Below are 57671 nucleotides of genomic sequence, written 5' to 3'. Positions count from 1 at the left end.
CACGGTGTGGTCCACCTGCGCGGTCACGGCTCGTGAGACCGGATTTTGCGTGCCTGAAGGCTGCGGCACGGTGTCGCGGCGATCTCCAACTCGCCTACACCTCCCGTCGTTCCCGTAGGCCAGCCGGCCCGGAAAGCGCAGCCGACGCTCAGCCTTCCCAGCGGCGGACCAGATCAGCGACCAGGGCGAGGAGTGGTCGCAGATGAACGGGTTACGCGCCGCGCACACCGGAATCGGGCCCGTCCCGCAGCCGGGCCCAAGCGGTACAACGGCCGTGCCGGGTACCGAAATCCGGCCTCGGGTACAACCGTCACTCCACTCAAGTGGTCTTCCCCGTACCGCGGATGCCGAGGAAAGCACCGCGACAGGCCTACGCGGGCCGCCCGGCGGGCCGCACATGATCGGAGACCCCACACATCCATGCGCCAGAATCTTCGCCTCGCCCTCGCCACGACCACCGTCGCTTCGCTCACCTGCGGGCTGCTCTGCCTCCCGGTGGGCGCGGCGACGGCTGCCCCCCCCGCCGCCTCCGCGGACGACTTCAACGGTGACGGATACCGCGATTACGCGTCCGCTTCCCGGTCCACCGACGGCGGCGCCGTGCACGTCGTCTTCGGCACCGCGCACGGCCCCGGCACTGCCTCCCAGACCATCGACCAGGACAGCCCCGGTGTCCCGGGCGCCGACGAACCGGACGACATTTTCGGCGAGATGCGCGCCGCCGGGGACTTCAACCGCGACGGCTACGGGGACCTCGCGGTCTCCGCGCGCGGCGAGGACGTGAACGGACGCGAGGACCAGGGCGCCGTCACCATCCTGTGGGGGTCCAAGAAGGGCCTGTCCGGCGGCACGTCCCTGCCTGGCAAGGCGACCCCGCAGCCGTACGGCTACTTCGGTGACGACCTGGCCGCCGGGGACTTCAACGGCGACGGCAGGCCCGAACTCGCCGTGATCAACGCCGGGGAGACGTACGTCTACCAGGGCACGTTCTCCCGTACGGGAATATCCGGCCCGGTCGCACACCCCGACCGGAGCAACCACCGCGCCGCGCATCTGATCGCGGGCCAGGTCACCAAGGACAGGGCAACCGACCTGGTAATCCTCGGCGTTGCGGCTTTCCCTGAGTCGCGCACCGAGGCCAATGCGTGGTTCCTCAAGGGCGGCGCGAACTTCACGTCCGGCACGGCGCTGAGCGTCAACTCGCACGACTCCCACGTCGGAGACGGCCTGATCGCCGATTTCGACAAGGACGGCTATGGCGACATCGCCATCGGAAACCCCGACGACGCGAAGCGCAGAGGCGCCGTGACCGTCTGGCGTGGCGGCGCCCAGGGCCCCACGACTGCCACCCGCATCACCCAGGCCACCGCCGGGATCGCCGGTACCCCCGAGCCGGAGGACTCGTTCGGCGCCTCGATCTCCGCGGGCGACATCAATCACGACGGCTACGCGGACCTCGCGATCGGCGCGTACGGGGAGAAGCTCGGCGACAAGGAGTACGCGGGCGCCGTCCACGTTCTCCGCGGCCGCGCCGGCGGGCTCTCCGGAAGCGGATCCCAGTTCTTCACCCGTTCCAGCCCGGGCGTCCCCGGATCTCCTGACACCGACGACTCGTTCGGCGCGACGGTTCGCCTGCGCGACACCGACGGCGACGGCTTCGCCGACCTGTTTGTCGCCGGTACGGGCGGATCGCTCCGCCTGCCCGGCAGCGCGTCGGGCCTCACGACCACCGGGGTCACCTCCGTCGACGCCGATCTGGTAGACGGTTTCCTCCAGTAGGTTCCCGGCGGGGCGGTGCCTGAGCAGCACAGCGGTGGAGGGGCTGGGCTCCTCTGCCGCGAAGACCCGCCGGGCACGCCCACGGGGCGCTGCCGGTCCCGCGCCGGGAGTACTGGCGGCACAGGGCGGGGCGGCCAGCGGCCGGTCAGGTCGGTGGGGTGAGCACTGTTGACGGTGGTCCCGGCCATGTGAGGTCGATGTCGAACCTTGATCACTGGGCTTACTTGGTGCTGGTTCTTCTCGGCTTCCGGCGACTCCGCCGCAAGGTCAATGTCCGGTCGTAGTCACCGAAGACTGACTGACATGCGGAAGCTTGCCGAAAGGCGCATGCGAGTCCTGGACGACCGTCCATAAACGGATCGCCGAGGCACGGCCGTGCTCCAGTCGAGTGCTTGCACCGTTCGAATTCCGTTAGGGAAGCGGTCTCGTTGTCCGTATGGCATCGCTTCGCCCGACACGGTGGAGTCGGTCGGGGGTGCGCGGAGAATCAAGGAGGTCCGGGATGTGCGGAGCGATGATGTCGGTGGTGGTGTCGTGAGCGTGGAGCGCGTCGTGGGGTTGCTGGTGGCGGCGGCGCTGGTCGGGCTTCTTGTGGTCGTGGTCAAGTTCCCGGACAGGTTCTGAGGTCGTTCTTGGGCCCGGCCAGCCCCGTAGTCCGATCGTCGCGTCTGTCGGCGCTTGACCGGCCGCCCTGCTCGGGGACGGGGCGGCGCTCAGAAGGTCACTCGACTTGCGCGAGGCAACAGGGCGTTACGCGTCTCACTCCTCGCCGAGTCCGGCGTCTTCGAGGTCCAGTCTGCGTTGCAGTCGGCGTCGGGTGATGTCGCTGATGTGGTTGTCCGCGTAGAGGCGTTGGAGTTTTGCGGTTTCGGCGGCTATCACGGTGCGGCGTAATTCCCGGTAGTCGGTGGCGGAGGCCGAGGAGGACGGGGCGGTGTCGTCGTCCTGGTCGGCGTCGGCCTGGTCGAGGCGGGCCAGCAGGCCGCGGCGTAGCTGGTTGATGAGGGTGGCGGGCGCGGCTTCGGCGGCTTCGAGTTCGTCAAGGCAGTCCAGCCCGGCCTTGGCGAGGCCGGCGCGGGCGCGGGCTTCTTCGCGGGCGGTGTGCTCCGGTTCCAGTGCGATCTTGGACCAGCGGACGACCGGGGCCAGGGTGAAGCCCTGCAGAACGAGGGTGAAGACGACGACGCCGGTGGTGAGGACGAGGATCAGTGGGCGGTGCGGCAGTGGGCTGCCGTTGTCGGCGGTCAGGGGGATGGACAGGGCGGCGGCCAGCGGCATCACGCCCCGGGTGCCGGCCCAGGAGACCACCGCGGGGATGCGCCAGGTGACCGTGCCGTTGCCGCGGCGGCGCTGCATGACGGCGGAGAGGGGGAGGACCCCGAGGAGCCGTACGGCGATCACGGTGGCGGCCACCGCGAGCACACCGAGCGGCCAGCTGTGTTCGTCCGCGGTCAACTGGCGTACGAGCGCGGGCAGTTCGAGGCCGATGAGGGCGAAGACGACGCTCTCCAGGAGGAAGACCACGGTGCCGTAGACGGCGTGCACCTGGAGCCGGATGGTGGCGTTGGTGAGCTTGTGGCCGGTGCTGCCGAGCACCACCCCCGCGACCACGACCGCGGTGACGCCGGAGGTGTGCAGGTCCTCGGCGAGTATGTAGGCGGCGTACGGTGTGACCAGGGCGATCACCGTTTCCAGGACCGGGTCCTCGGTCCGCCGCCGGATCAGGGCCACCGCACCCGCGACGGCACCACCGACCAGCGCCCCGCCACCGCCGAGCACCAGGAACTGGCCGCCGGCCGCGGGCAGGGTGACCGCATGTGCGGCTATGGCGGTGCCCACCGCGACTTTGAAGAGCACCAGGCTGGTGGCGTCGTTGAAGAGGCTTTCGGACTGGACGAGCACCTGAATGCGGGGCGGCAGCGCGATCTTGCGTCCGAGGGCTGTCACCGCGACCGGGTCGGTGCTGGCCAGCACCGCGCCCAGGACGAACGCCATGGTGGTGTTGAGCGGGGTGACCGCGGACGCCACGGCGCCCACGGCTGCTGCGGTGGCCAGCACCAGGCCGAACGCGAGGACGGTCACCGGCCGCCACACCACGCGCAGTTCGCGCCACGGGATCTCCTCGGCGGACGCGTACAGCAGCGGTGGCAGCACGACCACACTGATCACTTCGGGAGCCACCTGGACGTCCGGAATCCAGGGCAGCAGCCCGATGAGTACGCCGCCGACGACGAGCAGCGAGGGGGCGGGAATGCGCCAGTGGCGGGCGCCCGTGGCCACCAAAGTGGCGAACACGACGAGAAGGAGGAGGGCAGTAAGGTCGGTCACGTACTCGTCTCTCGATGGCTTCGGCTATAGCTGAACCGCCGCCGACCAGACTTCCCGGCACTCCGCAAGGAAACCTACCGGGTGTTGTCGGGTTACTGCCAGAGTCCTTACGTGCCCGACGTGCGCAGCCTCAGGTGGCACGGGTGCTCCTCGCTCTCGCGGAGGAAGGTGAGCCGTATGCGGATCTCATGTGCCCCAGCCGCCAGGGCGGGCTGTGCGGAGATGCTGCCGTTGGTGTGCGTGCCGTCGTCGGCGGCTCCGTAGGCGCCGCCCCGGTCGAAGTACTCGTTGCCGATATCGTCCATGGCCTCAAGGGTCAGGAGTACGGGGGTGTCGTGTGCTGCGTCCGGCAAGGGTGGGGCGATGGTGTAGTGGAGGGTGAAGGAGTCGTCGCGGTGTTTCAGTTTGTGGACGGACAGCTCGTGGGAGCCGTTGAGGATCTTCACCGAGGCGAGGGGGGTGCGGTGCGGCTTCATGATGGCTCCTCGTTTTCGGGTGGTGTTCAGGCGATGAGCCCGGCAACGCGGCGCGCAGGTTGTCCGGTGACGTAGTGGACGTACTCGTGCTCCAGGCGGAAGCCGGCGGTCCAGGCGAGGAGCCGGCTGGGGCGGTTGTCGCGGGAGCAGGTCCAGGTCGGGGTGTGGCCGCGGGCGGCGATGTCCTGGCACAGGGCGGTGACGCAGGCCAGGCCAGGGCGAGGCGCTGGCGGCGGTGATCGGGAACGGTCACGCAGGCGACGTCCTCGTATCTGCTGCCACGGAAGTACGTACAGGCTACGGCGAGAACGCGCGCCTTCTCGAAGGCTGCCCAGCCGTGTCCGGACGCGGCAAGACCTGACGGGCCGCCCCAACTGGCGTGAATCCAGGCCGCTTCAGTGTCCAGCGCGGCGAGCGCCGGAGCGTCCTCGGGTGTCAGCCGACGCACCGTCACACCGCGGGGCGGGCGTGGAGGCGACACGGCGGGGACGCGGCGGACGTACGCCATGCGCTCCCAGGGCACGAGCAGATCGAAGGCGCTGCCGAGCAGGGGCAGGAAGCGGGCAGGGGCCTGCACGTAGTGCGCGGCGAAAGCGGCGAGCGCGGTCGGAGCCAGCGCAGTTGGTTCGCCGCGGAGCAGTAGGTGATCGGCGCAGGCCACGGCTATGGCACGAGGGTCGATGGCGCGGTCGGCCCACCAGCGACCGGCTCCCGAGACCAGGGCATGTTCGGCCAGCGCTGTTGCCGCTGGGGGAGCGGCCGCGAACCAGCGGGAGAGGGCGGGGAGTTGGTCGGGGGACAGTTCGATCACGGAGGCTCCTTGTGGCGGTCACGGGGTAGCCCGGGTAGGGCCACCCCGGCGCGTGCTGATTCAGCTCTGTCCGGCCTTGCTGCCGTGGTTGGCCTTTCTCTTGCAGCGGGCCTTCTTCTTGCGGGCGCGCTTGGACACGGGCGTACGGGCCTTTCGGTCTCGGGAGGTTGCTTGTCCTGCTTCAGGCGATGGGGTTCTTCAGGCGTGGTGGCCGACCAGCTGGTCGGCGAGTTTGGTGAGGCGCTTGACGGTGCGGTCCTCGGTGGCGGCCTGTGCGTCCTCGGCGGTGCGGCCGTGCACGAGGACCGTGGCGCCGCGCTCGGCGAGCTGGCGGGCGGTCTCGAAGCCGATGCCGGAGGTGGCGCCGGTGACCAGGACGGTACGGGAGGAAAGGTCGAAGACGGACATGATCCATTCCGGGAAGAGCGACAAAGGGATGGGGGATGGGCACACCAAGCGGGCCCGTCGAGGGCTGAGGCGTGCGGGTACAAGAAAGAGGGCGCCGCGATCAGGTCGCGGCGCCCCGTAGGGATGCAGGAAACGTCTCAGTGGGAGGCGGACGTCTCCGGGCAGCGCGGCGCACGACACGGAGCCGCCGACCGTGACATGGCACGGCTTCGCCATGACGGCGGACGGTCGAGAAGGAGCCAGGCGTTGTTCACATCACCCATCAAATGCCGCGCCGCACGCGGCTTCAAGAGAACCGCGCCGCTCTTGACGTACCCCTGATGAGCTGCCGTTGCGACGAGGGCAGGCGTGGATCGGTTGACGCGATGGTCCGGGCGTGGAGGGTCCTTGCTCATCGGCTCGCCACCGCAACAGCCGGCAGGGTCAGTGAGAGCAGCATGACCAAGACGCCCCCGGCGATGAACGCGCGCACCAGACCCAGGCGTTCCCGGTCATGACCACGCCCGCCCGGTCTACGTGAGCCCAGCGGGCTCCTCCGCGGCAGCGGCCCGCAAGGAGAGGACCATGGTCAGCCCGCCTCCGGGCGTGTCCTCGGGGGTGAGGGTGCCGCCCATTGCCTCGGCCAGGCCCCGGGAGAGCGCGAGCCCGAGTCCCAGGCCGGTGGTGTTGTCGTTGTCGCCCAGGCGCTGGAAGGGGACGAAGATCCGGTCCCGGTCCTCCGGACGCAGGCCCGGTCCCCGGTCGATGACCCTCAGCTCGACTCGCGAGCCGAGGGCGCTGGCGCTGATCAGCACCCGCTGGTGTTCGGGAGAGTGCCGTACGGCGTTGATCACCAGGTTGGCGATGACGCGCTCCAGCAGCGGCGGATCCGCGAGCACGTCGCAGCTCTCCGCCAGCCCCTGGGTCTCGATCGGCACCGACGTCGCGGAGAGGGTGTCGAGTGCCAGGGGGAGGACGTCCGCGAACGCCGTGGGCTGAAGGTGCAAGGTCAGGGCGCCGGCCCGGAGACGGCTCATGTCGAGGAGGTTGTCCACCAGGCGGTTGAGCTTGGCGAGCGACTCGTCGGCCGTCGCCAGCAGCTCGTCTCGTTCCTCTGCGGAGAAGTCCACGTCCGTGCTGCGCAGCGAGCTGATGGCGGCGCGCCCGCCGGCCAGTGGCGTGCGCAGGTCGTGGCTGACCGCGGCGAGCAGCGCCGTACGCATCCGGTCCGCCGCCTTCACGGGTTCCACCTCGGCCGCGGCCTCCGTGAGGCGGGCGTGGTCCAGTGCAGCGGCGAGGTGCGCCGCGAAGGCGGTCAGCACCCGGTGTTCGGACGCAGGAAGGCGGCGGCCTCGTAGGACGAGCACGCGGTCCGGCCCGGCCGGCACCTTCACGAGTCCGTCGGAGCCGTCAACCGCTTCGGTCTCCTGGTCCGAACGCGGGACGAGTTCGGCCGACTCCATGCCGAAGGTCTCACGGGTGTGCTCCAGAAGCATCGATACCGCTTGGTCACCGCGCAGGATGTTCCCGGCCATGGAGGAGAGGGTCTCCGCCTCCGCGGTGGCGCTCGCCGCGCGACGTGCCAGTCGCAGCGAGCGGTCGACGATGGCGGCGACCGTGACGGCGACCACCACGAAGACGGCAAGGGCGAGCGCGTTGTTGGGCTCGGTGATGGTGAATTGGCCGCTCGGCGGGATGAAGTAGTAGTTCAGCAGGAGGGAGGCGGTGAGCGAGGCGAGCAGTGCGGAGACCACGCCGCCGAGGCAGGCCACGCCGATGACGGTGACCAGGAAGAGCAGCGCCTCGCTGGTCAGGTTGAGCGTGCCGCGGGTGTTGGCGAGGACGACGGTCAGCAGGAGGGGGAGGACGAGGCCGGCCACGGGTCCCGCGACGCGGCGCGCGTGCGGCAGCTGTCGGCCGGGTACGGGCAATCGGCGTCCTCGGCCGGCTCGTTCGTGGGTGACCATGTGGACGTCGATGTCGCCGGAGAGCTCGACCGTGTCCTCGCCGATACCGCGCGGCGCCAGCAGACGGGACAGCCAGCTGCGGCGGCTGGTGCCCAGGACGAGCTGGGTGGCGTTCTCGGCGCGTGCGAAGTCCAGCAGCGCGGTGGGCACATGGTCGCCGACGACGGAGTGGTAGCTGCCGCCAAGACTCTCGACCAGTTCGCGTTGTTTCGCCAGCGCGGCGGGGGAGGCGTCGGCAAGGCCGTCACTGCGGGCGACATGCACGGCCAGCAGATCGCCGCCGGAGAGGGGGGTCCCCCCTGCTTGAACAGAGTTGAGAGCTCGGGGGCGGTCGGCGATCCGTTCGGCCCGGCGGATCAGCGTTTCGCCCTCCGGGCCGCCGGTGAGCGCCACCACGACGCGTTCGCGGGTCTCCCAGACCGTGCCGATGCCGTGCTCGGACCGGTACTTCTGCAGGGTTTCGTCCACCCGTCCGGCGACCCACAGGAGCGCGAGTTCCCGCAGGGCCGTCAGGTTGCCGACGCGGAAGTAGTGCGCGAGCGCGGCATCGACCTTCTCGGGTTTATAGACGTTGCCGTGGGCCATGCGTCGGCGCAGCGCCTCGGCGGGCATGTCGACCAGTTCGATCTGGTGGGCGCGGCGGACGATTTCGTCGGGAACGGTCTCCCGCTGCGGCACGCCGGTGATCTTCTCCACGACGTCGTTGAGCGACTCAAGATGCTGGACGTTGACGGTGGTCACGACGTCGATCCCCGCGGCTAGCAGCTCTTCGATGTCCTGCCACCGCTTGGCGTTGCGGCCGCCGGGAACGTTGGTGTGGGGCAGCTCGTCGACGAGTGCGACCTCGGGGTGGCGGTCGAGGACGCGGTCGAGATCCATCTCGCTGAAGGTGCTTCCCCGGTACTCGCGGTACGTCCGGGGCAGTATCTCCAGCCCTTCGAGCTTCTCCTCGGTGTGCGGCCGGGCATGGCACTCGGCGTACGCCACCACCACATCCGTGCCGCGACGGGCACGGCGCCGCCCCTCGTCCAGCATCCGGTAGGTCTTGCCGACCCCCGGTGCTGCCCCGAGGAACACCTTGAGCTTTCCTGGCCGTACGCCTGGCGTATCGGCTGCGACAACCCTCGGCGCCACCGAAAGCCCCTCCCTCGCCGGTCCTGCACAGCCCCACGACGCCTGGTGCTGCGAGGGGGACCTCGGGTGCCGAGCGGCATAGGTGGGGTTCCATGGTCACATCGGCCCGGCAAGATCGTGGTTGAGCCCGACGATGTTGACGCTTTCCTGACCCAGGAACTCCAGGAAGCGACGTACGCAGGGACGGACGCAGAAACGCACGCAGGCGCAGTACGGCAAGGCCCCCCGTCAGGAACCCGTCCCCGTCAAGAACTCGTGAAGAACACCCCTTCCCCCGCCAAAGGCCCGCCAAGGCCCGCGGCCGGCGGCCGTCGCGTCGCGCACGCTGGGCTGGTCCAGCACAGTGCCGCACGGAGGTACGACGAACGATGTCGATGGTGTCCCAGCCCGATGGCCGGCCCGAGGAACCGCCGGATACCGCCACCGGCGCCCTCACCACCCGGCCGGGCAGCGGCTCCGGCGAAGCCGCCTCCGGCGCCCCGGCCAACGGCCCCGCGAGCGCCGGTGCCCCCGAGCCGGACGCCCGCCACCGGCTCACCGCCCTCCAGGGTCTGGCCGCCCTCTCCCTCGACGCCATGGCGTCCGTCGCCTACGGCCCCGAGTCGATCGTGCTGGTCCTGGCCGCGGCGGGCGGCTACGGCCTCGGCTTCACGCTCCCGGTCACGCTGGCCATCGCCGCGCTGCTCGCCGTACTGGTCGCCTCGTACCGCCATGTGATCGCCGCGTTCCCCCATGGCGGCGGCTCGTACGCGGTTGCCAAGACCCATCTCGGCCGCCGCACCGCCCTGGTCGCCGCCGCCTCCCTCATCCTCGACTACGTGCTCAATGTCGCCGTCTCGGTGACGGCCGGCGTAGCGGCTCTGACCTCGGCGTTCCCCGCCCTCTACGACGACCGGGTGGCCATCTGCCTGGCGGTCCTGCTCCTCATCACGGCCGTCAATCTGCGTGGCATCGTCGACTCCGCGAAGGCGTTCCTCGTGCCCACCGCGGTCTTCATCGGCGCCATCCTGACGATGGTCGTCGTCGGCCTCTTCCGGGACGCCCCGGCCTCCACCGTCACCGCCGACGGCCATGCCTCCGCGCTCGCCCACAACGCCACGTCTGTCGGCGCCCTGCTCCTGCTCAAGGCGTTCGCGTCCGGCTGCTCGGCGCTGACCGGTGTCGAAGCGGTCGCCAACGCGGTGCCGTCCTTCCGGGCCCCGGCCGCCAAGCGCGCCCAGCGCACCGAAGTCGCGCTCGGCGCCTTGCTCGGCGTGATGCTGATCGGTCTGTCCGTCCTCATCGGCCGTTTCCACCTCCAGCCGGTCGAGGGCGTCACCGTCCTCGCCCAGCTCGCGGACGCCTCACTCGGCCACAACTGGGCCTTCTACGTGGTGCAGTTCGCCACCATGGTGCTGCTGGCCCTCGCCGCCAACACCTCCTTCGGCGGTCTGCCCGTCCTGATGGGCCTGCTCGCCCGGGACAACTACCTTCCGCACGTCTTCGGGTTGAAGGCGGACCGCCAGGTCCACCGGCACGGCGTGCTCGCCCTCGCCGCTGTTGCCGCCCTGCTCCTCGTCTTCTCCGGCGGTGACGTCAACACCCTCGTCCCGCTCTTCGCCATCGGCGTCTTCGTCGGCTTCACCATCTGCCAGATCGGCATGGTCCGCCACTGGCACCTCGATCGCTCCCCGGGCCGGCGTGGCAGGATGCTGCTGAACGGGTTCGGCGCCCTGCTCACCGGTGTCGCGGCCGTCGTCGTGACGGCGACGAAGTTCACCGAGGGTGCCTGGCTCATCGTCATCGCCCTGCCGCTCCTCGTCCTCGCCTTCGAGGCCGTGCACCGCGCGTACGCCCGGATCGGCGAGCGCCTGGGGCTGGGCCGCATCCCCGAACCCCCGCGCCGCGCCCGCTCCCTCGTCATCGTGCCCGTGTCCCATCTCTCCCAGCTGACCTGCGAGGCCCTGAACGCGGCGGTGTCCCTGGGCAACGAGGTGGTGGCGGTCACCGTGACGTACGGCGCTCCCGAGGACCGCGCGGCCGCCGAGGCCCTGCGCCGTGACTGGGAACTGTGGAACCCCGGCGTGGAACTCCTCGAACTGCCTTCGGCCACCCGCTCCATAGGGCGCCCGATCGCCGCGTACGTCACCGCTCTGACCGCTCGCCACCCCGCCACCCGCATCACCGTCCTCATCCCGGAGGCCGAACCCGCCCACCTCTGGCAGCGGCTGCTCCAGAACCAGCGCGGCGCGGTCGTCGCCCACGCGGTCCGACGGGACACGGACGCGGTCATCTGCCGGCTGCGCTTCCGCCTGGAGACGGCCCACCGCACGTGGTGACGGCTCATCGTCGGTGGCGGCCTCTACCGTGACGGCATGAACTCCACCCTGAGCTACGACGATTACTGCACTGACCGCTCTTGGAGGCGCTGATTGCCGCATCCGGCCTGCACCGGTGCGCTGGTCTCACGGACGAGGGCGGACGGGAAAATGTCCCGGATATCCCTTGATTCCCGTGCTGGTTCCCCGAAGACTGGCGCACAGGGGGAAGGGGTGCAGGGTGGCCGTCGAGATCTGCTTGCTCCACACGATCGGTGCGCAGGTGGACGGTCGGGAGGTGGATCTGGGGCACCTGCGCCAGCGCCAGGTGCTCGCGGCTCTCCTCGTTGACGCGAACCGCCCTGTCTCCGTCGAGCGGTTGATCGACCGGCTGTGGGGCGAATGCCCGCCGCAGCGTGCCGCGACGACGCTCTACAGCTATGTGTCACGGCTGCGTCGCGTCATCGAGGAACTCGGGGTGTCGATCAGCCGCCACCCGAACGGCTATGTGTGCGAGGTGGATCCTCGGACGGTGGACCTGCACCGCTTCCGCGACCTGGTCGCACGGGCCCGTTCCGCCGGGGACGAGACCTGCGCCGCACGGCTGCTCACCGAGGCGCTGCGGCTGTGGCCCAGCGACGCGCCGACCGAACCGGACACCCCGTGGTTCAACGCGCTGCGCGACACCCTCGAAGGGGAGCGCCTGGGCGCCGAACTGGACCTCAACGACCTGCTGCTGCGGCAGGGCCGGGAATCCGAGCTCCTGGCCCCCCTTCGCCTTCGGGCCCAGGCGCACTCCCTTGACGAGCGGATCGCCGCACAACTGATGCTCGCCCTGCACCGGCAGGGCCGCACCCCGCAAGCGCTGGAGATCTACCGGGGCATCAGGCGGCTCCTGGAATCGGAGCTCGGCCTCGCCCCGGGCCCCTCGCTCCAGCAACTGCACCAGGACATCCTCGTGGGCGCGCCGAACCTGGACGCCGACAGACCGGCCGGGCCCCTCGGGCACCCCACCGCCGGCTCCGGTTCCGGTGACAGCGCCGACGGATCGCCGGCGGCCCCCGCGGCCCGCCCGTTCCCGGTGCCGCGTCAATTACCGCCGCCCCCTCCCGTGTTCACCGGTAGGGGGCGCGCCATGGCGGAGCTCGACCGGCTCCTGGAACCGCCGTCCTGCCGCGGCGGTACGGTGGCGATCGCGTGCATCGGCGGATCCGGCGGGATCGGCAAGACCTGCCTCGCCCTGCACTGGGCGCATCAGCGGCTGGACCGGTTCCCCGACGGACAGCTCTACCTGAATCTGCGCGGCTTCGAACCCTCGGGGTCGCCGACGACCGCCGCCTCGGCGCTGCGCGAGCTGCTCGACAGCCTGGGCGCGCCCGAGGGATCCGTTCCCACCGGACTGAACGCCCAGGTGGGGCTCTATCGCAGCCTGATCCAGGGACGCCGCATCCTCGTGATCCTGGACAACGCACGCGACGCCGAACAGGTCATGCCCCTGCTACCCGGCAGCCCCACATGCGTCGTCATTGTCACCAGTCGCCACCAACTGGCCGGCCTGGTCACCGCGCACGGCGCCCGCCTGCTCACGCTCGGCCCGCTGTCCGCCGCCGACGCCGCGTCGCTGCTCACCCGTCGTCTCGGCCGGAAGCGGGTGCGGGAGGAACCCGCCGCGGCCGCCGGCCTTCTCCAGCTGTGCGGCGGGCTGCCGCTGGCCATCAGCATCATCGCCGCCCGGGCCGCCGCCCACCCGACGTTCCCGCTCCAGGTGCTCATACGCGATCTGCACGGGGCGGGCGGCACCCTCGACACCCTCGACGCGGGAGACGACTCCGCCGACCTGCGGGCCGTCTTCGCCTCGTCCTACGGCGCGCTCAGTGAACCCGCACAGCGGCTCTTCCCCCTGCTCGGCCTGCACGCGGGCCCCGACATCGGCCTGGAGGCGGCAGCCGCCCTGGCCGGGTCCGAGCCCCGCCAGGTCAGCCGGGCCCTGACCGAACTTGTCCGCTCGCACCTGGTGACCGCCCACAGACCGGGCCGCTACACGATGCACGACCTGCTGAGCGCCTACGCCGCGGAACTGGCCGCGTCGGACCCGACGAGCCGCCGCGCGTTCGAGCGCCTGGTCGACCACTATCTGCACACCGCCCACGCCGCCGACCGGCTCCTGTCCCCTCACGGGGAGCCGATTCCTCTGACGCCGAGCCTGCCGGGCGCGGCGCCCGTCCAGCCGGCCGACCACCGGGCCGCCCTGGCGTGGTTCTCCAGTGAACGCGCCGTGCTGACCTCCCTCGTGGAACACGCCCTCCACGCCGAACTGCACGCCCAGACCTGGCAACTGGCCTCCGTCCTCACCACGTTCCTGGGGCGACGGGGCCTCTGGGACGACCTCACCACGACGCAGTACGCCGGGCTGGAAGCGGCGAACGCCCTCGCAGACCGCGAGTACCAGGCACGCGTTCACCGCGAACTGGGCAACACCTGCTGCGAAACCAGTCAGTTCGACGCCGCGCACGCCCACCTGAAACAGGCCCTCGCCCTGTACCAGGCACTCGGAGACGTGGTCGGGGAGGCTCACACCCATCTCAACGTCGGCTGGCTGTGGGAGCGTCGGGGCGATCAGCACCGGGCCCTGGAACACGATCTGCTCGCACTCGACCGCTTCGACGCCGCGGACCACGAGACCGGCCGGGCCAGGGCCCTCAACGCCGCCGGCTGGGACCACGCGCAGCTCGGCAAGTACGAGGAAGCGGCCGACTTCTGCCGACAGGCGCTCGCCCTCCAGCAGCATCTCGGCGACCGCCGTGGCGAGGCGAACACCTGGGACAGCCTCGGATACGCACTCCAGCACCTGGGCGACCACCGGCAGGCCGCCGACTGCTTCCTGCGCAGCCTGCACCTGAACGAGGAACTCGGCCACCAGTACAACCAGGCCGAGGCGCTCGAACATCTCGGCGATACCCACGAAGCCGGCGGTGACACCGCGGCGGCCCGCGAAGCCTGGCAGCGGGCAGCGGACCTCCTGCACGCCATAGGACACAACGACACGGACCTCGACCGGCTGCGCGCCAAACTCCAAAGGCCCTCCTGACCAGCTCATTCAAGAGATGGACAAGGTTTGTCCAAGGCCGCCCGAGCATCGTTCGGGGTGCCAATTCGGCGCCCGGCAACGAGTAGGGAGTATGGACGTGTACCGGAAGATTGAGGCAATGGGGAGCAGGCTCCTCGAACGGTTCGTGCCCAAGGCCGAGGCATCCGCGGCCGGCTGCTACGTGTGCGTCACCGGCGGGCCGGGTTCCGGCTGCGCGCGGTGGAACCACACGTGGGTGAAGGACCAGTGCACGAATACGTTCATCCGCTGCGGCTGTTTCTGACGGCGCAGCTCTCACAGATCGCCGTTGTCCGGCCGGGTCGCGCACTGCGGTGCCGCCCGGCCGGCTCCGGCGCACGGAGGGGTACCCGTACCGTGGAAATTTTTGCCGTAGCTTGCGCGTCCTGCCTTGCCGCCGTCTTCGGGGTGGCGGCGCTGAGCAAGATCCGCAGCCGGGCCGCGTTCTCCCGGTTCGCGCAGTCGCTGACAGCCATGGACGTGCTGCCGGCCGGCTGGGTGCGCGTATGCGCCGTGCTCGTGGCGGGGGGCGAGGTGGCGGTGCTCCTGCTGCTGCTGGCAAGCCCGTTGGCAGCGCCCGCGGGCGTCGTGGGGTGCGCCCTCGCCGCCGGCCTCCTGCTGGCGTTCACCGCGGGCGCGACGCTCACGGTCATCAGAAGAGTGCGTGTGGTGTGCCGCTGTTTCGGGGCCTCCGGCGCCCCGATGGGCCGGCTTCACGTGCTGCGCAACGGTGTGCTGACGCTGATCGCGGCGGGGGGAGTGCTGAGCAGCGGCAGTGCGGGCGGGACCGCACCGGCGTACTGGGCGGTGGCGGTGGCGGGCGGTGCCGTCGTCGGGGCGCTGGTGACCAGGCTCGAAGACGTCGCAGCGCTGTTCCGCCCGTCGGTGCCGGCCCGGCCGGAACACGCGCACGACTGACCGGATCAAGGCCCGGCCCGTCACCGCAAGGGCCGTACGGATCAAGAGGAGTTGGGGAATGTCTTTCCTGATGGCGGCAGTGGTGTTCGTCGGAGCGCTGTGCATGCTGGACCTGGTACTCACACTGGGGGTGATCAAGCGCCTGCGGGAACACTCCGAGTTGCTGTCCGGGGTGAGTGGTCCGGGCAGTCGGTTCGATACGCTCGACATGGCCGTGGGTGAGGAAGTGGGGGAGTTCGCCACGTCCACGGTGGACGGCGAACCGCTGACCCACGAAATGCTGGCCGCGGACACACTGGTGGCGTTCTTCTCGCCCGGTTGTCAGCCGTGCAAGGAGAAGATGCCGAAGTTCGTGGACTACGCGCGGACCCTGCCCGGCGGGCGCGAGCAGGTGGTGGTTGCCGTGGTCGGCGACCCCGCCGAGGCCGCCGCGTTCGTGGCCGAGCTGTCCCCGGTTGCCCGCGTGGTCGTCGAGGAGGCGCCCGACGAACCGCTGAGCGCCGCGTTCCGGGCGAGATCGTTCCCGACGCTGCTGCGGGTGGCCCCGGACGGCCACGGCAGGATCCAGGTCACCGCGAACCGCGTCGACCTGGACCGACCGGTCACCGCGGCGCGATGAGCGACACGGACGTCACGCCACGCGGACGCAGGGCGACCCGGGGCCTGGGGGCCCGGGTCGCCACGGCGTGGTCGCTCGCGGCCGGAGCCGCTCCCGGAACCCTCGTGTCCTTTGTGCTGCTGACGCTGGCGACCGGCGCGCTGCCGGTCGCCACGGCCCTGCTGACCAAGCTGGTGCTGGACCACCTGGTCGCCGGTGCCTCGCTCGGGACGCTGACCGGGCTGGGGTTCTGCCTCGCCGCGGTGGGCGTCGTGGCCGGGGCGGCGCCGCAGGTCAGCCAGTATCTGCGGTCGGAGCTGGACCGCCGGGTGGGACTGCTCATGCAGGACCGGCTGTTCACCGCCGTGGACGGGTTCGTCGGACTGGAACGGTTCGAGAACCCCCGCTTCCTGGACCGCCTGCGGCTGGCCCAGCAGACCGCCGGAAGCACCCCCAACGAAACCGTCTCCGGAGCACTGGGCATCGTCCGGGCCGGCGTCACCCTCACCGGATTCATCGGGTCGCTGCTCCTGCTCAGCCCCGTGCTGACCGGGCTGGTGCTGGTGGCCGGAGTGCCGGTGCTGCTCGCGGAGATCGCGCTGTCACGACGGCGGGCGCGGATGGTGTGGGACATCGGCCCCGCCGAGCGGCGGGAGCTGTTCTACAACGATCTGCTGTCCAGCATGGAAGCCGCCAAGGAGGTGCGGCTGTTCGGCATCGGGGGCTTTCTGCGCGGGCGGATGCTGGCCGAGCGGCGCACGTCCGACGCCGCCAAGCGAGCGGTGGACCGGCGGGAGGTCCGCGCCCAGGCAGGGCTCGGGCTGCTGGCCGCGCTGGTCTCCGGCTGCGGGCTCTTGTGGGCGGTGCGCACGGCACAGTCCGGAGCTCTGTCGGCCGGTGACGTCACCATGTTCGTGGCCGCGGTGGCCGGTGTACAGAGCGCGCTCGCCACGCTCGCGGTGGAGGTCGCCCGTACACACCAGGCGCTGCTGATGCTCGACCACTACCTGGAGGTGACCACGGCCGGGCCCGATCTGCCCTTGGCGTCGGCGCCACGGCCCCTCCCCGCCCTGAGCGGCGGAATCGAACTGCGCGACGTGTGGTTCCGATACTCCGACGCGCACCCGTGGATCCTCCGCGGTGTCAGCCTGCGCATCCCCCACGGCACGGCGCTGGCGCTCGTCGGGCTCAACGGAGCCGGGAAGTCCACTCTGGTGAAGCTGTTGTGCCGGTTCTACGACCCCACCAGCGGAGCGATCCTGTGGGACGGGGTGGACCTGCGCGAGGCGGACGTCGCTGCGTACCGTCAACGCCTCGGCGTGGTGTTCCAGGACTACATGCACTACGACATGACGGCGGCGGAGAACATCGCCCTCGGCGATCTGGACGCGCTCCACCACGACGAGCGGCTCCGCACCGCCGCCGAGCGGGCCGGCATCCACGAGAAACTGGCAAGTCTGCCGGACGGCTACCGCACCCTCCTGTCGCGGATCTTCTTCACGCAGGCCGAGGGGGACGAGGCGCAGAGCGGGGTGATGCTCTCGGGCGGACAGTGGCAGCGGCTGGCGCTGGCCCGCGCGTTCCTGCGTGAGCAGCGGGACCTGATGATCCTGGACGAGCCCTCGGCCGGGCTCGACGCCGCGGCCGAGTACGAGATCCATGCCGCCTTGCGCGGTCACCGGGGCAACCGGACCAGTCTGCTGATTTCCCACCGGCTCAGCGCGGTACGTGACGCAGACCGGATCGTCGTGCTCAAGGACGGCCTCGTCGCCGAACAGGGCGGCCATGACGCGCTGATGGCGCTGGACGGCGAGTACGCCCGCCTGTTCACCCTGCAGGCGACCGGCTATCTGACGGACACCGCGCCGGTGGGCGTGCAGCCCGGTGCGGCAGCGCCATGAGGACGGCGTCATGGGCCCTGGCGGGGGGCGTACCGGCGCTGGCGGTCGGCCTTGTCCTGACCGTCTTCGCGCTGGGGCGGCACCTGGTCGCGGTCACCGTACGCGGTGCGAGCATGGAACCGGCCTACCGGGAGGGCGACCGTGTCCTCGTACGGCGCGGACGCCTGCCCGCACCGGGGCAGGTGGTCGTGGTGACGGACCTTCCGGATACCGGCCCGACCACCGCTCCGGTACCCGCGGCCGCAGCCCGCGCGGTCCCGAGTCCGGCGTTACTGATCAAACGCGTGGCCGCGGTGCCCGGGGACCGCGTGCCCCGCGACCGGGTGCCCGCGCTGGCCGGTGTTCCGGAGCGTTACGTCCCCCCGGGAAAGCTCGTCCTGCTCGGGGACAATCCGGAGGCCAGCTTCGACTCGCGCCACAGGGGCTACTTCGCGACCGCGTGTGTCGTGGGAACGGTGTGGCGCTCCCTTCCTGGCTGACCGGGGTGCCGCCCCGCGCGCCGGCACCTCCCGGCCGCCGCGCGGCTGGTGCCCTGCTGTGGCCCGGAGGAGCGGAATTTGCCCCTTGCCTGGTCGTGCACGAACGCGGAACTTCGATTTCTCCCGCTTCTGAAATGCGGACGGAATTACGAACTCCGCTTCACTCGCCTGCCAGCTCGTCAAACAGGCGCAGTTTCCTGGCGCGTTGGCCAAGCGCTTCGGGTTCGAGCCAGGCTCTGAAAATCGCTCGACGGCGATTGGCGGCATGCCTGTAGCGTGAGCGGCGCACCGTAACCTGAGGGAGATCACTGCATGCCAGGAAAGTTACGTTCGGCGGCCGCAGGCGTCATAACTATCGGCACTCTGATGAGCGGTACCGCCGGATCCGGATCCGCTGCGGCAGCCGAACCCATCACCCCCCAGGGCGGCAGCGGAAGCTTCACTGCCAAGGTCGCCAAGATCGACCCCGAGACCGGCGCACAGATCAAGGCCAGAACCGTACTGCGCGAGTGGAGCGTCAACTGGAAACGGGATGCCGGGGCCGTCGCCAAAGTCACCGGCACCACCAGGTTTTACTGCGCAGCCGTATGCGCCGGGGGACCGGAGTTCACCGGAGAGTCCCGCGCGCGGCTCATGGATGACCACAACAAGTCCCTCGCCGACGGCGAGCGCACCGTCATCCAGCCCCTCGACCCGACGCCCACCATCTCAGAGGTGACGGCGAAGGTGAAGCGTCCCAAGAGCCTGCACGTACAGCACGACATGTTCGCCGACTTCCTCACGCCGGGCTGGGTGTGGCAATCACATCCCAAGGGCTGCGGCGGCGCCGGCACACCGGCAGTCAAGTGAACCATCGACTATAAGTCGTTCACGATCTGACAGACATGGCCGGACCGGAAACAAGGGGGCGAGATGTGGTCAGGAAGGCATGAAAATTACTTCGAACAAACCGGACGGATGATCGCCGAGGAGTTACAGCGAAACCGCTCCAGACAGCGCGCCAAGGCCGTCAAGTACAGCAGAGAGCAAGTAGAACAGAGCCGCAAGATCGCCCATGAAACCGAAGCCGCCGAACTGGAACGCCTCGCGGTCCTCGGGCAGATCCCGCAGGCCGAATACAAGGCCCGCATGGCAGCCCTGGAAGAAGACATCGACGAAGGAACCAGCCAATAGAACCCGGACACACCCCGCCCCCACACCCGAAGGCGCGGGCCACGCTCCTCTGTCGGTTCTGGCGCTGACAGCTTCCGCCCCCTGCGCAGTCGCTGGGAACGACAGGCCGACATCGACGAAGCCTCCCTCGAACGTGAACTGACCCTTCACCAGTGTCATGCCCCTTCACCGTCGTCCTGCTTCGGTGAAGGGGCATGCTGTTTTCTGGCGTCTGAGGCTCAGCCCCAGGATGGGCGTCCGTCACCCGCTGATGCCGGTTGTGCCGGACGTGCCGGTTGTGCCGGATGTCGTGCTGGACATCGCGCCGGTCGATGTCGCGGCGATTGCGCTGCATCCGGTCTCGGCTAGCGGACCGCAGGGCGAGGGAGCACCGGGTGTTGTGCCGCTGCCTCCGCCGACCGTGCCGCCAAGAGGGAGCTGGCTGCAGCCCCTAGGGAAAGTGACGATCTTGCCGGTCTTCTTTTCGATGCGGAACTGGCAGACCACTTTCGGCGCCGTACTCGACGTTTCGGCCGTAGTCTTCGCTGTTCGAGGCGCTGACTCGGCGCTCATCACGCCCATCGTTCCGACGAGCATCGCGGCCAGGCATGACGCAGCGATCAGTCGGGGGATGCGTCTCCAGATGCCGCTCGCCATGACGCCTCTTCTTGCGGGGATGGGTTAGGTGGCCCTCCTACCAGGGATGGGTTGTGTGGGTACTCCCGTCAGAATGGGAAGTCGGCCATGACCGTGGCGTTGATCCGGCGCGACCGCCGCGTGACTTCTGCTCCGTACCGGGCATGGGACCGACATCTCGTGCAGCCTCCGCACCGCGGTCGATCGGCCTACGGTCTGCGTCGCCTGCGGTCCCCATGACTCGTGGCGGCGTCAGTCAATTAATTCGGCATGTGGGGGTGATGGAAGAGGTTTAGCGTGCCACTCGGTGGGTTCGGGAAGGTCTGCATTGGTCGCTCATTTTGCGAAAACGTTCGGGGTGGAAGAAAATGAATCTGGAATAATATTCCAGACCATGAATCTGCCCCCGGAGAGCCCATCATCCTGAACGTGGGGCGGCGCCTCGTCGGTGAAGATCGCGGGGCCCCTACGTGTTCCGAGCCCGGCGCCTGACCTGAGGAGTGGGGGCCGGAGTATGTATGGGGCGCGGCCACGGAAAAACAACGAGTCGTTTTCGGCCATTGCTAGAGCTCATTCGCCTGGGCTGACGTAGTGGGCCCGATATCATTTTCTTCGCATTCACGGCGCCGGCGAATTTGACTGCCATCGTTGGCAGCGGTCTTCCAAGTGTCGCGGGTGCCCACCTGCCCTGGGCCGGGCCATCCTGAATGGGCGATGGGTGGACCGCTGCCCTTCAGCGAGGCAGGCTTTACACATGCGGTCGCCGTTCCGCTCACTTCTTCGGCCTGGAGTGGCTGGTCATAGCCGGATCCTCTTCAGGCTCGCGCAGTGTGTACCCTTCACGATCATCCTGATCGGGCTGGGCATCGAACTCTCGCCCGCGCACTTTCTGTATACGGGGCCGCTTCTCACCGCGATGCCGGCGCTGGCCGCGCTAACGATGGGCCCCAAAGGCACGCTCTCGGCCGCGGCTGGTGCTCTGGCCGTCAGTATCACCACCACCACCCTTCACGACGCGTGGGGTGGCATGCAGAGCTACAGCAACCTCCTGGGGCTTCTCGTGGTCTCGGTAGCGAGCGTCATGACGAGTAACACTGTGCGCAGGCGGAGGCAGACTGAGCTCGACCAGGTCCGCAGGATCGCCGTGGCCGCGCAGGAAGTCCTGCTGCCGCCTGTACCCGCCCGGCTGGGGCCCGTACTGGCGGCCGGTATGTACCTCGCCGCCGAGGCCGGGGCGCAGATCGGCGGTGATCTGTACGAGGCCGTGCAGACCCGGTACGGGGTCCGGATGATCGTGGGAGACGTCCGGGGCAAGGGACTGCCTGCCGTGCGTGCGGCTGCCGCCGTACTGGGTGCCTTCCGGGAGTCCGTGCACTACGACGACGACCCTGCGGAAGTCATGAACCACTGCGCCTCCGCCCTGCAGCGCCAGCGCGCCATGCCCGGTGTTGATCAGGAAGTCCAGATGGAAGGCTTCGTCACTGCGGTTGTGGCCCAGCTGTCAGCGGACAGACCTGAAGTCCAGCTGGTCAACCGCGGCCACCCACCCCCGCTGGTGCTGCACCACGGCAAGGCTCATGCCCTCATGCCCACCACACCGCTGCCGCCCCTCGGGCTGGAAGACTTCATCACCGGGCCTCTTCCGGAGGTGGAGAGCTATCCGTTCGTCCCCGGCGACCGCCTGCTGCTGCACACCGACGGCGTCATCGAAGCCCGGAACCGCGACAACGACTTCTTCAACCTTCCCAAGGCCATGGAGGCCGTGAACGCGGATACCCCGCAGGAGTTCCTGAAGCAACTGCACCCGGCATTGCTCCAGCACTCCCAGGGCCGCCTGGCGGATGACGCGGCCATGCTCCTTGTCGAACGGCTTGACGAAGAAGACGGCACGTCTTTACGCCAGTGTGAAGGGAAGCCACCTGGACAACAGGATTGAGAGCCGGCCCTTTGCCGTGCGACAGCCGCTGCGACCAAGCCCTCATCGTCAGCACCAGCACCAGCACCAGCACCAGCACCAGCACCCTGGCACCACAACGCGCCAACGCCGAACTCCACCACCCCATGCGCCTGATCGACGGCCGCGCACTGGGCCGTTGGGTCTCCGAGGCCGCCCTCTCTGGACAACCTGACCCTCCCGACGCGCTGGCGGTTCAGGAATCGGAGTGGCTGCCCCAGCCCGCCGGTGAATGCCCTGGCCTGTCCACCCAGCAGGACCCGTCGAACGCTTCGCCGAGCAGTACACCATTCCCCCGTGGCGGTGGAAAAGCGCCCGCCTCCCTCCAGGAGACGGGCGGTTGGAGCAGCCAGTGGGGCGGGCAGCTCGCCGCTACGCCGCATTCCAGCTGGAGGTCCGGTATGAGCGGCCCCGGCGTGAGATTGAGCTCCAGGTAACCGTGCCCGTCGCCACGGCAGAGGAGCTGGGCCGCCTCACGCGGCAACTGGTCGCTCGACCTGCTCTTCGTCGTACGAAGCAGCCCTGTCGTAGAACAGCTTGCTGCGCTCCGGGCCTGCTGCGTGCTGGCCGCAGCGACCTCGTGCTCGTCAACCTCCTCCGTCCGCCATACGGATCGTCGGTGACTCCCGAAGCGATCGGTGAGCTGTGTGAATCACTGTCCCGGCGCGCCGACCTGGACCGACGGATCACTCCTTGGATGTGCCGGCACGCGATGGCCGGCGACATTGCCGACGCCGGTGGCCGGCTGGATGAGATCCAGACCCTCCTGGGGGCACAAGCACCCTGACTCCGTCCGCTCGTAGCTGCATCCGCAGCATCCCGGATGAGGGAGGCGATCGACCGTGTTCCCTCCCCCGGCGCGGAGTGAGGAGGGCGTCCGGTGAGGGCCAGGCCCGATACAGGATCCACCTCAACCACCCAGAGCCGCACAGCTTCGCTCGAAACGTGGGTTGAATCTGCGTAATCCTGTCCGATCTTGTTGACATATGCGCGATCGCGGTTTTAATACTGGGCAACTGGCTTGCTGTGCAATATCACGTAGGGCTGGCCGCAATGCGCCTACCAGGAGACCAAGTTCGGCAGGTACGACTGCCCACCCGGGCCATCCCTCCGGCGGTGCCGCGGTCCGCACCGCACCGCGCAGCGAGAAGCGAACCGTTGCACCGCGGCAGGCGCGTTCCGTCTTGAGCCTGTGGCGGCCAGTCCCCGAAGTGCCCGCTTCTCGGGGCACTCTCCCTCAGTCACGTCGAGGAGCGGATCAATGAAGTGCTCCGCCCCGCCTAGAGGCCCTGACACAACGGAGTGATCATGTCCCTGGCTCGTGAACGGCACTGCACATTCCGGCGCCAGTCATCGCCGGCGCACCGTGGCGACGTCGTGCTTGGCCGCACGCGCTCGGAGAAGGCACAGGGCACGCCCGGCGCAGCGGCACACACCGGCCGATCGATGCCGGTGACGTCACCGGGGTCCGCGTCCGGCGGCGTGCATCAGGTGCGGACCCCGCCAGGCTGACGTAAAGGACGAACCTGCCCCGGTTGGACCGGTCTTCCCACCCTGGGCTGGGGCCGACACTCCGGGCCGTGGCCGACACCCCGGGCCTGCCTCCGTGAGGTGCCGGTCCGGCGCAGCGGCGCTCAGACGAGTGCTCCACGTTCGCGAAATCCTTCAAGGAGTCTGCATGACCTGGAAACCACGCCGTCACACCTGCCATCTCACTGTCCTGGCACTGCTCTTGGGCACATTGTTCGGTCTGACCTCCCTCGAACCCGCGCATGCCGCGCCCTCGACCACGATCACTGTGGACGGCACCAAGCCGGGTCGCACCTTCGACGGCATCGGCGCGATATCCGNACTGTGGACGGCACCAAGCCGGGTCGCACCTTCGACGGCATCGGCGCGATATCCGGCGGCGGCGGGAATGCGCGGCTGCTGGTCGACTACCCCAAGGCGCAGCGCAGGCAGATCCTGGACTACCTGTTCAAGCCGGGGTATGGGGCGGCCCTGCAGATGCTCAAGATCGAGATCGGTGGCGACACCAACTACACCGACGGCGCCGAAGCCAGCCACATGCACACGCGGAGCACCGTCGACTGCAACCAGGGCTACGAGTGGTGGATGGCCAAGGAGGCCAAGAAGCGCAACCCCAACATCAAGCTGTACGGGCTTTCCTGGGGCGCTCCGGGCTGGATCGGCAACGGGAACTTCTGGTCCCAGGACATGATCGACTACCTGATGTCGTGGATGGACTGCGCGAAGCGGCACAACCTGACCATCGACTACATGGGCGGCTGGAACGAGCGCGGCTACAACGTGCAGTGGTACGCGAAACTCAAGCAGACTCTGAAGGCCAAGGGGTATGCGACCAAGGTCGTCGCGGCGGACGAGTTCAACTGGTCCGTGGCCGACCACATGGCCACGGACCCCGTGCTCAAGTCCGCGGTCGACATCGTCGGCGCTCACTACCCCTGCGGCTACATGGGCGACTACAAGGCGTGCAACAGCACGGACACCGCGAAAGCGCTGGGCAAGCCGCTGTGGTCGAGCGAGGGCGGCACGCTGCCCACAGATGAAGGCGCGGCATCAGTCGCGCGTGCCCTGAACCGGGACTACATCGACGGGAAGATGACCGGGTATCTCAACTGGCCGGTCATCGCCGCGCTGTATCCGAACCTGTTCTTCTCCAAGGCCGGGATGTCCGTTGCGAACCAGCCGTGGTCCGGTGCCTATGCGAACCAGCCGTGGTCCGGTGCCTACCACATCGGCAAGACGACGTGGGTGACCGCGCACACCACGCAGTTCACCCGGCCCGGCTGGCGCTACATCGACTCCGCGAGCGGATACCTGGGCGGCAACCGCGACAACGGCAGCTACGTCTCGCTCAAGTCCACGAATGAATCCGACTACACCACCGTCATCGAGACCATGGATGCCGCTGAGGCGCAGACCGCGACGTTCACCGTCACCGGCGGCCTGTCCACCGGCCACGTCCGCGTCTGGGCCACGAACTTGAAGTCGGGCCGGTCCAGCGACTGGTTCGTGCGCCGGCCGGATGTGACGCCGTCCAACGGCTCGTACACCCTGACATTGCAGCCCGGCTACCTCTACACCGTCACGACCACCGCCACAGGGGGTAAGGGAACGGCGGCCTCCCCGCAGCGGGCGGCGCTGAAGCTGCCGTACGCGGATACCTTCGATGTCCCCGCCACCACCACGTCTCCGAAGCACTTCTCCGACATGAACGGCGCCTTCCAGACCGTCAGTTGTGGCGGCGGCCGCAGCGGCACCTGTCTTCGCCAGATGGCCCCCCAGACCCCGATTCGCTGGACGGACGAGCCCCACAACAGCCCGTACACGATCATGGGAGACGGTTCCTGGGGCAACTACACGGTATCCGTCGACACGATGCTGAAGAAGTCCGGCAGCGTCGAGGTCCTGGGCCGGGTCAACCGGCAGGCCAAGAACAACAATGGTCTGAACGCCTATCACCTGCGGGTGAGCAACACCGGCGCGTGGTCGATCCTCAAGAGCGACACCTCTTGGAACTTCACCACGCTGGCCGCCGGTACCACGAGCGCGCTCGGCACGAACCGGTGGCACACCATCGCCCTCACCATGCAGGACACGAAGCTGACCGCGAAGATCGACGGCGCCGCCGTCGGCAGCGCCACTGACGCCAGCTTCACCAACGGTCAGGCCGGCCTGGGGGTCATGGGCTACGAGACCCATCAGTTCGACAACTTCGCCCTCACGCCAGGCACAGGGTCTGCGGACCATGTCGGCGCCGTGCCCTCGGGGCTGTCCGGCATGTGCCTCGGCACCGAGGGCGGTTCGGACGCCGACGGCACCCCTGTGCAGATCTGGGACTGCGACGGAACCGGCGCCCAGGTCTGGACATGGGTCAACGGCGAACTCACCCACAAGGGCAAGTGCATGGATGTCAGTGGCGCGGGCACGGCCGGCGGCACCAAGGTGGCCCTGTGGGAGTGCCACGGCGGTGCCAACCAGCAGTGGGTCCCGCAGTCGGACGGAACCCTCAAGGGCGCACAGTCCGGGCGCTGCCTGGACGTCCCGGGCGGGAACGCTTCGAATGGCACTCAACTGGTCATCTGGGATTGCAACGGCGGCGCGAACCAGAAGTGGACGCTGCCCTAGGGTCTGCCGTCAAAGTGATCTTGAGTTGTGGATCACGGGGTCGTGATACGCCGCCATGAACTGTCCGATGCCGAGTGGGATTTCGTGCAGTCGTTGCTGCCTGCGACTTCCCCGACGCCGTGGTGGTGGAGACGGTGTCCGTCGGTCGGCCGGGCCGGTGCCCCGCACGTCCGTGTCCCCGCCCGCCTGGTTCATCGTGCTGAGTCACGAACCCTTGTGCTCGTTTCTGTTCTACATAACACTCTCAATGCATCTCAATGCACAGAAGCGCGCACCACTGAACATGTTCGAACCTTGGGTGACGGCCGGTCGAGTCGAGGAGCAGACATGACGCAGTTCAGCCGACGTAGATTTCTGAGCGCGGCCACGGTGGGGGTCGCGTCCGTGGGTGTCGCCCTGGGCAGCGGCCGTACGACCCTCGCCCAGGCCGACAGCCCGCGGGGGCTGACCATCCGCGGGAACGAATTCCTGCTGGACGGCGAGCCGTTCCGGATCCTCTCGGGTGCCTTCCACTACTTCCGGACGCATCCCAAGGACTGGCGCGACCGGTTGCTGCGGATGCGGGCCATGGGCCTGAACACGGTGGAGACCTACGTCGCCTGGAACTTCCACCAACCGTACGAGGAGAAGGCCGACTTCACCGGATGGCGCGATGTCGCCGCCTTCGTACGGACCGCGGACGAGGTCGGGCTCAAGGTGATCGTGAGACCGGGGCCGTACATCTGCGCGGAATGGGACTTCGGCGGCCTGCCGGCCTGGCTCCTCAAGGACAAGGACGCGCCGCTGCGCCGCTCCGACCCCGCCTACGAGCGGGCGGTTGACGCCTGGTTCGCCGAACTGCTGCCCCGGTTCGTCGATCTGCAGGCCACGCGCGGCGGGCCCATCATCGCCATGCAGGTCGAGAACGAGTACGGCAGCTACGGCGACGACCATGCGCACCTGGAGCATCTGCGGGACACCATGCGGGCGCAGGGCGTGGACAGCCTGCTCTTCTGCTCCAACGGGGCGACCCAGGAAGCGCTGAAGAACGGCAGCCTTCCCGACCTCCTCTCCACCGTCAACTTCGCCGGCGACCCCACCGGACCCTTCGCGGAGCTGCGCACATTCCAGCCGGACAAGCCCCTGTTCTGCACGGAGTTCTGGGACGGCTGGTTCGACCACTGGGGAGAACCGCACCACACCACCGACCCGGCGCAGACCGCCGCCGACGTGGAGAAGCTCCTCGAAGCGGGAGCGTCAATCAACTTCTATATGGCGGTGGGCGGAACGAACTTCGGTTGGTCCGCGGGTGCCAACCTGAGCGGCAGCGCCTACCAGCCCACCGTCACCAGCTACGACTACGACTCCCCGATCAGCGAATCCGGCGAACTCACCGAGAAATTCCACAAGGTGCGTGACGTGCTGGCCAAGTACACCACCTTGCCGAGCACGCCCCTGCCGGCCACACCGCGCCGCATGCCGGCCCAGAGGGTCGCCGTCCGCGAGTCGGTGCCGTTGATGGACGCGCTCGACGCGCTGAGCACTCCGGTACGGCGTACCACTCCCGTCCACATGGAGGCGCTCGGCCAGTCGTACGGACTGATCCACTACCGCACTCGGGTGCGGGGGCCGCAGGGGACCATGGGCCTGAGGGTCACGGGCCTGGGCGACCGTGCGCTGGTGTTCGGCGACGGCAAGCGCATAGGCACCTTCGACCGTAACCAGCCGTACCACACCGTCGACTTCACCGTGGCCGGCGCGTCCAGCACCCTCGACCTCCTGGTCGATCCCACCGGGCGGGTCAACTTCGGCCAGGGACTCAACGACCCCAAGGGAATCAGCGGCAAGGTTCTCCTCGATGACGAGGAACTGAGCGACTGGGAGATCCGCCGACTGCCTCTCGACAACCTCGCGGCTCTGGAGTTCGGCAGCGGAGACACGCCGACCGGCCCCGCGTTCCACCGGGCCCGGCTCCATGTCGACACCCCCGCGGACGGCTTCCTCGCCTTTCCGGGCTGGGACAAGGGCATGGTGTGGCTCAACGGGTTCGCGCTCGGCCGGTACTGGTCCCTCGGGCCGCAGGTCACCCTGTACGCGCCGAGCAATCTGTGGCGGCGGGGGCGCAACGAGCTCGTCGTCCTGGAGATGGAGCGGACGGGGGACCGGATCGAGGTGCGGTCCGTGCCCGACATCGGTTAGGTTCTGCCTCTTTGCTCAGCGTGGGCACAGACGAGGACGACGGCCGGCGCGGCGGGGCGGGTCAGCCGGCCGCCGCCGTGCACAGCGAGTCCTTTGTGCTGTGGAGCGCGCGAGGAAGTCGTACAGGCTGCGCGCGTCGTCACTCGACATGTCAGTTCTGATGCTTACGGCATGACGCGTGGTGGCGATGCCGCTGGTGGAAACGGCCTGCTCCTTGCTCATGGAGAGCCTCCGTGATCTGACCCGTGCTCGGTGGCGAAGGCCGAGCCACGATGGCGACACCGGTGGCTATTGCGTCGAGATCGTCACCGTGTCCCGCCACGTCACCATCTGCGACTTCAAGGACCTCGACCGGCCCGCGTTCACCTTCACCCGGAATGCGGTCACCGCCTTCGTCCGCGCCACCGCGAGCAGTGAGTCCGGTACGCGCCGGTAGCGGAATCCGGTCTTCAACTGTTCTGTTCCGCTTCACTTTTGAAGTTCTGACAACTTCACGACGGCCCTCCTACGGTTGCCTCGCTTCAACGAGAAACGCCACTCCCCGCGCCTTCCATGGTTCTTTCTCGGAGGTCCGCTGTGTCCATGTTCTCCCGTATTCGACGGCCGCGCTGGTCCGTCTCGATCTTCGGTGTCGCCGCCGGCCTCGTGGCCGCCTCGCTCGGACTGTGGGGCGGCGCCCCCGGCGTCGCGCAGGCCGCGACGCTGCCGGCGCCCGACCACGTCGTGGTCGTGGTGTTCGAGAACCACGCCTACGAGCAGGTCATCGGCAGTTCGAGCGCTCCGTACCTGAACAACACGCTCAAGGCCGGTGGCGCGAACCTCACCAACTCCTTCGCACTGACCCACCCCAGCCAGCCCAACTACATGGACCTGTTCTCGGGCGCCACGCAGGGCGTCACCGACGACAGCTGCTACTCCCCGCAGTTCTCCGGCGCCGCCAACCTCGGCTCCGAGCTGATCGCCGCCGGCAAGACCTGGGGCAGCTACAACGAGGGCCTGCCCTCCGAGGGCTCCACGGTGTGCACCAACAGCGCCACCAAGTACGCCCGGAAGCACAACCCGTGGTTCGGATTCAACAACGTGCCGCTGAACACCGCCCACACGTTCAGCCAGTTCCCCACGAACTACAGCACGCTGCCAAAGGTCTCCTTCGTCGTGCCGAACCTGTGCAACGACATGCACGACTGCTCGATCACCACCGGCGACAACTGGCTGAAGAACAACCTCGACGCGTACGCCCAGTGGGCCAAGAACAACAACAGCCAGCTCATCGTCACCTTCGACGAGGACGACCGGTCCCACAACAACCACATCGCCACGGTGCTGTACGGAGCGCACGTCGCCCCGGGCAGCTCGTCCTCCGCGACGTACAACCACTACAACGTCCTCCGCACCGTCGAGGACCTGGCCGGCCTGACCACGCACGCCGGCAACGCCGCCTCCGCCTCTGACATCACCGGCATCTGGAACTGACACGCCGTGTACGTAGCAGACAGCCGTACCACCCCTGCTCCGGCCGACCCGGGTACCCGCCCGGGCGGCCGGGGCAGGGCCCTGCCGCACACCAAGGTCGCGACCGCGCTGCGGGCCGTGCCCCGGACCGTGTTCGTTCTCGGCACGGTCAGCCTCATCACCGACATCTCCTCCGAGATGGTCACCGCCGTCCTCCCGCTGTACCTGGTCGCCGCACTGGGCCTGTCCCCGCTGGGCTTCGGCCTGTTGGACGGTGTCTACAACGGCGTCAGCGCCCTGGTCCGGCTGGCCGGCAGCCATCTCGCCGACCGCGGTGGTCGGCACAAGGCCGCTGCCGCCGCGGGGTACGGGCTCTCCGCGCTGTGCAAACCGGCGCTGCTGCTGGTCCACAGCGTGCCGCTGATCAGTGTGGTGCTCGCCGCCGACCGCACGGGCAAGGGGCTGCGTACGGCACCGCGCGACGCGATGATCTCGCTGGCGTCCACGCCCCAGACGCAGGGGCGTTCGTTCGGTGTGCACCGTGCGATGGACACCGCCGGAGCCCTGCTGGGCCCGGTCACCGCCTTCGCCATCCTGCGGGTGACGGCCGGGGGCTACGACGCCGTGTTCACCGTGAGCTTCTGCGTCGCCGTGACGGGTGTGCTGGTCCTGCTGCTCTTCGTGCCGGGCCGCACCCCGACGGCCGGGACCTCGGCTCCCGCCGCGCGGGTCTCCCTGGCCGCGGCGGTCGGCCTGCTGCGCCGGGCCGAGCTGCGACGGCTGACCCTGTGCGCGCTGCTGCTGGGGCTGGCCACGGTCTCCGACTCCTTCGTCTACCTGCTGCTGCAGCGGCGCCTGGACCTGGGCCAGGAGTGGTTCCCGCTGCTGCCGATCGCCACGGCGGGCTCCTTCCTGCTGCTGGCCGTCCCTCTCGGACAGGCCGCCGACCGCTGGGGCCGGTGGCCGATCTTCCTGGCCGGGCACGTGGGCCTCCTGGTCGCGTACGGGCTGGTGCTGGCGCCGGTCCACACGCGGGTGTTGCCGGTGGTGGCTGTGGTGCTCGTGCTGCACGGCGCCTTCTACGCCGCGACCGACGGGGTGCTGATGGCGGCGGCCGCCGGGGTGACGCCGCCGGAGCTGCGCTCCAGCGGTCTGGCCCTCGTCCAGACCGGGCAGGCCGGGGCTCGCTTCGTCTGCTCCGTACTGTTCGGCGCGGCCTGGACGGCGTGGGGCGAGCGGACCGCGCTGTCCGCCGCCGCGGTGGCGCTGGCGGCGTGCGCGGGTATCTGCGCCCGGCTCCAGCCGCTGCGTACGACGACCGAGGTGGCTGCGACCGGGGAAGGCCCTGCGGACGCCTCCGCTGCGGCCGGACCACCCACGACCGACTCTGCCGACTCTGCGCCTACGACGGAGGCCGCTGAATGAACACCCGTACCCGCATCGTCGTCCTGCTCGTCGCCGTGCTCATACTCAGCGGCGTCGCCGTGGGCTCCGTGCTGCGGGCCGCCGACCAGGCGAGTCGCAAGGACCAGCAGCAGTCCACCGGTCCGCAGGTGACCGCAGGGCATGTGGCACTGGCCGGAGCAGCCTCGGTGCGACAGCCCCGGCTGGTCTTCCGCAGCACGCTGTGGGGCCCGCACCGCGACGAGGTGGTGTCCGTACCGGCCTCGGACCCCTCCGGCCCGCGTACCGCATCCGGCCTCCGCTGCCTGCGCTTCTACACCGCCGCCGGCACCGGCAGTTGTCTACGTGCGGTGCCCGGCGCGATGGCGGGCCACTACGAAGCCCTCGTGCTGGACTCCCGGCTGCGGGCACGCAGGCACGTCCCACTGGTCGGGAGCCCCACCCGGACCCGGGTCTCACCCAGCGGGCGGATGGTGGCGTGGACCGTGTTCGTCAGCGGAGAGTCGTACACCGGGCTCAACTTCTCCACCCGCACCTCGATCCTCGACACCCGCACCGGGAACCTCCAGCCCACCCTGGAGAACTACCGCGTAATCAAGGACGGGCAGCCGTACCGGAGCCCGGACATCAACTTCTGGGGGGTGACGTTCGCCGACGACGGGCACTTCTACGCCACGCTGGCCACGCGCGGGACCGCCTACCTGGTGCGCGGGGACATCGCCAAGCGCACGGTGACCGCCCTCCGGAGCAACGTCGAATGCCCGTCGCTCTCCCCGGACGGGACCCGGCTGGCGTTCAAGAAGCGTCTGCCGGGCCTTCCGGCGGACGCACCCTGGCGACTGCACGTGCTGGACCTGCGCAGCATGCGCGATCACCCGCTCGCCGAGCGGCGCAGCGCCGACGACCAGGCCGTCTGGCTGGACGACCACACCGTCGCCTACGCCCTGCCCGGAGACTTCGAGACCGACGCCTGGGCCGTCCCGGCCGACGGCACCGGCCACCCGCACCGCCTGATGCCCGCGGCCCAGGCCCCGTCCGCGGTCCGCTGACTTCCCGTCGCGGCCGGGTAAGGGGTGCAGAATCGGAACGGCTCGTGTGCGCCAGGGGACGGAGATCTTGGATCGAATCACGGTGTCGGCTCCTGGTGCTCGGTGGCTCCGGTATCGGGTCCCCGGGGCGCGTCAGCCCAACTCAGGGGCTGGGTGGTGCCGTTGATCCGCTGAAGAGGGCGGTGTCGTGCATCTGGATGCTGAGCACATGCGCACTGACTTTGATCCCGCTGCCATGTCCCGCAACGACTTCTACCGGCTGCTCACCGCCACCGTGGTGCCGCGTGCCCATCGCCTGGGTGTCCACCACCTCGGCGGACGGCACGCACAATCTCGCACCTGCGAAGTCCTGAGGAACGGGGTATCGGTGGATGGGACGTTGGCGCTGGTCAACAAGGTGGGGCAAGCTCAAGGTGCCGGCTGGCCGGTCGGCCTCCTGGTGCGCTGTCGGACGGAGAGTCGCCCATGTACGGGCGTACCTCTGCAACCATCCGTAGGCAAGGACTTCAAGCTGGCGCGCCCGACCTGATCGGGACCCTCGGCGCCCTCGGACGGCAGGACTCTGGCTGACATTGTCCGACAGGAGCCGCGGCGTGCCCGGGACGCCTGCGCCTGACGGCAGGCAGTCCCTGCAGCAGGAATCGGGACGAGAAGTGGACGGAAGCAGGATGGGAAAAAGACTCATCATTGCGGCGAAAGGGTGTGTGGCGTCGATGCGGCAGGTGCGGTGGATGCGGTGGATGCGGGCAAACGGCACGGTGTTGTTACCCGTCACAGCGCTGTTGGCCCTTTACCTGGGTGCCACTTGCGTGGTCGTGGCCCAGGCACAGCCGGCGGTCGCGAGCGGCTTCCTCCCGGGACCGGTGACGCCTCCGGCCCGTACGCCGGAGCCCGTCACACCCACGACCGCGAACATCAGGATCAGCGAGGGGCAGGTCGGCGAGGTCGGGCCCGGTGGGACCATCACCTACCCGAGCGTGACCAGCTGCCTGACGGTGACCGTCCGCCTCCAGGACGGCGGAAAAGTGGGCGCGCACGCCAGCTTGTTTCAGGTGCCGGGGGAGTACCGGTCGGATCGGATCCTCGCTGTGGTCAAGCAGCGAATCGGGGCGCGGGGCGTACGCGCGGTGGAGGTCAGGGGCGCCGTCGGTGCCTGGGATCCGAGCTACTTCACCAAGGCGATCGAGAGTTACGCGGAGGGCGAGCAGGTACCCGTACCCACTCAGCCCGACCCGGGCGGCCTGGCCAGGGTGGTGGCAGACGAACTCGGGGAGCCGCAGGGAAAGGTTACGGTCGAGGATCTGCCCGACGGCGACCAATCGGTGGGCTGAGCGGAGCCGTCCGTCGCGCGTAGGCGAGGCCGGACGCAGGTGTTTGCGGATGGTGTGAGCGGGTTCGTACACGGGTCAGCGTCGGGTGCCGAAGACCGCCTGGGGCATTAGGTCGTGAGGCGACGAGCCAGCCTTTCCGTGATCGCGCACCTCACCGTCCTGTGCGCTGACGAGGGGCGATGCGCCTACTGGAACACTGCGCTATCTGAGGTCATATTTGCCGCCGCACTTCGCCAGCGCGAGGAGGCAGCGGGCGACGCACGGTGATGGCGGGAGTGACCGCCGTCATCTCCGGGCGCCATCCGGGGGCGGAGTTGACTTCGCAGATGGTGGAGAAGTCTGCGGAGGAGAACAGGAGATCCACGCCGGCGATGGTAAGTCCCACAGCGCGGGCTGCCGCGACGGCCAGGGCCTCTGCCTGCGGATAGCGGCCCGGGCACGGTGTGGCGGAGCCGCCCTGGGCGAGGTTCGATGCGAGGGCGCCGTTGCGGGAGGTGCGCACCGCGGCGGCCACGGGTTCGCCGTCGATCATCGATCACGATCACGCGCAGGTCGCGGCCGTGCGAGCGGGCCACGTATACGCGGTGCGTCGAGGTGGCGGGTGCGTACGACGCCTTCCAGGGGAGCGGTGGCGTAGGAGAGCGTGTCAGGCACCGGCAGTCCGGCCAGGGGGCGTGGGCGTTGCTGAGCGGGTAGGCCCCTCGGGTCGGACCGCTCCGCTGCTGGACGTGGTGGAGAACCATGCTGCAGCTTGCTGACTTGAGCCGCCTGGGCGCCGCCGTTTTCCATGAGAACGCTCGGCTTCCACTGGCACCGGGTCTTCGCCCCCCCTTGCAGTCTCGGCGGGCTGACCCATTGCTGAGATATATGACGCTCCGTCAGATCACGTTGTGAGTCGAGTCCGTCGTCTGATCTGCAACGTGAGAGGGGGCACGAGGCGCCCGAGGAGTATCCGCCGGTGCGGGCGCGGCGCGCCACCGTCGAAGGGCCGGCCCACAAGGTGCTGATGCACCGCTCCGCCGCCGCGGATCTGCTGGTGATCGGAGCACAGCGCCGTGACGGCCCGCTCACCAAGGAGCCTCGCAACCTCCTCGATGCCGAGCGCCTCGCCCTGGCTCAAGCTCACCGCCTGCGTCACCAACACCGACCCCGGGCACCCGCTATGGCCGGCCCCTGCCCGTCAACCGCAACGACTGCAAGGCATGGGAAGAATCCGGCGTGAAAGCGGCGGTCGGAAACACCACCACCATCGCCGACGGAGATTACCCAGGAACCGGGCTCGTGATCCAGCACCGCAGACGCCCCGGCGAGTAGCTGGCCGCCTGGAAACAGGATCACAACATGTCCCATTTCCCGCAAACAGGTCCGCGCCCGAGTCGAACACACCCTGGCCCGTATGAAGACCTGGAAGATCCTCCGCGACTACCGCCTCAAGGCGATGGCGTCCACCACGCCGTGCTTGGCATCGCCGTCTCCACAACCTCACCATCGCCGGGTAAAGAGCGGTCGCCGACGACCAAGTCCCACCGGGTCAGAGTTCCATCACAGGCATCCTCCAAAAAAGGCGCGGACGGTTGAGAGGACGTCGGCATCGCTTTGCGTAGTGACGGGGGCCGGAAGGGGGGCGCTACTTGACACATTGGAAGCGGCTCCGCACACGATGCCTGATCATCAGCATCGGCCTGGGGCACAGAACGGAGCGGCAGGAGTATGTCAACGGACCACACCATGCAGGAGCCTGGCAAGGCGGCGGTAGTAGAGCGGTGGCGGCCACGGAGGTCGCTGTGGGCCCCCGTCCTGGTCAACCTGGTGCTCGGCGTGCCCGCGCTCGTCCCGTTGTACTGCGCCCAGTGGCTGCTCACCGAGTATCTGCCGATGGACTGCCGCAGTTCCGCAGATATTGCAGGGTCGACGAACTGCGACTACCACACGCTCGACCACGCCGGCCCGATGATGGTGGTCCTGGTGTTGACTGGCGCCTTCGTCCTGGCCCTGATGGTGGTGGTCAATATTGCGCTGCCGCTCGCACGCGGTCGCCGACTACGATCCTGGCTGGGCTCGGCCGCTCTGCTTCTCGTCCCGTACGCGGCGCTCTGGGCTCTATACCTGAGCGGCCTTGGGCTCTGACCCGATCAACCAGCACGCCTTGTAGCTCTGTCAGGTCACGGGACAGTCTTCAGCGATCAACCATGTTCCTCGCTTCCAGGCCGCTGCGTGATGAAGCGGTGACCTGGGTTGTTGTCCCCTCTGATCCAATCTTCCCGGTGGCAAGTCCTGCTGCTCCGTCGCCGAACAGCGCCTGCAGATGAAGTGGATCGGGATTCAAGCGCGGCCTTTGTGTGAACTGCTTGTTGGTAGACATGCGCTGACCGGGATTCGGCGCCTCATGGTGAGGCCAGGAAGAGTACTTGGGGGATCTCCAGCATGGCCTTGAACAAGGTCATTTCGGGTTTCGGGGCGACAGTTACGGCCGTCGGCCTAATGTTCGCCACGAGTCCGCCCGCAGCGGCAGAGGGCAAGTGGTGCAATAACTCGGTCTGGTAGCCCCACGATGGTGCACTCAGCACCAGCCTTCTCGAAGACCCCGCGTTTCGGCAGGGCCGCGGTTAGTGGCTTTGCAGCCGGGGATGGTTCCTCCGTACTCAGTCGTCCCGAGGCAAGGTCGCGATGGACAGGAGGCCGGATGACAACGGAACCGGTGGGGACAGTTGATCTGGCGGCAATGGGGGAGGACTTCGTCCGCAATCCGTATGAGGTGTACGCGCGGCTGCGCAAGCAGGGCCCGGTGCACCGCGTACGTCTCCAGGAGGGCACAGTCGTCTGGCTGATCGTCGGCTACGACGAGGTGCGCGCGGCTCTCAGCGATCCTCGTTTGTCGAAGGAGTGGCGGCACGCCTCGTCCGCGCAGCCGATGCAGCCGGTGTCCAGCGGTGTGTCGATGCTCCGCTCCAATGCACCGCAACACACCCGGCTGCGCGGACTGGTCTCCCGCGCCTTTACCGTGCGCCGGGTGGCGTCCCTGGCGTCGCGCGTCCAGGAGTTATCCGATGAGCTCCTGGACGCGATGCTCGCCGCCCCCGAAGGCCGCGCCGACCTCGTCGAGGCGCTGTCCTTCCCCCTGCCGATCACCGTCATCTGCGAGCTCTTGGGCGTGCCCTTCCTGGAGCGGGATGCCTTCCGTACCTGGACCGACATCCTGATGGTTGGCGCCGCGACGCCGGAAACCGGAGAAGCCCTGGCGGCCATGACCGGCTATCTCGACGGGCTGGTGAAGACGAAGCGCGCCCGCCCTGGCGGCGACCTGCTGAGCGATCTGATCGCGGTGAGCGACGAGGAAGGTGACCGGCTCAGCAAGGACGAACTCCTGGGAATGGCCCAGTTGTTGCTGATTGCCGGCTACGAGACTACGGGCAATCTCATCTCCAACGGTGTCCTGGCGCTGCTCTCCCACCCTGATCAACTCGCCGCGCTGCGCGCCGATCTGTCCCTCATCGACAACGCGGTCGAGGAGATGCTGCGCTACGACGGGCCGCTGGAGACGTCCACCTTCCGTTTCACCATCGAATCAACCGAGATCGCGGGCACGGTGATACCCGGTGGCGGCGAGGTCGTGCTCCCCGTGATCGCCGACTCGGGACGTGACCCGGTTCGATTCGACGATCCCGACCGCTTCGACATCACCCGCGACGCCCGTGGCCATGTGGCCTTCGGCCATGGCATCCACTTCTGCCTTGGTGCCCCGCTCGCACGGCTGGAGACGCGGATTGCGGTGCGCACGCTCCTGGAGCGCTGCCCGAAACTGGAGTTGGACGCCCACCCGGCCGACCTGCGCTGGCGGTTGGGCGCGCTGCTCCGCGGTCCGCGGCATCTCCCGGTCCGCTGGTCGTGAAGATCATTGAATTCGACTCCGGCCATACGAGCGCCAAGTACGAGGCGAGCGGCACGACCAAGGCCCCGATGCTCTGGACGTACATCGGTGATCCCGACGACGGAAAGCGCTGCATCCTGACGAAGGTGACCGCCCGGTGAGCGCTGGAGGGCCCCGTCGGGAGCCTCCAGCGCTCACACAAGCCGGACGTGAGGCCGCAGGTCATCTCCTGGGCTCTCACGGGGAAGAGGGTGCACCGCAAGCGGCCATTGGCGGTTACGCGTGCGTCGGTGGTGGTGATTGCTCCGCGGCCGCGATGGTTGACACGGTGGAGCGGCGGCGGTTCGCGAGGCGCCGGGGGCGCGGCAGGCACGCACGGGGTCGGCATGGGCGGCCCATGGGGACCTTCCGCACCCCCTCCGGGGCGGTCAGCCGCGTCCGGTGAAGTTCTGCCCGACCCCGAGACCCCGCAGGTTGGCGAGGACCTGAGGGTCTTGCGCGTCGAGCCAGTCGCACAGCTGCCGGAAGGAGACCATCCGGACGTCCTTGTGCTTGTCGTCGGCGATGTGCTTGATCGCCTCCTCGACGGCGTCCATGTAGATGCCGCCGTTCCACTGCTCGAAGTGGTTGCCGACGAAGAAGGGGGCCCGGTTCGTCTCGTACGCCCGCTGGAAGCCGGCGATGTAGGCGTCGGTGGCCTGCTTGCGCCAGGCCGGGTAGTTGGCCGACGGGCCCTTGGTGGAGCCCGTGCCCTGGTTGGCCATGATGTTGTAGTCCATCGAGAGGACAGGGAAGGAGTGACCGGGAAACGGCATTCCCTGGAGCGGAAAATCCCATAGGCCCTGCTTCTTGGTGGGCCAGACCTGGAGGCCGCCGGGTGAGCTGGCATCGTACCGCCAGCCGCGCTTGCGGGCCGTGGGCAGCAGGTTGGCCTGGCCGAGCAGGCACGGCGTGCGGCCGCCGACGAGTTCCTTGCTGTAGTCGAAGGGCAGCGGTTCGAGGTCGGTGAAGCCGGTGTTCGTACGCCACTTGGTGACGAAGGACATGGCCTGCTCGATCTCGGACTCCCACTGGGCGGGGGTCCAGTGCGCCACCGAGCCCGGGCCGTTGCCGCCGAAGTGGCCGTTGAAGTGGGTTCCTATCTCGTGGCCCTCCAGCCAGGCGGCACGCACGTTCTTCAGCGTCGCCTTGATGTTCTCGTCTTTGAGGTAGCCGATCGCGGAGGCGCCGACGGGGTTGTTCGGCGGCCGGTACAGGCGCTTCTTCGACTCGGGCAGCAGATACAGCCCGGAGAGGAAGAAGGTCATCGAGGCATTGTGGTCGCGGGCGATCTTGCGGAACCGCGGGAAGAGGCCGTTGCCTATCTCGGCCGCGCCGTCCCAGGAGAAGACCACGAACTGGGGCGGCTTCTGGCCGGGCTCCAGCTTCTCCGGCTTGGGCGGCTGCTTCGGCTGCTTGCCGGTGTAGGCGGTCGAGCCGTCGCCTATCGGCTTCGCCCTCGACTGCGTCGTCCCACCGGGCTTGGCCCCGACCTTGCCGGATCCTGACGACCCGGAGGAGGAGCAGCCGGCGACGGACAGCGCCGCCGCCGCTCCTACCCCGAGTCCGAGCATGCCCCGCCGGCTGATTTCGCGCATAACGGTACCCATCGCATTCATTCCGCTGGAAGTCCTCATGTCCGGATGCCTGGAATCCGGACGTGCTGTTCACCGGATTCGTTGAATCCGGCCTGTTCAAGGGGGAATCGCCTTCGGCTTGACGCGGTCGGCAGCTCCCACCGCACCTCGTGCTTGGCGCCGAATGGGGAGAAGGTCTTTGCGGCCACCGCCGGGATGGCCGTCAGTCCCAAGTGAGCCGAACATCGGGGTGGCCGGGGCCGATCCGGTGACGCACCAGCCCCGGAACGGCCCCGCGGCCCGAGGGGGCGGGCGTCAGCCCAGCGACCCGGCCTTCACCGTGGTCACGGTGAAGATGCCGCCGCACACCCGCAGCCCGCCGCTGCTGGTGGTCATGGACTCCTTGGAGCCGGGCGGGTAGACGGAGACGTTCTGCGAGTTCTTCCAGCACGGGGTGTCCGAGACTCCGTCGTTGACCGTGTGGAGCACGGCGTGGGCGCTCCGTCCGGGCTGCAGCCGTACGCTGCCGCCGGCGCCGCCCTCGCGGCCGGCGGGCTTGCCGATGGCCGACCCGTCGCGCTGGGTCAGCGAGACGCCCGGGAAACCGCGCAGCGAACACGCCTTCTTGCCCTTGTTGGTGAAGATCAGCGGGACGCGGATATTGCCCGCGCCGATGTCGGTGCGCCCCAGCCGCAGAGACATGTCAGTGGTGGTGCAGCGGTCCGACGCCGCCATCGCCGAGGCGTTGGCCTGGCCGGCGTTGGCGGTGCCGGCGCTGTTTCCGGAAGGCTTGGCCGGGTGGGACTGCTGGGCCGTGTTCGGCTGGGACTGCGCGGCGGCGTCGGCCGACGAGGGGCGGGACGAGGCATCCGTGCCGCTCTGGCAGGCGGTGAGCGTCAGCGCCGTAAGGGCGATCAGCGATCCGGCGACGACACGGCGGCCACGGCCGACGGTCTTGATGGTGAGCGACATGAGTCCGCCTCGTGCGTAGGTGCTTCGTAAAAGTGGGTGCGTACGGTCCGTCCGTTGCGCTTCCAGCGTGCTGCCGTCCGCTGCCGGTCAGCTAACGAGGCACTAACGCACCGCTAATGAGGGCACGCGAGCCCGTATGACACTGCCCGGTGCCTGTACGACCAGCCCACCCGCACAGCCCGAAGCCACCTACTGTTCCTTGCTCCGTGATCCGGAGCGGACTGGTCCGACCACCGCACAACAACTGGACACTCTGCTTGCTGCGTTGGCGCTGGCACGGGCCGAGCGGCAGCAGCCGAATGTGGCGCACCACTCAAGTGGTGCGCGAGCCTTTGAGAGGCCTGGACAAGGAACAAGGCCCAGGTCGCTGACCTGGGCCTCAACTATGGAGCGGGTGACGGGAACGATCGTCCGGGTGGTCACGATGGGGCAGGAGCGTTCTGGCCCATGGGGGAGGGCGGAGTCAGGGTGGGTGAGCTTCCCACGGCGACCTACTGGGCGGGACGGTGGATGGCGATGAGGGCGGCGTCGTCGTCGAGGCGTCCGCCGGCGTGGTGGAGGAGATCGCGCCGGAGGTGGTGCAGGAGTGCCTCTGGGGAGGTGTCGGTCCACTGGGCGGCTCGTTCCGCGAAGGGGTAGAAGTTTCCGTCTTGGTCGCGTGCTTCGATGACGCCGTCGGTGTAGAGGAGGAGGGTGTCGCCGGCCTCGAAGGTGACCATGTCGACGGTGTAGTCCGGCGGCCCTGTGCTGCCGACCCCCAGTGGGGGCGCGGGGTGCAGGCTCGTCGCGGTGACGGTGTGGGCGGGGTTGAGCAGGAGCGGCGCGGGGTGTCCGCAGCTGGTCATGTGGGTGATGTGTCCGTCGTCGGGGATCTCCAGCAGCAGGGTGGTGACGAATCGCTCTCCGGCCTCCTCCTTCGGCTCGAAGTCGGCCTGGTAGCGGGTGACGCTCTGTTCCAGGGCGGCGGCCAGGGCGGGCAGGGTGGTGTGCTGGTGGGCGGCCTCGCGGAAGGCTCCGAGCAGAAGGGCGGCTTCTCCGATGGCGGCCAGGCCCTTGCCCCGCACGTCGCCGATCATCACCCGAGTCCCGTCGTCGATACGGGTGGCCGCGTACAGGTCGCCGCCGATCTGTGCCTCGTCCTCGGCGGCCAGGTACAGGGAGGCGATCCGCAGCGGCCCGATCCGGGCAGGGAGCGGCCACAGCAGGACGTGCTGCGCTGCTTCGGCCACCGACCGCACCTGGGCCAGCTCCCGTCTGCGCCGGTCGCGCAGGACGCAGTAGAAGACGACCAGGGCGGAGAGCACGGCGAGGGCGACGATCTGCACCATCACGTTCCGCGAGGCCAGTACACCGAAGTACAGGCCGATGTATGCCTGGGCCGCCACGGCCAGCAGGCCGATCACCGCGGTCCCCAGGGGGCCGGCGAAGGAGGCAGTGATCGCGGGCGCGATCACCAGCAGCGGTCCCAGGTGCACGTCCTCCGGCACCAGGATGTCCACAATCGTGATCACGATGATGAGCACCACAGGAATCGCCAGCAGCGCATGACCCGGCCGCCATGGCTCCCGCAGACCCGTATAGCGCTCCCTGAGGCCCACGTCTTCCACAGTGCACCGCCCACGGGCGGCGGACGAGTCGACCGGGTGCCGTCCACTGGCACGGCTCCGGCAGTGGCAGCGACCGCGCCCTGCTCGGTGCCCGCCCTCGATGCTGATGTGGGCCCATCGAACGCGATGCCCGGGTCATGCTGGTGGTTCCTGTCCCTCACCACCCGCCGCTCTGATGCGTACGCGCCGATCGGTGCCGGCCGTACGCAGAGCCGATGCACACCGCCACCGGGTCGTACAGGGCCGTGCCCGCGGTTAGCGTGATGACGTGGCACGGATTGTGATCGTCGAGGACGACGACGCCATCGGCGCCAGACTCGCGGCGACGCTGCGCGTCCTGGGCCACGACTGCGACTGGTGCCCCGATGGCGCTGCGGCGCTGGCCCGTGCCGGGCGAGGGCCGGCCGAGCTGGTGCTGCTGGATCTCGGGTTGCCGGACACGGACGGGTTCGAGCCGTGCCGGAGCCTGCGGGAGCGTCTGCCGGGGCCGTGATCGTGGTGCTGACGGCGCGTACCGGTGAGATGGACGTGATCCAGGGTTTGGAGTCGGGCGCCGACGACTATCTGACCAAGCCGTTCCGGCTCGCCGAGTTGCAGGCGCGGATCGCCGCCCATCTGCGGCGTGCCGAGCCGGGCCGCGAAGGCGGCCCCGGCCGGATCCGGCACGGCTCCCTGGTGATCGACCGCACGGCTCGGCGCTGTCTCACCCCGGCGGGCGAGGTGGAGCTGCGGCCCAAGGAGTTCGACCTCCTGGTCCGGCTGGCCGCGTCCGCGGGCCGTGCGGTGAGCCGGGAGGATCTCCACCGCCACGAGCGTCACCCGGGCAACTACCTGGCCTTTCTCGGGCTGGCGGCGCCCCCTGCTGCTACAAACGCTTCCGCAACCTCACCAAGTAGGGCACGCTCCTACGAGCCTTGCTCTGCGAGTGTGACCTCCTTCCGGCCGGTCCGTGCCGCCTCTCGGAGCTTTTCCAGCACGCCGTGCCGCCGGACCGCGTGCCGGAAGTCGGGAACGCCGTCCGTGTCCGGCGCAAGGCTCCCGGTGATCTGGCCGCGCAGAAGCGCGTACTTATGGGCGACGTTGTAGGCGGGCTCTGCGGACCGCTCGGTCCATTGCGTCAGCGACCGCTGGTAGCGGGCGGGAACCGGAAGTTCGGCCAAGACGCCGTCGTTGCCTCGGGCGCCGTACAACCGCAGCCGCCCCCACCACCACTGAGCCTGGCCGGCCTTGACGACGAGATCGCCCTCCGTGCCGTTGATCTCCCAGTGAAACCCGGTGGCGCGGGACGCACCGCCACGGAAGTGCAAAGCGGCCACGGCCCCCGATTCGAGCAGACCGGTGACGGCGATCTGGTCCTCGGCACTCTTGGCCGCGACCGCCCCGCTCGTCACGTGGCGGCCCGTCCGGCGACCGCCTCGATGCTCAGGCCCGCGTAACCGACGTCAGCAGCCAGATCGAGGGTTACCTGCAGCAGCTCTTCAGTGCGCGCGGCGCCTCGGCGCCTCGGCGTGGCGGGCGAGTCGGTCATGCCGCCACCCTATCGGCACGAGGCGTGCCGTTGGCAATCCCGAGGGCTGCGCGCAGTATTCAGTCTCGATCGGCACGGCGCGTGCCGATGTTGGGTCCGGTGGTACGTCGCCGCCCACGCGCCCAAGATCCAACACATCAGATCCTCAAAGGGAGGTCTGCCATGAGCAGCACCGAAAGAAGCAGCACGCACGAGGGATTCACGGCCGAGGAGCGGGCCGCGATGAAGGACCACGCCCAAGAGCTGAAGAAGTCCGCCCGCCGCAGCTCGCGCGCGGACAAGGCGGCGGAGGCGGAGCAGGACGTGCTCGCGAAGATCGCCGAGATGCAGGACTCGGACCGGATCATGGCCGAGCGCGTCCATGCCGTCATCACGGCCAACGCCCCGGCCCTCGCACCGAAGCTCTGGTACGGAATGCCCGCCTACGCGCTGGACGGCAAAGTCGTCTGCTTCTTCCAGAGCGCGGCGAAGTTCAAGGCGCGCTACGCAACGCTCGGGTTCAGCGACCAGGCGAAGCTGGACGAGGGCACGATGTGGGCAGCCGGTTTCGCCCTGACCGAGGTGACGACCGAAGTGGAGGCGCGGATCGCTGCGCTCGTGAAGCAGGCTGTGAGCTGAGCCGCGCCCGGTAACGGGCCGGTGCCTGCGGCATCTTTACGCGCTCGACGGCCTGGCGCTACTCGTACAGCATCTGCTGCGTTTCTTCACTGAGGGCGTCGAGGCGCCAGGCTGAGCGCAGCAGTTGGGGAATCCCGCCAACTGGGCGGTGACTCTTCGATCACCAGATCATTGTTCTGGCCATGCTCAGCAGGGGGGATCTCACGGACAATGAGTGGGCGGTGCTGGAACCACTGTTGCCCACGAGCAACAACCGGTATGCAGCAGTTCCCGCAACGGTCGGGACATGGGAGGTCTGTCGTCGGCCATGCGGCATCCCTATCAGTAGTCACTGACAGGCCCCTCCTGCTTGAGGTGGCCCGCAGGGGAGCGGGCAGGGCCGGCGTGTCGGCCGAGGTTGGCACCGTGGTGACGGCCAACCTCCTTGTCCGCATGATGATCACGGGTTAAGGTCCCCGGGCACGTATCGGGGGATCATGGCAGGCGGGGGACATGGCAGACGATATCGACGCGCCCGCGAAGGGCGCGGGCGCGTGGGGGCAGGCCGTCGCGGCCGTGGCGCTGGTAGCGGCACTCAGTGTCGGTCTGTGGACTTTCAGGGAAACGTCGTCCTCGGACAGTGACCCGCCGCCTGCCACGTGCTCGGGCGGCGAGCCCGAGAAGGCGCCGGGGGAGCCCGGGAAGGCGCCTCGGCGCGTCTCCGGGGCGCAACTCTGCGAGGCGCTGAACCGTCCCGACCTCGCTGAACTGCTGGGCACGCCGGGGGAGACCGCGAAGACCGCCGGCGGCAGCGGCGGCTCCGTCAAGTTTGGCAATGGCAAGGAGATTGCCACTCCCTCGGCCCGGGTCGAGTTCGGGACCTACACCGTGGATCTGACGGCCACCTACGACCGTCTTCCGGTGGCCGGATCCGCCGCGCTTCTGGGGGACGGCGCGCGGCAGCGGAAGGTTCTGGGCCGCCCGGCCGTCTTCTACTCGGACCACACCATCAGCATCAGCTTCCGCCTCGACGGGAGGGACACCGACAGCGGTCCCGGCGTTCCGGCCCGCGCCCTCACCGTGGCCCGGGACACAAAGGACAGCGGCGGCTCCTTCGAGGTGACCCTGTGGCGCGCGGACGGCGGGGTGCCGGACGACGCGGTGCTGCTCCGCGTCGCCGAGAAGGTGCTGCCGACGGTCCCGGGGTGGGCTGCCGACGATTGATGTCCTCTGGCAGCCCCCCGGCATCGGGCGCTCCCACTGGGGTCAGGCCACGTTGCCGGTTCGGCACCGCGCTGCTGGTCGCTTTCCGTGATGCGCGCGGTGCACTCGTCCGAGGCCGACCGGCGAAGCGCATCATGACGATGGTGGTCGGCCGCGGCGGGCGCATCGGCTCGGCACCCGGCACCGCCCCGAGCCCGGCGGCTGTCTCGTCATCGGCGACCAGGCAGGGCAGGCAGCAGTGGCACATCAAGGTGTGGGTGCCGGCGATGCGGCCTCCCATGCAAACCCGTCCGGGTCGGTGAAAGGCCCGGCATCGCCGCCGATCATGAGCCGGTGCGATCCGGTGCCGTCGGGAGAGACGCCGGCGTCCTTGGCAAGGGCACGGCGCCTGTACACCGCCAGCTTGACGGGACTCGACCCAGCAGCGAACTCGACGTACATGCGGCCGAAGCTCTTCGCCACGGCAAGGCCTTGGTCGACGTAGAACCGCTTGCTCGCGGCCACGTCCGCGACTCCCAGCAGGAGCACGATCTCGTCGATCTGCCGGGTGGCAGGGCCGGTGTCCTTCTTCGCCGAGGTCGCGACCTTCCAGATCGTCCCGTCCGGGGCTTGTACGACACCGCCGTAGCCCCAGAGCGACTTCGCGGCAGGCTTCAGCGGCGTGGCGCCGGCGTCGAGGGCGGCGTCGATGAGGCTGTTGACGGTGGCCGGCTGGGACACCGTGAGCGCCAGGGTGAACCCACGGAAGCCGGTTGTGGGTGCCTGGGAGGCCCGCAGGCGTATCTGCGTGTCCAAACCGAAGGCGGCGGTGTAGAAGCGGTTGGCGGCCGTGGGGTCGGCCACGTCGAGGGTGACGGATTCGATGGATGCCATGGCCATCACGCTAGTTGCGGCTCGGCGACCGGCGCTTCTTGATTCCTGACCGGTCTTGTCACCTGTTTTGCCACACACGGCGGCATCCCCGCAGCAGCGCCCGCCCCGCGCCGCCGGTAGGCGCTGGGCGGCATGCCGACCAGCTCGGTGAAGCGGGTGCTGAAGGTGCCCAGCGATGAGCAGCCGACCGCGAAGCAGACCTCGGTGACGCTGAGGTCGCCGCGACGCAGCAGCGCCGTCGCGCGCTCGATGCGACGCGTCATCAGGTACGCGTACGGCGACTCGCCGTAGGCCAGCCGGAACTGGCGGCTGAGGTGCCCGGCCGACATGTTCACGCCGCGGGCGAGGGCCTCGACGTTCAGGGGCTGCGCGTACTCCCGGTCGATCCGGTCGCGGACGCGGCGCAGTCGCGCGAGGTCGCTCAGGCGCTGCGCCGCGGTGCGTGCGCGCCCCCACGAGGGGTGACACATGAGAGAACTCCTTTTCATCGATGTCCGCGAGCACCTGGGCTGCATGCCGAGGTAGGCGGCGAGGTGCTCGATGGCGATGACCGGCTTGCCGGAGTCGACAAGCCGGTCGAGCGGGTCGAGCAGGCCGAGCAACTGCTCGGCGGCGGAGGGATGGAGGCCGGTGGTCGGCTCGGCGAGGATGTGGACGCCGCCCTTGTGGGCGGCCGGCGTGCGCGCCTCGGCCTCGGCGGCCGACATCGCGAGCATCTCAGCGATGGTGCGGCCGCCGAGGGGTGGTCGAGGGCAGCGGCCTGGAAGCGCCGGCCGCCATATTCTTCGCAGGTGGTCGCGGTGCCGGCCATCATGGCCGGATCGATGACCGGACGACTCAGCGAAGCTCCTGGATGCGGACCAGGTTGCCCGCGGGGTCGCGGAAGGCGCAGTCGCGGATGCCGTACGGCTGCTCGGTCGGCTCCTGGACGACCTCGGCGTCGCCGGCCTGCACCTTCTCGAAAGTGCCGTCGAGGTCCCTGGTGGCCAGCAGGATCCAGCCGTAGGTGCCCTTGGCCATCATCTCGGCGATGGTGCGGCGCTCGTCCTCGGTGACCCCGGGGTCGGCGGCCGGCGGTGCCAGGAGGATGGACGTGCCGGGCTGGCCGACGGGGCCGACCGTGATCCAGCGCATCGTGCCCTGTCCGACGTCGCTGCGGACCTCGAAGCCAAGGGTGTCGCGGTAGAAAGCCAGGGACGCGTCCGGGTCATCATGCGGGAGGAAGCTCGTGTGAATGGTGATGTCCATGACGATCAGGCTATGTGCGGCTCCGTGACCCGCGCTTCTTGAATCCTGATCGATCTGGCCACCTGTTTCGCCGGACGCGGTCGCATCCCCGCCGTCGCGCGCACGGCCTGGCGCCGCGTCGCCCAGGATCTCCTCAACCGTCTCCCAGGTGATCACAAGCCGGGACGGCGCCTCCTCCTCAGCCACCAGTCGCCGGTTCAGCTCCGCGTTCTGCTCCCGGGTGCGCTCCACCCGCTCCCGGGCCGTAGCCTTCCGGTGGGACAGCTCCTCCCACAACGAGCCCATCGCGACCGTCTCCACCCCTGACGGTAGAAGACGGCCCCCGAATGCAACAGGCTGATCCAGATCAGCCCAGCTCGCTTGCCCCCGCAGAGGGGCTACACCCATCCCGGTTCGATTCCGGATCTGTGACCCGACCAACTGCACTCCTGCCGGGTGGATGATCGGGCGGGGGATGTTCGCCGCCGCCCGCACCGATTGCGAGTCCACGATCGCGGCCGTCGGGTCCGGTGAGCGGCCTTCCTGCTCCCGGACCTTGCCACGTGGCCGGTCGTGGAGCTCGGCGAGCAGGCCCGTCACCTGCCTGCGGCGGGCGAAGGCATGCACGCGCCGATACGGCGGGAAGTCCGCGGGCAGGTTGGCCCACTTGACTCCGTTGTCCACGACATGGCGGACCGCGCCGAGCATGACGCGGTGGGCACGCTCACGCAAGACTTCAGCAACAGGGCCTCCTTGGCGCTCGATTGGCTTCGCAACCCCGAGCTGCCAAAGGGCCCTGTCCTCACGCCCCGGCCCCCGCACGATCACCCGATCCATAACCCTGTTGGATCAGACAACTCCGCCGACCGGTAAGTGGAAGGCTTTTCAGAGGACGGCACCGGCTTTGACCACGTGCCGGAGGTGGCGCTCGGGACGGGTGAGGACGGCCAGGTCCGCCAGCGGGTCGCCGTCCACGACGAGCAGGTCGGCGTGCGCGCCCGGCGCGAGGGTGCCGATCTCGCCCTCCATCCGCAGCAGGCGGGCCGCCGTGCTGGTGGCGGAGCGGATCACGTCCGCGGCGGGCTGGACCTCGGCGCGCAGCGTGAACTCCTCCAGCTGGGCCGAGTGCAGTGGCCCGAGCAGGTCACTGCCGTAGACCAGGTTGACGCCTGCCTGGTGGGCCTTCTCCAGGGCGGCCAGCCCGTGGTCGCGGACCTCGGTGAGCTTGCCGTAGGACGACTCCGGCAGGCCGGACTGCCGGCCGAGCTCCGCCGTCCGCTCGTAGGCGACCAGGGTGGGCACGAGGAAGGCGTTCTGCTCCAGGAGCAGGGCGATGGTCGCGTCGTCGATCAGGTTGCCGTGTTCGACGCAGCGCACGCCGGCCCGCAGGGCCCGATCGATGGCGCGCGGGTGGTAGGCGTGCACGGTGACGTACCGGTTGTGGTTCTCCGCCTCCTCCACGGCGGCGCGGATCTCCTCCTCGCTGTACTGGACGGCTGCGATCTCGTCGTGCGGCGAAGCCACCCCGCCGGAGAGCAGCACCTTCAGATGGGAGGCGCCCTTGCGGAACTCGTCCCGGGCCGCCGCGCGGACGGCGTCGACGCCGTCCGCGATCCGGGCGAAGTGGGGACGGCTCTCGCAGCAGGGCACCGAGTCGTCCCCGAGCGGGCGCAGGTCGCCGTGGCCCCCGGTCTGGGAGAGCGCCTTTCCGCCGTGGACGAGCCGGGGGCCGAGCGCCAGCCCTTCGGCCAGGGCACGGGCCATGCCGTGGTCGGCGCCGCCGACGTCGCGGACGGTGGTGAAGCCGCGGCGCAGCATCCGTTCGGCCTCCGCCAGGGCCCTGACGGCCAGGTATCCAGGGGTCCAGGAGGCGACGGCGGGCAGGTCGAGGGAGGTGACCAGCAGGTGGACGTGGGCGTCGATCAGGCCGGGCAGCACAGTGGCGCCGGCGGCGTTGAGCACCCGCACGTCCTGCCCGGCGCCGGGCGGGCGGCCGGTGCCGGTGGCGGCGATCCGGCCGTCGGCGACCTCGATCCAGGCAGGGTCGGTACGGGTGCCGGTCTCGGGGTGGAGCAAGTGGGCGTCGGTGATCAGCAGTCGGCTCATGGTGGTGGTCCTCTCGCGACCTCGTTTTAATACGACCTGTATTGAATACACCATGTATCGTGATGCTGTGAATTCCTCCCCGGTCGAATCCGCCGCGCCCCGGCCTCCGCGGCGCCGCGTCCACACCAGAGCCCGCATCCTGTCGGCGGCGGGCGAGCTGTTCCTGTCCGCGGGGTACGCGCGGACGAGCATCGAGGACATCTGCACCGCTGCCGGCTACACCCGTGGGGCCTTCTACTCGAACTTCGCCACCAAGGAAGACCTGCTGCTGGCGCTCTTCGACGAGCAGGCGGCCGGGCGCATGGCCGAGCTGGAGCGGCTGGCCGCCGCGGCCGAACAACTGGGACCCGAGGAACGGGCGCGGCGGCTGGTCGAGGCGCTGCTGCGGGTCGAGGCCGCCGAAACCGGGTGGATTCTGCTCTTCCTGGAGTTCCGCCTGCTGGCTGCGCGTACGTCCGAGCTAGCTGAGCGGGTCGCCGCGCACGACCGCACGGTGACGGCGGCGGTGGCGGCCCTGCTGGAGCGGGTCCTGCCGGAGCTGGTACCGCCCGGGGCCGCTGCCGAGCAGGCCGCCGAGGTGCTCTTGGCCGCACGTGAGGGCCTACTCGCCCGTACGGCCGCGGGCGGCCCGGCTGCCGAGCAACTGTTGGCCGCGGCGACGGCAGTGCTGGCCGGGCTTCTGGGCTGACGCAGCGGAAGGGGCGGCACCCGCCACGTACGGGTGCCGCCCCTTCGCCCAATCCAGGACCCTGATCGACCGGACAACTCCGCTGACCGGTAAGCGGAAGGCTTCTGAGTGGCGCGTCATCGTCAGAGTGCTTGGGTGGGTGAACGTGTTCGCGTGCGCGAGATCGATGACAACGAGGGACACCGCCTGCTGCGGATCATCCGCAGGGGTGCCGGGGCGGTGGTGAGCTGGCGACGGGCCCGGATGGTGTTCCTGTCCGCCCAGGGCGTGACCATGGGGAAGGCCGCGGAGGTGACTTTCGCCGGCACGGACCGGGTCCGGGACGTCCCCCACAACTTCGACGCCAACGGTTCGACTCACTCTCCCCGAGGTACAGGGGCGGGCGGCTGAAGACCTTCGCCCTTGCGGAACGCCGGGAGATCAAGAAGATCGCCAAATCCAACCGGCCGAGCACGATGTGCCGTTCTCGACCTGGAGCCTGGCCAAGCCGGCCGACTCCCTGGTGGCCGAGGGAGTGGTCGACGACAGCGGCCACGAGGGCCTGCGCATCCTGCTCGGCAAGGAAGGCATCTCTTTTCAACGCGTGAAGATCTGGAAGACGTCCCGCGACCCCGACTGCGCCACGAAGAAGGCCCGTGTCGAGCACCTGTACGCGATAGCCGACGGTGAGGTCATTCCCGAGGACGACGGACCCGAAGTCATCTTCTGCATGGACGAGTTCGGCCCGCTCGACCTCCAACCCCACCCGGGGCGGCAGTGGGTCGAACGTGGAGGTACGTACAAGGACCCGGACCGCGCCCCGAGACCCCGCAGGCGGGCGACCTGCACCCGACCGGACGGGGTCCGGCGCTTGTTCGCCGCCTACGACCTGGGCAAGGACCGGCTTTACGGGCACATCAAGCAGACCAAGAACCGCTCGAAGTTCCTGGAGTTCTGTCGCTACCTGCGTTCGCTGCACCAGCCGATGTGCGCATCGCGATCGTCTGCGACAACTACTCCCCACACCTGACCACGAAACGGTGTCGGCGGGTGGCGGACCGGGCCGAGGTCAACAACGTGGCGATCGCCTGCACCCCGACCAACAGCTCGTGGCTGAACCGCATCGAGGCCCAGTCCACCGCCCTGCGCTACTTCGCCCTCGACGGCACGGACCACGCCGGCCGGCGAATGTTGCCTGATCCGACCCGCGCTAGCTTGCTAGGATGCTAGCATCGCCTCTGTGAGTGACGAAGAGGTCAAGCAGTTCAACGTGTACTTGCCGGTCGGGCTGATCAAGCAGGTCAAATATCACGCCATCGAGTCGGGTTCGTCCCTCTCGGCGTTGGTCGCAGCCGCTCTGCGTGCCTACCTCGACGACACCCATGGGCAGCGACAGCAATCGTCCGAGAAGGAGAACTGACATGGCGACCGAAGGCATCGAGGCCGTGTTCCTGGAGACCCACAACTGGGGCAAGGCGGCGAAGTTCTTCCAGGCACTGGGCTTCGAATTGGAGTTCTCGACCGACCACAACTCCGGCCGACTCCGCAATGGCGACGGTCCCTACGTGTTCATCGCCGAGGTCCCCGAGGACCGGGAGCCCCAGACGCAGATCGTGCTGAAGGTGACCGATGCGGAGACGTTCCGTCCCGATCCTGCTGTCGAGGTGGTCACGCCGTTCGAGGACACCCATTACGGGACCACGGAGATGACTGTCCGTGACCCCGACGGGCGTCTGTGGAGCCTCCAGGCTCCGTCCAAGAACTGACCGTCAGGAGAGGGAACACCATGGCAGACGAGCAGAACTACGTACCTGACAGCACCGCGGTGCGGGTCGCCCTCTGGCGGGCGATGCATGTGCAGGCCGACCCGCCGCCGCACGTCCTCGAGGACGAGATCGGACTGAAGCTGGCGGCCCCTGATGAGGGATGGCGGCGCCGCCCGGACATGGACCTGCGCAGCACCAGCGGATTCCGGGCGGCCATTGTGGCCCGCGCTCGTTTCATTGAGGACCTGGTTGCCGAGCAGGCCGGCCACGGCATCACCCAGTACGTCGTCCTGGGGGCCGGACTCGACACCTTTGCCCAGCGCGGGCCGGAGATCGCCTCCCGCCTACGGGTCTTCGAGATCGACCAGCCGGGCACCCAAGCCTGGAAGCGCCAACGCCTGATCGAGCTCGGCTACGGGATTCCCGACTGGCTGCGACTGGTGCCGGTCGACTTCGAGGCGGGCGGGGACTGGTGGGAGCAGCTGTCCGACGCCGGCTTCGATCCCGGCCGGCCGGCGGTCGTCGTTTCCACCGGCGTCACCATGTACCTCACCAAAGACGTCACCGCGGCGACCCTGCGCCGGCTCGCCGGGCTCGCCCCCGGCTCGACGCTCGCCATGACGTTCATGCTGCCGACCGAGCTCATCGATGAAGCGGATCGCCCCGCGCTTGAGGCGACCAAGCCACAGGCGAAAGCAGCCGGAACGCCGTTCATCAGCTTCTACACCCCGCAGGAGATGGTGGCACTGGCCCGCGACGCCGGCTTCAAAGACGCCCAACACGTGTCGGGAAGTGTGCTCGCCGAACGCTACTTCGCCGATCGGAACGACGGCCTTCGCCCGTCAAGCGGAGAGGACCTACTGGTGGCCACCACCTGACGCTCTTCGGCCACCACATGCTCCGAAAACGAAGGTGGGGGACATGGCTGCCGGCACAGGGAGAGGGTCGGTCAGTCGGCTCGGAGCCCCTACCCGGAGTAGGGCAAACGTTGGCTGATGCGGCACCAGCTGGGGGGTGGCGCGGGGGCGCTCAGCAAGCGTCGGTGTGGCTGGGAATTCTGTCGTCGGGTATTGCCGTGCCGGCATTCTTCGGCATCAGCGACATCGGACAGCTCCGGAGAGCGGTCAACCCGCCCGATTCCTCGGCATCCAGCCTGCGCGACCCGTGTCGAGCGCTGAGCGGGTCGGTTGCCGGCCAGCTTGGCTTGAAGCAGCCAACGCAATGAGGAGGAGGGGCGCTCCAGCTACTTGTGAGCTGTTGCGACCGTGGCGCCTTCCGGGCTTCAGTGCGTATACGGACACCCTTCGTCCCAGCCCCAGCCCCCGCTTCTGTTCCGGGGACGCGACGACGATCGACCATCCTGGCGAACGGGCGCCCGTGTGAGGGTCCATCTGGGCGTGTCAGTACGGTCAGCCACCCTCTTGGAAGCATTCGGTGGTGCAGTCGCTTGGCGCATGGCCGCCAACAGCGCGCTGGTGAGACGCCATGAGGGCTGGGCGAGGATCGCGGTGGCCCGGCAGCGGGTCTGCCGGGCCACCACCCGGTCAGCGAGTATCGGTGCGCTTTTCGAGGCGGGTGCCGTGACGAAGGGTGATCGACATCAGGTCGCTCGGGGCGTTCAGTTCCAGGCGGTGCCAGCGGCCGCGGGGAACGATCACGGCGGTGCCTGCCTCCAACTGCACCAAATCCTCGGTGCCTCCGGGTGTGGTGGGGCGGAAGTAGAGGCGGACACCGCCGGTCAGGCAGCACACCGCCTCCTCGGCCTCTGGGTGCATCTCCCAGTAGTCGGCGTGGACGTCGGCGTCGGTCTCGACGCGGAAGGTCGAGATCTGCCAGGTACCGGAATTGCTGCTCGTCATCTGCCGTTCGGCGGCTCGGACGTCGCCGTCGGGGTGGAAATGCAGCGCTGAGGCGAACAGGTCGATGGGTGTCGTCGTCATGACGGCGTTCCTTCCAGTCGATTCTCTGTGGAGGCGGCAGGTTGCGGGACAGGTGTGGCGGCCTGGCGTCGGGGCAACACGCCGATCGCCACGACCGCCGCGAGAACGAAGAGGGCGGCGGCGACGGCCAGGCCCAGGGTGTAGCCGTCGTTGAGCGCGGCGGGGTCGGTGGCCGTTCCGGTGCGGTGTGCGGCGATGGTGACCAGGGCGGCCAGGCCGATGCAGCCGCCGAGTTGGCGGGAGCTGTTCATGAGGCCGGAGGCCATGCCGGCCTCGCGGGGGGCGACGCCGGTGGTCGCGGCGGCGACGATCGGGGCTATGACCAGTCCGACGCCGACGCCGGTGATGATGCAGGGGCCGAGCACGTCGGTGAGGAAGCCGCCATCGGGACTGATGAAGGCGAACCAGGCCAGGCCCGCGGCGGCCAGCAGGGCGCCGGGCACCAGCGACGCACGGGGGGTGCGTGTCGCGGTGACGCGGGTCGCGACGAGGGTGCCCGCGACCAGGCTCACGGAGAAGGGCAGGAACGCGGCGCCGGTCGCTGCGGCGCCCATGCCCAGGACCTGCTGCATGTACAGGGACACGAAGTAGAACGCCGCGAACTGCCCGGCCGTGGAAAAGAACACCAGCACATTGGCGCCGGCGACCCAGCGGCTGCGCAGCAGGCCGAGGCGCAGCAGCGGTGCCGGGGCCCTGGATTCGGCGAAGGCAAAGGCGGCCAGCAGCGTGGCCGCGGTAGCGACGGTCGCCCACGTGGCCGGAGAGCTCCACCCTCGGGCGTCGGTGCGGACGACACCGAACACCAGTAGCCCGACTCCGCCGGTCGCCAGAACAGCGCCGAGCGCGTCCAGCCTCTCGCGCGGGGCGGGCCGTGCTCCAGCGGGTACGCCTGCGGGAATCAGCGCGAGAGCCGCCGCCACGATGGGCAGGTTGATCAGCATCACCCAGCGCCAACCCGCGTACTCAGTCAGCAGCCCGCCCGCCAGCACGCCCAGCGCTCCGCCTGCGGCGTTCACCGCGCTCCACACCCCGAGCGCGCGGACGCGCCGGAGGCCTTCGGTGAAGGTAGTGGTGAGCATCGCCAGCGCGGCTGGGGCGGCCGCTGCGGCACCCAGGCCCTGCCCGGCGCGGGCGGTGATCAGTTGCCAGGGCGTCTGTGCCAGCCCGCCCGCCAGCGAGCACAACCCAAAAACGGTCAAGCCCAGTACGAGCAGCCGGCGTTGGCCGTACAGGTCGCAAGCGCGGCCCCCCAGCAGCAGAAACCCGCCGAACGTGAGCGCGTAGACGTGCACGACCCACGACAGGTCGAGCGGCGCGAATCCCAGCGCGGTGCGGATCGCGGGCAGTGCGACGTTGACCACCGACATGTCCAGGGCGACGACGAACTGGGCGACGGCCGCCGCCAGCACCACCCCAGGGCGCCCTCGTGAATTTTTATACACGTAAAGAAACTAGCCTCAGAGGAACGCCGTTGTCGACACCTGGGGGATGATGGGGGCATGCCGCAACCTTCCACACCGCGCAAAACCCTCGGCCGACCTCCCCGCATCTCCCGCGAGGAGGTCGTCGAGACGGCCCGCCGGATCGTGGCGGAGGAAGGCGTGGACCGGCTGACCATGCGGCGGCTGGCCACGGAGATCGGCAGTACGCCGATGGCGCTCTATCACCACGTCCGCAACAAGGAAGAACTGCTCGTCCTGCTGCTGGACGACTACGCCGCGCGGACGCTGCGCCGACCCGAACTACCCGCCCACCCTCGCGAGCGGATTGTCGTCGCCGCCGCCGCGATCCACGAGGCCCTCGCCGCCTGCCCCTGGATCGTGGAGGTGCTGACCGCGGACGACCTGATGTCCACGTCCGCACTGTGGTTTGTCGAGCAGATCGTCGACGGCCTGGTCGAATGCGGCCTGCCCCCCGAGCGGGCCGTGCACGGTTACCGTGCGATCTGGTACTACACCGCCGGAGAGATCGTGGTCCGGGCGACAGCGGCCCGGAGGCGCACAGACGATGACCGTGCGACCTACCGGGAGCAAGTCTTCGCCGATCTCGATCCGGACGAGCTTCCCCGCCTGGCGCAGGTCGCGGACAGCTGGGCGCCCCTGACCGCCGAGGACACCTACCTGGACGGGCTCCGGGCCTTGGTGGACGGCCTGGCTCGCGGCCGACTCCGCTGCTGAGCTCCTCGAAGCCGAGAAGGCCGGCCCGCGCCTTGTCCGGGCCACCGTAGGGACGATCCGGAACTCCGGTCACGAGCGGGCCGGGCCCTCATCACACCGACTGTCCGCCGGCTCGCCGGCGAGCAGATCAAGCACGCGACCGCCTTCCTCCGCCGGCTTGCCGAACGGGACAGCACACTCGCCACCTGCGGCCAAGCCGACATCGACGCCTGGTATGCCGAAAACAGCGAGCACGCCCGCACCTGCCTGCGGGCCTTCCTCAACTGGTCCATGCAGACCCGGCTCAGCCGCCGTCTGGTCATCCCCGCCGTCTGGTCATCCCCGCCGTGCAGATCTCCCGAAGAACGAGATCGGCGCCCCGACGGCCGCCTCCCGCGGCGCCGCCATCCGTCAGCAAGTTCTGGAGATGCCCGCCCCGGTCGTCGCCGACGCCCTCGGCTACCACCACGTCACGGCCACCAGGCCGGCGACCCAAGGGGGGCTGCCTGGAGCCGATATGCCGCCGGCGACAATGAGCGGTGACGCCGGAGGCCCCGTTCATTTCCGGCGAATGAGCTGGATCTGCTCCACGGGCGGCAGGACGATCGGCGTGTCATCGGTCCACCAGGCACGTTCGAGCGAGTCGAGCATCCCGTCCTTCATCAACACCAGGGACTCACCGACGGCTTCACCAGCCGTGTTCAAGGCGACGGCGTCGACGGGGACGAATCCGCCCTCCTATGGAAGCGGGGGAGTGACCCCCACACGCGTCAAAGGGGCAACGGGATGATCTTGAAGCGCTGGAGGGACCGGCCCGTCACCCGCTCCCGCGCGCTCCTCGTCGCGGAACAGCGGCCCCAGCTCGTCCCGCACCCGGATCACCGGACTCCCCTTCGGGACGCAGCCCGCGCCCCCGCGCCGTCTCCGCCGGAATCTCCGCCGGCCCGCCCGGCTGCATCGACACCCGCACCCGCCCCATACGACAACGTCGGCCTTCAAGACCACAACCGGGCCTTGAAGGCCGACGTCACGCAAGGCCCGAATTAATCAACCAACATCGTCAGGGGCTTGAAGTCGCCCGGGCCCCAGGCGTCTCCCGCTCAGTGACTCTCGCCCGGCCCCATCCGGAAGACGGCAATCTCCGTCTTGCCGCAGTGGAACTGGCCGTCGCCCATGGGCTCCAGGGCGACCGCGAGCCAGCGGCCGTCGTTCGGTGACCAGGCGAGTTCGTCGATGAACGTCCTGAACTGATGGCCCAGGATGATCTTCTTGTCGGCCATCCGCCAGATGCACAACTCGTGCGGCCGGTTCTCGCCGAACTCCAGATAGCTCAGCTTCCGGCTGAAGCTGCCGATCGCCAGGTAACTCCCGTCCGGGTTGGAGGCGAGCTCGAACAACCGCTCCGATGCGTCCATGACCTTGTCGACCACCTCGCCCTTCGCCGGGTCGACCACGTACAGGTTCTCCTGCGCGCCGAGGAACAGCCGAGAGGAGTTGCCGGAGAAGGCGTGGCACTGGATCGGGTCCCAGCCACCGGCATGGGACAGCTGCCGGTAGGGCGCACGCTCCTCCCCGTGCAGGTCGAAACCGCCCTCGCCCGCGTCGTTCGGGCTGATCCGGTACGCGCCGTCGACCGAGCGCAGGTGCCCGCGCTGGAAGGGCACCTCTACCTTCGTGCCCTGGTCCACGTCATAGGCCCACTGCGATTCCTCCTCGGGCTCGTCCCCGATGCTGTAGCTCTTGACCACGAGGACGTGCCCGCCGGGCACCCACATCATCAGCGGCACGATCCAGTCACCGGCGTGGGTGTGCACGGTCTCGCTCCAGTCTGCGGTGTCGTACACCCACACCCGCCCCTGGTCGCTGCACACCGCCAGGTACTTGCCGTCGTCCGAGAACTCCATACGCTCGACGCAGTCGTACTCGACGCTGCCCGTCGTCGTCTCGAACGGCCTTAGAACTCCTAACGAAATGATCTTCGAGGTGGTTGGATCACTCCGGGACCGTTGATCCGGGGGTGTGGGGTGGCTCGGCC

The 57671-nt window shown here is 69.0% G+C and carries 51 protein-coding genes and 4 pseudogenes; 34 read left to right on the top strand and 21 right to left on the bottom strand.

Translation table 11 applies throughout. From position 1 onward, the window contains the following. Positions 1-420 precede the first annotated feature (420 nt). On the top strand, positions 421-1779 hold the full coding sequence (locus tag DY245_RS32625) for an FG-GAP-like repeat-containing protein (RefSeq protein WP_128510790.1): 1359 nt from the start codon (positions 421-423) through the stop codon (positions 1777-1779). Positions 1780-2283: 504 nt separating this feature from the next. After that, entirely contained in the window at positions 2284-2403 is a 120-nt protein-coding gene (locus DY245_RS32620) for a K(+)-transporting ATPase subunit F (protein ID WP_220377977.1), read from the top strand. 135 nt (positions 2404-2538) lie between these two features. Here the strand turns inward: DY245_RS32620 and DY245_RS32615 are convergent, their stop codons facing one another. From DY245_RS32615 to DY245_RS32595, 5 genes and pseudogenes are all read right to left on the bottom strand, one after another. Then, positions 2539-4107, bottom strand: coding sequence for a Na+/H+ antiporter (locus DY245_RS32615; RefSeq protein WP_128510789.1), 1569 nt, complete (start codon positions 4105-4107; stop codon positions 2539-2541). Positions 4108-4214: 107 nt separating this feature from the next. Continuing rightward, complete coding sequence (locus DY245_RS32610; RefSeq protein ID WP_128510788.1) at positions 4215-4583, bottom strand: hypothetical protein; 369 nt, start codon at positions 4581-4583, stop codon at positions 4215-4217. Positions 4584-5454: 871 nt separating this feature from the next. Beyond that, positions 5455-5532 carry a hypothetical protein gene (locus DY245_RS48660; protein ID WP_483409830.1) on the bottom strand — a complete coding sequence of 26 codons (78 nt, stop codon included), beginning with the start codon at positions 5530-5532 and terminating at the stop codon, positions 5455-5457. A 120-nt stretch (positions 5533-5652) separates the two neighbouring features. Continuing rightward, a pseudogene (locus DY245_RS32600) lies at positions 5653-5802 on the bottom strand (SDR family NAD(P)-dependent oxidoreductase); the annotation flags it as partial. 512 nt (positions 5803-6314) lie between these two features. Next, entirely contained in the window at positions 6315-8783 is a 2469-nt protein-coding gene (locus tag DY245_RS32595; RefSeq protein ID WP_244943414.1) for a sensor histidine kinase, read from the bottom strand. Between the two features lie 467 nt (positions 8784-9250). Here DY245_RS32595 and DY245_RS32590 point away from each other — a divergent pair, with 467 nt between their 5' ends. The 19 genes from DY245_RS32590 (at position 9251) to DY245_RS32505 (ending at position 33489) form a co-directional block, all read left to right on the top strand. Beyond that, positions 9251-11200 carry an APC family permease gene (locus DY245_RS32590; RefSeq protein WP_128510786.1) on the top strand — a complete coding sequence of 650 codons (1950 nt, stop codon included), beginning with the start codon at positions 9251-9253 and terminating at the stop codon, positions 11198-11200. A gap of 220 nt (positions 11201-11420) precedes the next feature. Beyond that, positions 11421-14267: an AfsR/SARP family transcriptional regulator gene (locus DY245_RS32585; protein WP_128510785.1), complete on the top strand. Its 2847-nt coding sequence runs from the start codon at positions 11421-11423 to the stop codon at positions 14265-14267. Positions 14268-14642: 375 nt separating this feature from the next. Continuing rightward, a complete protein-coding gene (locus DY245_RS32580; protein WP_128510784.1) occupies positions 14643-15203 on the top strand; it encodes a MauE/DoxX family redox-associated membrane protein in 561 nt (186 codons plus the stop codon). A 58-nt stretch (positions 15204-15261) separates the two neighbouring features. After that, complete coding sequence (locus tag DY245_RS32575) at positions 15262-15822, top strand: TlpA family protein disulfide reductase (RefSeq protein WP_128510783.1); 561 nt, start codon at positions 15262-15264, stop codon at positions 15820-15822. Next, entirely contained in the window at positions 15819-17702 is a 1884-nt protein-coding gene (locus DY245_RS32570; RefSeq protein WP_128510782.1) for an ABC transporter ATP-binding protein, read from the top strand. The genes DY245_RS32575 and DY245_RS32570 overlap by 4 nt, the downstream gene beginning before the upstream one ends. Further along, positions 17699-18181, top strand: a complete 483-nt coding sequence (locus DY245_RS32565; RefSeq protein WP_128510781.1) for a S26 family signal peptidase — start codon at positions 17699-17701, stop codon at positions 18179-18181. The genes DY245_RS32570 and DY245_RS32565 overlap by 4 nt, the downstream gene beginning before the upstream one ends. Positions 18182-18547: 366 nt before the next feature. Next, entirely contained in the window at positions 18548-19030 is a 483-nt protein-coding gene (locus DY245_RS32560) for a hypothetical protein (RefSeq protein WP_128510780.1), read from the top strand. 108 nt (positions 19031-19138) lie between these two features. After that, positions 19139-19354, top strand: coding sequence for a hypothetical protein (locus tag DY245_RS32555; RefSeq protein WP_128510779.1), 216 nt, complete (start codon positions 19139-19141; stop codon positions 19352-19354). Positions 19355-19583: 229 nt separating this feature from the next. Beyond that, positions 19584-20018 carry a hypothetical protein gene (locus tag DY245_RS32550; RefSeq protein WP_128510778.1) on the top strand — a complete coding sequence of 145 codons (435 nt, stop codon included), beginning with the start codon at positions 19584-19586 and terminating at the stop codon, positions 20016-20018. Between the two features lie 705 nt (positions 20019-20723). Further along, positions 20724-21905 (top strand): PP2C family protein-serine/threonine phosphatase, encoded by a 1182-nt coding sequence (locus DY245_RS32545; protein ID WP_128510777.1) that lies wholly within the window; start codon positions 20724-20726, stop codon positions 21903-21905. A 637-nt stretch (positions 21906-22542) separates the two neighbouring features. Continuing rightward, positions 22543-22710: a hypothetical protein gene (locus DY245_RS44865; protein WP_181923978.1), complete on the top strand. Its 168-nt coding sequence runs from the start codon at positions 22543-22545 to the stop codon at positions 22708-22710. 1064 nt (positions 22711-23774) lie between these two features. Then, positions 23775-26075 (top strand): ricin-type beta-trefoil lectin domain protein (locus DY245_RS32540; protein WP_128510806.1); only part of this gene is annotated, 2301 nt, incomplete at its 5' end. Between the two features lie 327 nt (positions 26076-26402). After that, positions 26403-28253, top strand: coding sequence for a glycoside hydrolase family 35 protein (locus DY245_RS32535; RefSeq protein WP_128510776.1), 1851 nt, complete (start codon positions 26403-26405; stop codon positions 28251-28253). A gap of 187 nt (positions 28254-28440) precedes the next feature. Further along, positions 28441-28689: a DUF397 domain-containing protein gene (locus DY245_RS32530; RefSeq protein ID WP_244943413.1), complete on the top strand. Its 249-nt coding sequence runs from the start codon at positions 28441-28443 to the stop codon at positions 28687-28689. Between the two features lie 146 nt (positions 28690-28835). After that, positions 28836-29726, top strand: a complete 891-nt coding sequence (locus DY245_RS32525) for an alkaline phosphatase family protein (RefSeq protein ID WP_128510775.1) — start codon at positions 28836-28838, stop codon at positions 29724-29726. A 6-nt stretch (positions 29727-29732) separates the two neighbouring features. Further along, positions 29733-31130, top strand: a complete 1398-nt coding sequence (locus DY245_RS32520; protein WP_128510774.1) for an MFS transporter — start codon at positions 29733-29735, stop codon at positions 31128-31130. Continuing rightward, positions 31127-32158, top strand: a complete 1032-nt coding sequence (locus DY245_RS32515; protein ID WP_128510773.1) for a WD40 repeat domain-containing protein — start codon at positions 31127-31129, stop codon at positions 32156-32158. Before DY245_RS32520 ends, DY245_RS32515 begins: the two co-directional genes overlap by 4 nt. Positions 32159-32345: 187 nt before the next feature. Further along, positions 32346-32687 (top strand): hypothetical protein, encoded by a 342-nt coding sequence (locus tag DY245_RS48505; RefSeq protein ID WP_425329463.1) that lies wholly within the window; start codon positions 32346-32348, stop codon positions 32685-32687. 280 nt (positions 32688-32967) lie between these two features. After that, complete coding sequence (locus DY245_RS32505; RefSeq protein WP_244943411.1) at positions 32968-33489, top strand: hypothetical protein; 522 nt, start codon at positions 32968-32970, stop codon at positions 33487-33489. Between the two features lie 211 nt (positions 33490-33700). Here the strand turns inward: DY245_RS32505 and DY245_RS47105 are convergent, their stop codons facing one another. After that, a complete protein-coding gene (locus DY245_RS47105; RefSeq protein WP_244943410.1) occupies positions 33701-34021 on the bottom strand; it encodes an ATP-grasp domain-containing protein in 321 nt (106 codons plus the stop codon). Between the two features lie 632 nt (positions 34022-34653). On the opposite strand from DY245_RS47105, the pseudogene DY245_RS32490 reads away from it, so the two are divergent. Both DY245_RS32490 and DY245_RS32485 read left to right on the top strand, forming a co-directional pair. Then, positions 34654-34988: pseudogene (locus DY245_RS32490) on the top strand (transposase); the annotation flags it as partial. Positions 34989-35217: 229 nt separating this feature from the next. Continuing rightward, positions 35218-35616, top strand: coding sequence for a hypothetical protein (locus DY245_RS32485; protein WP_128510772.1), 399 nt, complete (start codon positions 35218-35220; stop codon positions 35614-35616). 49 nt (positions 35617-35665) lie between these two features. Here DY245_RS32485 and DY245_RS32480 read toward each other — a convergent pair whose 3' ends face one another. Further along, positions 35666-35851 (bottom strand): hypothetical protein, encoded by a 186-nt coding sequence (locus tag DY245_RS32480; protein ID WP_128510771.1) that lies wholly within the window; start codon positions 35849-35851, stop codon positions 35666-35668. A 321-nt stretch (positions 35852-36172) separates the two neighbouring features. Between DY245_RS32480 and DY245_RS32475 the strand changes: the two genes are divergently transcribed. Together DY245_RS32475 and DY245_RS44860 are read left to right on the top strand one after the other, a co-directional pair. After that, the gene (locus DY245_RS32475) at positions 36173-37378 is read left to right on the top strand and encodes a cytochrome P450 family protein (protein ID WP_128510770.1); all 1206 of its coding nucleotides are present in this window, start codon (positions 36173-36175) and stop codon (positions 37376-37378) included. Continuing rightward, positions 37375-37518, top strand: a complete 144-nt coding sequence (locus DY245_RS44860; protein ID WP_181923977.1) for a hypothetical protein — start codon at positions 37375-37377, stop codon at positions 37516-37518. The genes DY245_RS32475 and DY245_RS44860 overlap by 4 nt, the downstream gene beginning before the upstream one ends. A gap of 267 nt (positions 37519-37785) precedes the next feature. Here DY245_RS44860 and DY245_RS32470 read toward each other — a convergent pair whose 3' ends face one another. The 3 genes from DY245_RS32470 to DY245_RS32460 all read right to left on the bottom strand — a co-directional run bounded on the left by DY245_RS32470 (position 37786) and on the right by DY245_RS32460 (position 41543). After that, complete coding sequence (locus tag DY245_RS32470; protein WP_181923976.1) at positions 37786-38994, bottom strand: polysaccharide deacetylase family protein; 1209 nt, start codon at positions 38992-38994, stop codon at positions 37786-37788. Between the two features lie 294 nt (positions 38995-39288). Then, a complete protein-coding gene (locus DY245_RS32465; protein ID WP_128510768.1) occupies positions 39289-39945 on the bottom strand; it encodes a DUF4232 domain-containing protein in 657 nt (218 codons plus the stop codon). Positions 39946-40436: 491 nt separating this feature from the next. Further along, on the bottom strand, positions 40437-41543 hold the full coding sequence (locus DY245_RS32460) for a PP2C family protein-serine/threonine phosphatase (protein ID WP_244943409.1): 1107 nt from the start codon (positions 41541-41543) through the stop codon (positions 40437-40439). A 277-nt stretch (positions 41544-41820) separates the two neighbouring features. Here DY245_RS32460 and DY245_RS32455 point away from each other — a divergent pair, with 277 nt between their 5' ends. After that, entirely contained in the window at positions 41821-42045 is a 225-nt protein-coding gene (locus tag DY245_RS32455) for a response regulator (RefSeq protein WP_128510767.1), read from the top strand. A 412-nt stretch (positions 42046-42457) separates the two neighbouring features. On the opposite strand, the gene DY245_RS44855 is transcribed toward DY245_RS32455, so the two are convergent. Further along, positions 42458-42943, bottom strand: coding sequence for a hypothetical protein (locus tag DY245_RS44855; RefSeq protein ID WP_181923975.1), 486 nt, complete (start codon positions 42941-42943; stop codon positions 42458-42460). Then, positions 42940-43080: a hypothetical protein gene (locus tag DY245_RS32445; protein WP_244943408.1), complete on the bottom strand. Its 141-nt coding sequence runs from the start codon at positions 43078-43080 to the stop codon at positions 42940-42942. Before DY245_RS32445 ends, DY245_RS44855 begins: the two co-directional genes overlap by 4 nt. Before the next feature lie 162 nt (positions 43081-43242). On the opposite strand from DY245_RS32445, the gene DY245_RS32440 reads away from it, so the two are divergent. Together DY245_RS32440 and DY245_RS32435 are read left to right on the top strand one after the other, a co-directional pair. Further along, complete coding sequence (locus DY245_RS32440) at positions 43243-43698, top strand: iron chaperone (RefSeq protein ID WP_128510765.1); 456 nt, start codon at positions 43243-43245, stop codon at positions 43696-43698. A 492-nt stretch (positions 43699-44190) separates the two neighbouring features. Then, positions 44191-44901 (top strand): DUF6215 domain-containing protein, encoded by a 711-nt coding sequence (locus DY245_RS32435; protein ID WP_128510764.1) that lies wholly within the window; start codon positions 44191-44193, stop codon positions 44899-44901. A gap of 246 nt (positions 44902-45147) precedes the next feature. Here the strand turns inward: DY245_RS32435 and DY245_RS32430 are convergent, their stop codons facing one another. The 5 genes and pseudogenes from DY245_RS32430 to DY245_RS32415 all read right to left on the bottom strand — a co-directional run bounded on the left by DY245_RS32430 (position 45148) and on the right by DY245_RS32415 (position 49107). Further along, entirely contained in the window at positions 45148-45774 is a 627-nt protein-coding gene (locus tag DY245_RS32430; protein ID WP_128510763.1) for a VOC family protein, read from the bottom strand. Positions 45775-45779: 5 nt separating this feature from the next. Next, positions 45780-46244 (bottom strand): helix-turn-helix transcriptional regulator, encoded by a 465-nt coding sequence (locus tag DY245_RS32425; RefSeq protein ID WP_128510802.1) that lies wholly within the window; start codon positions 46242-46244, stop codon positions 45780-45782. Positions 46245-46611: 367 nt separating this feature from the next. Next, the gene (locus tag DY245_RS44850) at positions 46612-47022 is read right to left on the bottom strand and encodes a VOC family protein (RefSeq protein WP_181923982.1); all 411 of its coding nucleotides are present in this window, start codon (positions 47020-47022) and stop codon (positions 46612-46614) included. 612 nt (positions 47023-47634) lie between these two features. Next, a pseudogene (locus tag DY245_RS48500) lies at positions 47635-47709 on the bottom strand (hypothetical protein); the annotation flags it as partial. A gap of 177 nt (positions 47710-47886) precedes the next feature. Beyond that, positions 47887-49107 (bottom strand): metal-dependent hydrolase family protein, encoded by a 1221-nt coding sequence (locus DY245_RS32415; RefSeq protein WP_128510761.1) that lies wholly within the window; start codon positions 49105-49107, stop codon positions 47887-47889. A 67-nt stretch (positions 49108-49174) separates the two neighbouring features. Between DY245_RS32415 and DY245_RS32410 the strand changes: the two genes are divergently transcribed. From DY245_RS32410 to DY245_RS32380, 5 genes and pseudogenes are all read left to right on the top strand, one after another. Next, positions 49175-49795 (top strand): TetR/AcrR family transcriptional regulator, encoded by a 621-nt coding sequence (locus tag DY245_RS32410; RefSeq protein WP_181923974.1) that lies wholly within the window; start codon positions 49175-49177, stop codon positions 49793-49795. 135 nt (positions 49796-49930) lie between these two features. Beyond that, positions 49931-50962 (top strand): annotated as a pseudogene (locus DY245_RS48015) (IS630 family transposase); the annotation flags it as partial. A gap of 52 nt (positions 50963-51014) precedes the next feature. Continuing rightward, positions 51015-51194, top strand: coding sequence for a ribbon-helix-helix domain-containing protein (locus tag DY245_RS32390; protein ID WP_128510758.1), 180 nt, complete (start codon positions 51015-51017; stop codon positions 51192-51194). Between the two features lies 1 nt (position 51195). Further along, entirely contained in the window at positions 51196-51540 is a 345-nt protein-coding gene (locus DY245_RS32385) for a VOC family protein (protein ID WP_128510757.1), read from the top strand. A gap of 20 nt (positions 51541-51560) precedes the next feature. After that, positions 51561-52418, top strand: coding sequence for a class I SAM-dependent methyltransferase (locus DY245_RS32380; protein WP_128510756.1), 858 nt, complete (start codon positions 51561-51563; stop codon positions 52416-52418). A gap of 666 nt (positions 52419-53084) precedes the next feature. On the opposite strand, the gene DY245_RS32375 is transcribed toward DY245_RS32380, so the two are convergent. Beyond that, entirely contained in the window at positions 53085-53480 is a 396-nt protein-coding gene (locus DY245_RS32375) for a cupin domain-containing protein (protein ID WP_128510755.1), read from the bottom strand. Continuing rightward, positions 53477-54892: an MFS transporter gene (locus DY245_RS32370; RefSeq protein ID WP_128510754.1), complete on the bottom strand. Its 1416-nt coding sequence runs from the start codon at positions 54890-54892 to the stop codon at positions 53477-53479. The genes DY245_RS32375 and DY245_RS32370 overlap by 4 nt, the downstream gene beginning before the upstream one ends. A gap of 87 nt (positions 54893-54979) precedes the next feature. On the opposite strand from DY245_RS32370, the gene DY245_RS32365 reads away from it, so the two are divergent. Further along, positions 54980-55657 (top strand): TetR/AcrR family transcriptional regulator, encoded by a 678-nt coding sequence (locus tag DY245_RS32365; protein ID WP_128510753.1) that lies wholly within the window; start codon positions 54980-54982, stop codon positions 55655-55657. 537 nt (positions 55658-56194) lie between these two features. Here DY245_RS32365 and DY245_RS44845 read toward each other — a convergent pair. Both DY245_RS44845 and DY245_RS32355 read right to left on the bottom strand, forming a co-directional pair. Beyond that, positions 56195-56341, bottom strand: coding sequence for a hypothetical protein (locus tag DY245_RS44845; RefSeq protein ID WP_181923973.1), 147 nt, complete (start codon positions 56339-56341; stop codon positions 56195-56197). A 395-nt stretch (positions 56342-56736) separates the two neighbouring features. Continuing rightward, a complete protein-coding gene (locus DY245_RS32355) occupies positions 56737-57540 on the bottom strand; it encodes a WD40 repeat domain-containing protein (protein WP_128510752.1) in 804 nt (267 codons plus the stop codon). Positions 57541-57671 lie beyond the last annotated feature (131 nt).

This window comes from Streptomyces inhibens (assembly GCF_003389455.1).
In the GTDB taxonomy this organism is placed as follows: Bacteria; Actinomycetota; Actinomycetes; order Streptomycetales; family Streptomycetaceae; genus Streptomyces; species Streptomyces inhibens.
The sequence above is the reverse complement of the archived record's forward strand: the minus strand, read 5'-3'. Positions and strand labels throughout refer to the sequence as shown.

Excerpts from the sequence above, each read along its gene's own strand:
- DY245_RS32625 (WP_128510790.1), top strand. The coding sequence starts at position 421 with ATGCGCCAGAATCTTCGCCTCGCCCTCGCCACGACCACCGTCGCTTCG.
- DY245_RS32610 (WP_128510788.1), bottom strand. The coding sequence starts at position 4,583 with ATGAAGCCGCACCGCACCCCCCTCGCCTCGGTGAAGATCCTCAACGGC.
- DY245_RS32595 (WP_244943414.1), bottom strand. The coding sequence starts at position 8,783 with ATGCTGGACGAGGGGCGGCGCCGTGCCCGTCGCGGCACGGATGTGGTG.
- DY245_RS32590 (WP_128510786.1), top strand. The coding sequence starts at position 9,251 with ATGTCGATGGTGTCCCAGCCCGATGGCCGGCCCGAGGAACCGCCGGAT.
- DY245_RS32575 (WP_128510783.1), top strand. The coding sequence starts at position 15,262 with ATGTCTTTCCTGATGGCGGCAGTGGTGTTCGTCGGAGCGCTGTGCATG.
- DY245_RS32570 (WP_128510782.1), top strand. The coding sequence starts at position 15,819 with ATGAGCGACACGGACGTCACGCCACGCGGACGCAGGGCGACCCGGGGC.
- DY245_RS32565 (WP_128510781.1), top strand. The coding sequence starts at position 17,699 with ATGAGGACGGCGTCATGGGCCCTGGCGGGGGGCGTACCGGCGCTGGCG.
- DY245_RS32560 (WP_128510780.1), top strand. The coding sequence starts at position 18,548 with ATGAGCGGTACCGCCGGATCCGGATCCGCTGCGGCAGCCGAACCCATC.
- DY245_RS32555 (WP_128510779.1), top strand. The coding sequence starts at position 19,139 with ATGATCGCCGAGGAGTTACAGCGAAACCGCTCCAGACAGCGCGCCAAG.
- DY245_RS32550 (WP_128510778.1), top strand. The coding sequence starts at position 19,584 with ATGGGCGTCCGTCACCCGCTGATGCCGGTTGTGCCGGACGTGCCGGTT.
- DY245_RS32545 (WP_128510777.1), top strand. The coding sequence starts at position 20,724 with ATGCGGTCGCCGTTCCGCTCACTTCTTCGGCCTGGAGTGGCTGGTCAT.
- DY245_RS32535 (WP_128510776.1), top strand. The coding sequence starts at position 26,403 with ATGACGCAGTTCAGCCGACGTAGATTTCTGAGCGCGGCCACGGTGGGG.
- DY245_RS32530 (WP_244943413.1), top strand. The coding sequence starts at position 28,441 with ATGCCGCTGGTGGAAACGGCCTGCTCCTTGCTCATGGAGAGCCTCCGT.
- DY245_RS32525 (WP_128510775.1), top strand. The coding sequence starts at position 28,836 with ATGTTCTCCCGTATTCGACGGCCGCGCTGGTCCGTCTCGATCTTCGGT.
- DY245_RS32515 (WP_128510773.1), top strand. The coding sequence starts at position 31,127 with ATGAACACCCGTACCCGCATCGTCGTCCTGCTCGTCGCCGTGCTCATA.
- DY245_RS47105 (WP_244943410.1), bottom strand. The coding sequence starts at position 34,021 with ATGATCGACGGCGAACCCGTGGCCGCCGCGGTGCGCACCTCCCGCAAC.
- DY245_RS32485 (WP_128510772.1), top strand. The coding sequence starts at position 35,218 with ATGCAGGAGCCTGGCAAGGCGGCGGTAGTAGAGCGGTGGCGGCCACGG.
- DY245_RS32480 (WP_128510771.1), bottom strand. The coding sequence starts at position 35,851 with ATGTCTACCAACAAGCAGTTCACACAAAGGCCGCGCTTGAATCCCGAT.
- DY245_RS32475 (WP_128510770.1), top strand. The coding sequence starts at position 36,173 with ATGACAACGGAACCGGTGGGGACAGTTGATCTGGCGGCAATGGGGGAG.
- DY245_RS32470 (WP_181923976.1), bottom strand. The coding sequence starts at position 38,994 with ATGCGCGAAATCAGCCGGCGGGGCATGCTCGGACTCGGGGTAGGAGCG.
- DY245_RS32465 (WP_128510768.1), bottom strand. The coding sequence starts at position 39,945 with ATGTCGCTCACCATCAAGACCGTCGGCCGTGGCCGCCGTGTCGTCGCC.
- DY245_RS32445 (WP_244943408.1), bottom strand. The coding sequence starts at position 43,080 with ATGACCGACTCGCCCGCCACGCCGAGGCGCCGAGGCGCCGCGCGCACT.
- DY245_RS32440 (WP_128510765.1), top strand. The coding sequence starts at position 43,243 with ATGAGCAGCACCGAAAGAAGCAGCACGCACGAGGGATTCACGGCCGAG.
- DY245_RS32435 (WP_128510764.1), top strand. The coding sequence starts at position 44,191 with ATGGCAGACGATATCGACGCGCCCGCGAAGGGCGCGGGCGCGTGGGGG.
- DY245_RS32430 (WP_128510763.1), bottom strand. The coding sequence starts at position 45,774 with ATGGCATCCATCGAATCCGTCACCCTCGACGTGGCCGACCCCACGGCC.
- DY245_RS32425 (WP_128510802.1), bottom strand. The coding sequence starts at position 46,244 with ATGTGTCACCCCTCGTGGGGGCGCGCACGCACCGCGGCGCAGCGCCTG.
- DY245_RS44850 (WP_181923982.1), bottom strand. The coding sequence starts at position 47,022 with ATGGACATCACCATTCACACGAGCTTCCTCCCGCATGATGACCCGGAC.
- DY245_RS32415 (WP_128510761.1), bottom strand. The coding sequence starts at position 49,107 with ATGAGCCGACTGCTGATCACCGACGCCCACTTGCTCCACCCCGAGACC.
- DY245_RS32385 (WP_128510757.1), top strand. The coding sequence starts at position 51,196 with ATGGCGACCGAAGGCATCGAGGCCGTGTTCCTGGAGACCCACAACTGG.
- DY245_RS32380 (WP_128510756.1), top strand. The coding sequence starts at position 51,561 with ATGGCAGACGAGCAGAACTACGTACCTGACAGCACCGCGGTGCGGGTC.
- DY245_RS32375 (WP_128510755.1), bottom strand. The coding sequence starts at position 53,480 with ATGACGACGACACCCATCGACCTGTTCGCCTCAGCGCTGCATTTCCAC.
- DY245_RS32365 (WP_128510753.1), top strand. The coding sequence starts at position 54,980 with ATGCCGCAACCTTCCACACCGCGCAAAACCCTCGGCCGACCTCCCCGC.
- DY245_RS32355 (WP_128510752.1), bottom strand. The coding sequence starts at position 57,540 with ATGGAGTTCTCGGACGACGGCAAGTACCTGGCGGTGTGCAGCGACCAG.